Origin of the sequence: Parapedobacter deserti (genome assembly GCF_042646065.1) — a bacterium.
Lineage (GTDB): Bacteria > Bacteroidota > Bacteroidia > Sphingobacteriales > Sphingobacteriaceae > Parapedobacter > Parapedobacter deserti.
In genome coordinates, this window is sequence record NZ_JBHRTA010000038.1 from 807,400 (window position 1) to 865,070 (window position 57,671).

The following is a 57,671-nucleotide window of genomic DNA, read 5'->3' on the forward strand; positions in this document are numbered from 1 at the left end:
TGAACCTTCCTTCGCTTCCGGCAGAGCAGACACGTTCACATTGCTCAAGCAGTTGAGCAGGAGCGAAAACTGGAATACCATGAAGGATTTTATCGACCTGAAGCGCTGGAATACCGAGCCCGAATTTGCAGCGGACCTGCATCGGACCATCTTGGGCGAAACGTATACCTTAACGCCCCAGTCGCCGCTTTGGATCTGGCCGTTTCCACAGACAGCGACCAACTTTAATCCCGGCCTGACACAGAATTATTGATTTCTTGAGAACGTATTAATTAAGAAATATTTTAACGAAAAATGCATCATGAACAAATTTAGAAAGTTAATTATCTGCACATGCCTGGCGCTGTTGACGGCGGCGGGAGCCCTGGCCCAGAAAGCACGCGTGAAAGGCAACATCAAGGGACTGGAAGACACGCAGATCCTAGTCAGCTATATGGTGGATGGCGATGTCCCCAGGATGGACACGGTGTTTACGAAGAAAGGGAAGTTCAAATGGGAGGCGGATATGCCGGAGCCGCAGAAAGTGTATCTAAGGTTTCCAGCGCGGTTTGTTGAGTTTTTCGCCGAGCAAGGCACGATCAGGATCAGCGGCGATGCCGACGCGCTGGGCGAGCTGAAGATCAGCGGTTCCAAGACGCAGGATGAGGCGGTTGCTTACCGGAATTCGCTGAAGGACCTGGCCGATCAGGAACGGCCGCTTTACCAACGGTATGGCAAAGGCAGTGCAGCCGAACAGTTGGAAGTGGAAGAGGCACTGGAGGATATCCGCCGGCAGAAGCGCGACCGGGTCACGCAGTATGTTACGGCTCATCCGGGCAGCCCGTTCAGCGTGAGTTTGGTGGCAGCCCGGGCCACAATGGGGGCTTATGAAGATGTGAAGCCGCTCTATGACCTGCTGGATGCGTCTGCCCGGCAGACCTCGGCTGGCAGACAGCTCGGCGAGCGGCTTGAGGTGCTGAAGCGCAGTGCGATCGGCGAGACCATGCTGGCATTTACGCAAAATGACACTGAAGGCAAGCCGGTGCATTTTTCAGATTTCAAAGGCAAGCATGTGCTGGTCGACTTCTGGGCGAGCTGGTGCGGTCCATGCCGGGCCGAAAACCCGAACGTGCTGAAAGCCTACAATACCTATAAAGACAACAACTTCACGGTTATCGGCGTGTCGCTGGACGATGAGGCAGACCGGTGGAAGAAAGCGATCGAAGAAGATGGCATGCCGTGGACGCAGGTGTCAGACCTGAAAGGCTTCAAGAACGAGGTGTCCGCTTACTACGGGATACAGGGAATTCCGAGCACACTGCTGGTCGACCCCCAGGGGAAAATCATCGCCAAGGACCTGCGGGGCGAAATGCTTCAGAAAAAACTGGCGGAGCTTTTTGATAACCAACTTTAGCTAACCACTGCAGATGAAAACAACAACATCATTACTCCTATGCCTCGGCATGGCGTCGTCCGCATTGGGGCAGCAGCCGGGCCTTACCATCACGGCATCGATTAAAGACCTGCCCGCCGACCAGTGGGTGTATTACCGTGAAATGGGCGGCAATGACCAGCGCGATTCGGTGAAAACCGAAGCCGGCGGGTTTTCCATGTCTGTACCCATCGCGGCAGGTGAAGGGAATACCTACCTGATCAGCATCGGCCGCAATTACCAAGACCCGAACTCGACACTCCTGCTTTACCTCGATCAGGGGACGCTGACCATCAACGGCGATGGTCCGCGGTTCAAGGACGCAGACCTGTCCGGCAGCCCGTGGGTGGAAGCGTATAACGATTTCAACGCGGCCATCCGCAGCGAGGAGATGATAGCCATCAACAAAAAGATGGGTGAACTTCGCAGCAAGCAGGATACCGCCGCGCTGAAGGCCCTCCAGCCGGAATATGCCGGAGCTGCCGCTGAACGGGAAGAAAAAATTGTTCAGTGGATCAAAGCCCATCCCGCCTCGCCGATCAGCGCTTGGGCCATCCGCATGAATCTTCAGCAGCGGGACGTCGGAGAGCAGGAGCAGCTGCTGAATGCGGTGCACGAGACAGCCAAGGACAACATTCCAGCCAGGGACCTGGCGCGGCGCATCGCGGGCACCAAGGCGACCGCCGTAGGCCAGCCCGCGCCGGAGTTTACACAGAACGACCCGGAAGGCAGGCCGGTATCCCTGCGTGATTTCCGGGGTCAGTACGTGCTGATCGACTTCTGGGCGAGCTGGTGCGTTCCGTGCCGCAAGGAAAACCCGCATGTGGTGGCCGCTTACGAAAAATTCAAGGATAAGAACTTTACCGTATTGGGTGTCTCGTTGGACAATCCCGGTAAGAAGGCCGACTGGTTGGCCGCTATTGAAAAGGACGGCCTTCCCTGGACACACGTGTCCGACCTGCAGGGGTGGAACAATGCCGCATCCAGACTGTATGCCGTCAGCGCCATCCCGGCCAACTTCCTGGTCGATCCCGACGGTAAGATCGTAGCCAAAAACCTGCGCGGCAAAGCCCTGGAACAAACACTTTCAGAAATTTTAGACAAATAATAATATTAGGGTTACCGGCGCAAAGCTTCTGGCCGCCGCATCTTGCGAACGACGGCTAACTTTCCCTTTTCGAAGTCAGAACTACCGGTGCCGGGACTACGCTTGGTAAGCTTCTCCAGGTTTTTCAGGCGCTTGCCGACCGTATAGCGGCCCAATGCCGAATTTCTAAAATTCGGGTGTTGTTTGAATCCACGGAGATCGATCCGTAGCGTATCGCTGTAAGACCACAGGTACCCGCCGGCACTGATGTATTTGCCTTTCAGCACGCGTTGGATGGAAGACCGCGTGATGGCTGTTTCGCGGCTTGCTTCGTTGATGCAGCCATAAGTACGGATAAGCACACCGTCAAAGTTATATTGGCTTACTTTCTTAGGGGCTGAGCTGGCGGTACGGTAGAAAAAAGTTCTTATTTACTGGCCAAGATTTAGGCGGCTGACCCGGCTGCAGCGATCATGATTGACCCATGAAAAACTACGGATCGGGGAGCAGTTCTATTTCCAGCAGCATTTGGTCCCAGGCAGCCCGGGCTTCTGTGGCATCGGCACTTTCGAAGCGGTCTTTTTTGACCAGCAGGTAGAGTGCGTCCCCTGCTGCCATATTTTCTACGGTCACATTGACCCTAGAAGAGCGGGCACTGCTGACACTGGGCAAGTGAAAAAACGTATTGATGAGATTGGCAGTGTTCTCTTCGCGGCTGATGATAATCCGACCCTTTAAGTTAGCGGAATAGAGCGGTGCTATTTTGAAGAAATCGCCACTGACCCTGATCAAGTATCTTCCGGCTTGGTTGAATATTAGTCTGTTTCCCGATAGGCTCAAGATACCGTCTCCTGATTCTTTGACAATTGAAGCCGGACTTACCGTCAACGGTTGGAACTTAAGATTGGTCTCCACATTATTGACTCCTCCATCGGTCCGGCTTTCCGTGCGGGGATAAGCCACAATGGCATAGGCCCTGTCAGGAAAAGTAAAGTCTACTTCCGGAAGCACCCATTGTGTTCCGTTGAAAAAAGTATACGCCTTCAAGTCCGTATCATATACCACTAATCCTTCCGCAGGGTTAACTACGGCCTCTTTCTGGATCGTGGAAAGACGGGGGGCCAGAATTCCTTTATCCACGGACTGCAAGTCTATTGCCGCGGAAGGATGGGGGGTACGCGTATTGACCCCGGTCTGCTGCGCAGATGATAAATTTCCTAAAAGAACGAAAGTCAAGAAAAAGAGCCCGGCAAACACCCTGCTGAAAGAAAGCCGCTTACACCGGGAAAAAAACGTGTTCATCTTCGAAAGGATATGATGTGGCCATGCTCGATATAGCCGTAATAAGAATTCAAATTCAGTTGGAGAGCCAAGCATTAATCGACGTTTAAATGGCATGGCTATTCAATTACTTTAATGATGACTAATGGGTTATACACAGAATGGGAGATAGTCGTCGCTAAGCGGGTATAGCGAAATTCAAATTCCTCGCCGTTGCCGATGTCTATAATTCCCTTGGCTACTGTGTTGTTGTCTCCAGGGTGACTGGCGGGAATATCGATAAAACCCTCTACGAAATTGTCCGGATCCGATGCGGAGTACAACCCAACGGACTGCCAGCTTACACCCGCATCGGGTTTATAGATACGGGAGTGAAGCGTGATCTCGTATTTCCCGGGCCTGGTCACACGGAGCCTCCGGCTGTTGGTCCCGTCCGTTACGATATCGTGCGGGTTGTAAAGGACCGTTTTGCCTTCTGATATGGCTTCGCTTCCAGCATCGGGCAACGCATCGAAACGCACGATGGCCACCATCTGTGAAGCCAGCACTTCCTGGCGGGGAAAACAGTCCCAACGACCATCGGCATACAGCATGAGACAATTATAATCCAGGTCGTATACTTGGAGCCCCTCGGCCGGATCCGAAATCGCAAGTCTCTGGGCAGCCGTCATCCGCGGATACAGCAGGCCCTTATCCGTGGACACCACGTCAAGCACGGAAGATGCGTCCGGCTCTGCTGTTCCGATCCCAGTCTGTGCGGTTGCGGCAAAAACACTTCCCCATAACGCCCATAAAAAAACGTACATCAAGTTTCTCGTCATTTTACTTTATCTTTTGATGGTAAGCATATTGTTCTGGAATCCCACGTTGTGGGCATCCCCGGCATCTGTTTTTCTATACCAAAGGGTAAGCAAGTCCCCCGCCACTAGGTCCGCCACCACCGTAACCCCCATGCCTGTGCTGTTCCTCGCGCCTCCCGGGGAAGCCCCGATCGATGCATCGGAAAGCTTCAGATTCGCCCCGTTCCTCCTTAGCATGGTCCTGCCCGAGAACTGAGGGTCCTCGGCAATCCTTTTCATGACTCCGGTAACCTCCAGGATGTAGGTTCCCGATTCCAGAATCCTGATGGTCTGTGCGTTCATCACCTCCGCATAATCCGCATCCGACGCCCTGAATACCAGGCTCAGCCCGGCCATCTGTTTGCCAACCTGAGAATCTGCGCCCGTGCCGGTCTCCACATCTTCAAAGGCATAGACCTGATAAGAGGAGCTGAATTTGGTTTTATAGGACCGCACCCAACTCACACCGTCAAAGTAGTATTTGGCCTGCTGACCTGTCACATAAACCTCCAGGCCTGTCGCAGGGTTGCGAATCGCATCCCTTTGGGCTGCCGTCATGCGGGGGATCAATATTCCTTTACTATCGGAGACAATATCAAGCGCGGCAGACGGGTCTGGATCATGGGTGCCGACACCGACTTGGGCAGCCGCCATGCTATCCCAATACAGCAGAACGCCCAGTATTAACATTTTTTTCATACGCAGTAAATTTGTATCCTGACGGACTCGCCTGCTTGCCTTAATTCCCTTTTTCACAAGGGCCGAAACCGGCACCTGACCTTGCTTAATAAAAAAGCCGTTATCGTTCAGTTCGCTCAATTACAAGTAGATACGTTGACGCTGGACAAAACCCAATGTCAATTATTTTCCCAAATATATAAAATTATTGAACTTGGCGGCTTAACGGTTCATTGGGGTAGTTGATCCAGAACGCAATAGTCGCTTATGTCCCGCATCAGCCCTGTACACAGCACGCCAGACGGCGGGAAATGGGCAGGGGGAAGGGTGGACTTGCTGGTTACGAAGCGTCTGCGCTATTCGCGTCGGCTTTCGACGGTGTAAACAAAGCTGTCGGCCTTGTAGTAGCCCAGGTTGTATTCGATAGGACGCTCAGCAACGTCGTATACAAAGCGCTTGCGGCATAGTATCGGACTGCCGATGTCAGTTTCCAGCTTTTGGGCAATAAACTCATCCGCAAGCAAGGCGCTGATTTCTTCCTTTGATATATAGGCAATGACTTGGTGCTCTTTTTCCAGTATTTCATAAAGTGGGCGCGTGAAATCCTCGTCGCCCGTTAAGCCTACCCGGGGATGGAAATAGGATCTAAAGTATACGAACGGCCCTTCGGGGCGCCCCCGCAGCCGAACCAATTGCAATACCTTTTGATTGCCTTTTATTTCGAAAAAGTTGGCGACTTTCTGATCCGGGATTACCCAGCTGATATGCAACTCGAAGTTTTTGATTGGTATCCCCCGTGTTTCCATCTCCTGCGAGAAGCTAAGCCAGTTTTTCGATTTGGAGCTGATCGACTGGATGGAGGCTACCTTGGTGCCAACACCTTTCTTGCGGATCAACAAGCCTTCAAAGACGAGCTTGTTGATTGCCTGCCTTAACGTTGCCCGGGAGATGGCGAGCCGCTTGGCGAGATCAACTTCATTCGGTAGTAATTTGCCTTCCTGATATTCAGGGCTTTCTATAAGTCTTCTTAGCAGGAGCTCTGCTTGCACATGCAAGGGCACCGGGCTCTTGTGGTTTATTTTGAAATCCAACTCTGATCCGAAAAGTAAAACAGCGACTAATTTATAAAAAAATTTGATTTATTGAAAAAAAGCTTATATTTGCATGTACATACATACGTACATTATTAATAGGCTCTGCGCCTATTTTGTTGAGTGTGGTAGCCGATTTTAAACATTTATATAATCAATTTTTATTTATGTATGGACATTATTCCCTTAATTTCACCATCCAATTATAGCTTATTATGATTCTACATGATTTGTTTCACTTGAAAAAAAAGACGGAGAGGTTCGCGGTAACGCTCGTCTTTGCACTGGTTTGCTTATTGCCATCAACAGGCTTTTCGCAGACCGCATTCACCATCACAGGCGTGGTTAGGTCTGCTGATGAATCCCGTAACAATCCGGTTCTTGAAGGGGTTAGCATAACGGTAAAGGGAGGTAGTGCCGGCACTACAACCGATCAAGGTGGCCGATTCCGAATTGAGGTTCCCGGAACGGGGTCGGTCTTGGTCTTCAATTACCTGGGGTATGAGAGCCGAGAGATGAAAGTCGAAAACGGCGAGCCGATGGAGGTGCAGTTATCTCCCCTTGACCAGCAACTGGATGAAGTTGTCGTAGTCGGTTACGGTACACAGCGTAAGTCGGACCTGACGGGCTCGGTCGGGCTGGTGTCCGGAAAGGAGCTGCTTCAGGCGCCCGTGAACAACGCGCTGCAGGGGTTGAAGGGAAGGGTTGCCGGGGTCAACGTGTTTTTGAACTCGGGATCCCCGTCGAGCAGCCCAAGGATCCTGATCCGGGGGTTGGGTACCATCAACTCATCATCCAATCCGCTGTTTGTGGTAGACGGGGTGGTGATGGAAAATATCCAGTTTCTCAATCCCAACGACATTGAGCGTGTGGAGGTTCTTAAAGATGCTTCATCCACTGCGATTTACGGTGCCAGGGGTGCCAACGGCGTCGTCTTGGTCACTACCCGGCGGGGTGCTACTGCATCAGGCACTATCGTCGGCTATGATGGTTTTGTGAATACGGGGGTACTGCCCCGTAAGTTGGACGTACTCAATGCCCAGGAATTTATGGAAGTGCTGGAGCGTGGATTTGCCAACCACTCAAAGTATAGTACGACAAGCATCCCCGCATTTACCCGCGATGATCCCCGGTTATTCGACGCGCAGGGGAATCCATTGTATGATACCGATTGGCAGGAGGAGGCTACCCGGACTGCAGTATCTCATAACCATCAGTTTTCCGTGCAGAGTAAGGGCGACGACGCCTCCTTCGGTGCGTTCCTTAATTATGCCGGCATGCAGGGCATTATGCTCAGAAATGATCTGGAGCGGATAAACGCCAAAATTGCCTATGATACCAAACCAAAGGACTGGCTGTCATTAGGCATCAATATGTTGGCCAACTACACCCGTGAAAACGAAACGGATGAAGGCGGGGGCTACCAGATGCCGCGCAGATCCATGCTGGAGATGCCACCTATTTTTCCGGTCAAATTCCCCGACGGTACGTGGTCAAACAGCAGCATGATTACCGACCCGTATGGATTTGAAGCAATACCAAACCCTGTCCATGTCTTAGAGACACAGGATAGAATCCGTAAGCGCGCCCAGCTTTTTGGTAACGCTTACCTGACGTTCCATATTCTACCTGGACTGGACCTGCGCACCCAATTCGGTTTTGATAAACATGATATTAATATACAGGATTACAGCCCTACGGACCTTATCAACATCTCATCGCCTTTGGGCTCAGCACGTTTGGAAAATCAGCGCTCGTTTTACTGGCAGGAGGAGACTTACCTGAACTACAACAAGGAAATCGGCGACCACCGCATCAACGGTGTATTGGGTTTGAGTTGGCAACAGCGGATCTACGAAAACAATTGGATTACCGCTCAGGGATTTGCGGACGACTTTTTCCGCTTCAATGCGATCCAGTCGGCCAGCCAACCCGGCGAGCCGGGATCATCGCACGACAAATGGTCAATGAATTCTTATTTCCTGCGGGGCAGCTACAGCTACAAGAACAGGTACCTGCTTACGGTCACTGGCCGTGTCGATGGCTCGTCGCGGTTTGGAGAGAACAACAAGTACGGCATCTTCCCCTCCGCAGGGCTTGGATGGGTGCTGTCAGAAGAATCGTTTCTGCGCGATGCACAAGGGTTGGACGAACTCAAAATCCGTTCGAGCTACGGGGTTACCGGAAATACCGAAATTCCCACCTACCAATCATTGGGCACAATATCGACTAACACCACGTTGATCAACGGTACGCGTGTATCGCAAAGCTTCATTAACCGGCTTCCCAACCCCAACCTGGAATGGGAGAAAACCAACCAGTTTGATGTAGGTTTTGATCTGGCACTGTTCAACCGCCGCCTCAGCATGACGTTCGATTACTATTATAAACTCACTACTGATCTCTTACTCGACAAACCCGTGCCAACATCCACAGGCTTTACCGGCGTGCGCGACAACATTGGCTCCGTCTCTAATCGGGGGGTGGAAGTTATGTTGAGCGGTGTGCCCGTTGCCAATGACGTGTTCCGCTGGCAATCTACCCTCAACTTCAACTTCAACAAGAATCGCATTGAAGCCTTGGGCGAAAACGGAGAAGACATTTTCCCTGGTCCTAATTGGGTGTCGGGCAGCCAAACGATATTACGGGTGGGCGAGCCCCTCAGTTCATTCTGGGGTTACCGGCGCTTGGGTACGTGGGGTACACACGAGGCCGATGAGGCGGCAGCCGCGGGTGCCATCCCTGGGGTGGCTAAACGTAGCAGCGACCGTCAGATCATCGGCAACGGACTCCCCGACTGGATGGGAAGTTTCGTGAACAACCTGCAGTACAAGAACTTTGATCTTACTGTCGATTTGCAGTTTGTAGTCGGAGTGGACATCCTCCAGCAATTCATGCACTCCATGGAAGACCGTACCGGCTATTCCAATGGACTGGCTGCTACGTTATATGAAAGCTGGACTGTAGATAATCAGAACACGATGATCCAGCAGATCCGGAACGGCCCCTATACCGGGCAGAACAGTGAGGTGGATGACCACTGGGTAGCGGATGGATCTTATATCCGGGGCAACTTGATTTCGCTGGGATATAATTTCGGCGGCGTTTCGCTGAACAGGCTCCATCTAAAAGGGCTGCGCGTCTACGCGAGCGTACAGAACGCATTCCTTATCAAATCAGACGATTTCAAAGGCTACGACCCTGAAGCCACGTCTTGGGGGGGAAATCAATGGGGACAGAATATCTTCTTTCACCAATACCCCAATCCACGGACGTTTACCTTGGGTACCAGCTTCCAGTTTTAAGCCAAAATATATCAGATTATGAAAAAGTTAGTCACCATCATAGTTACAGCGGGAGTACTATTCACTTCCTGCTCGGATTTTCTGACCGAAATTCCAAAGGATGAGATCGCTCCCAGCCAGTTTTTTAAGAACCCAGACCACGCTTACAATGCGGTCAATGCCCTCTATCGCTCCGGCCTGCCTTCGTTATTTGGCGGCGGGGTGTATTCCGGTTCGCGGATCATGTTGGGGCCGTACACCTCAGGGCTCGTGGACAATGAATACAAAGGGCAGGAGGTCCATGTACAGCATGTGCAGCAACTGACGCTCAATCCGGTCAATATGTCTAGTTACCTCGGCGGGATATGGCGGGATATCTACTTGGGTATCTCCAGGGCAAACAACGCGATCAAATACATCCCAACAACACCGGGTTTGCCCGAGTCTGAAGCCAATAAGCTTATGGCTGAGGCACGGTTTTTCAGGGCACTGAACTACTATTACCTTGCGCGCTTCTTCGGCGGCGTACCGCTGGTCACCGAACCGTACGAAAGCCTTGAAAACTTGTATGTGGAGCGGGCACCGGTTAATGAGGTATATGCGCTGATTGTCGACGATTTACGGTACGCTGTCCAAGACGGTCGGCTACCGAACACCGTCATGGGCGGCAACGGCAATCGCATCACCCATGGAGCTGCCAAAGCCTTGCTAGCAGAGGTGTACCTCACCATGAGTGGATATCCGCTGCAAGCCGACCATTATGCCGATGCTGCGCAGCAGGCACGGTCGTTGATCAATGACGGCGTGTTTAGCCTGACGCCGCACGATCGGAACGGAGCTGGGGAAGTTATTCCCTCGGCAAGTGCATATAATAAAGCCCGGTTGGCCGACAACCTGCAGAACGAGCACATTTATTACTTCGAGTACACCGTGGGCATAGCGAATTCCGGATATGCGCAATGGGCATTCCCGACGAATATCTCGCCGGAACTGGAGTATGCCATCGCTAATAACGCCTATGCGCCCACGGCAGAGCTGTTGGAAGCCTATCATCCTACCGAGGATCTCCGGGGCCAGGAAAAGCAATATTTCCATTCTTCGTTCACCAGGGAAAATGGGACCGTAGTCAACTTTCAGAAAGCACCGCACCTGTGGTATGATCAAGAAGCAGCGTTCGAAACTGCAACCTCCGGCAAGGACCTCCCGATCTATACCTATGCCAATGTGTTGCTCATCGCTGCAGAGGCTATCGCCTTGTCGGAAGGGGTTACCGCCGAAGCTATAGACTACCTGTCTCAAGTACGTGCACGTGCCTATTGGAATCAGTCGACAGAAGCGGTGAAAGCTTCTCTTGCTGGACTAACCCCACAGCAATTCGTTGAAGAGGTTTGGAAGGAGCGCTTGCGGGAGCTTATTTTCGAGTTTCATGTCTGGTTTGATATCCAGCGTACGCGGCAGTTTCCCGTGATGGCAAATGGAGCAATCAACTTCGTTGATGTGGTGGGCCACCGAAACGAGTTTGGCTCTACGTATGCAGAAAAGCACTTGCTGTACCCCATACCGGATGACGAAATGCAACGTAATCCAGCGCTTGAACAAAATTTAGGGTATACTAACTAAAAGATGGTGCAATGACTAAACCAAAATTGTTAGCCCTGTACTTGCTGTGGCATGTATGTGGGCTTTGCACCGCGCATGCCCAGCATCAGATCACTGGTGTTGTGGTTCATGCCAACGACGGAACACCATTGACCGGTGTGAGTGTAAACGTCAAAAACACCCAGAACACCGTTGCCACGGATGAAGATGGCCGATATTCCATCAATGTTTCGGAGAGCCGTGGTATCTTAGTGTTTACCTATGTGGGCTTCAAACCCAAAGAGGAGTCAATCGGGGGGCGCCCTATAGTCAATATTGAACTGGAGCCAGACGAAGATATGCTCGATGAGGTGGTGATTGTGGCCTTCGGCGAACAAAAGAAGGAAAGCATGGTCAGTTCCATCACCACGGTGAATCCCAGGGAACTGAAGGGACCTACAAGCAACCTTACTTCGATGTTAGCGGGAAGGGTGTCAGGTATGATTGCTTATCAGCGCAGTGGAGAACCCGGTGCGGATAATGCACAGTTCTTCATCCGTGGCATCACCAGTTTCGGGTCTGGCAAGATCGATCCACTGATCTTGATCGACGGCATGGAATCCACGGCGGATGCATTGGCACGTCTCCAGCCGGATGACATTGCCGGGTTTTCGGTGTTGAAAGACGCGGCCGCAGCCTCGCTTTATGGTGCGAGGGGAGCCAATGGCGTCGTCTTGGTCACCACCAAATCAGGTGTAAACGACCGGACACGTTTTAACTTCCGTTTCGAAAACTCCATTTCCAACAATACCACGAACTTCCGGCTCGCCGACAACATTACCTATATGAAACTGGCTAACGAGGCCGTGCTCACCCGCGATCCAATTGGGCCGCTGCCATACAGCCAAAACAAAATCGACCAAACGGCAGCCGGCGAAAATCCATTGCTTTACCCCAGTAACGACTGGATAGGGATGCTGATCAGGGACTACACGGCGAACCAACGGTTCAATATGAACGTGAATGGCGGCGGTCGGGTTGCTCAATTTTATATTTCAGGCACCTACAATAAGGATAATGGAATGTTGAAGACAAACGATAAAAATAACTTCGATAACAACATTGACCTCAAAAATTACGAGGTGCGTTCCAATGTCAACGTACTACTGACGCCTTCCACGGAGGGAATCGTGCGGACATCAGGGAACTTCACTGACTATACCGGGCCCATTGGCGGTGGGTCTGCCGTCTTTCGGAGCGCGACCACGGCCAATCCAGTGCTGTTCCCTGCCGTCTTTCCGGCTTCCGATATATCGTATGCCAACCATCCGCTGTTCGGCAATGCCCCACGGGGCAATAATAATAATTCGGTCTATGCCAACCCATATGCTTCCATGGTGTCCGGTTTTCAGCAATACAACCGCACCCAGTTGAACGTACAATTGGAAATCAAGCAGGATTTTAACTTCCTAGTCGAAGGGTTGAGAGCCCGTTTAATGGCGTTTACGCAACGGCATTCTTATTTTAGTTTGGAACGGCAATACAACCCGTTTTACTATTTTGCTTCGCCGAATAATTTTTCGCCTTCCGGTTACTCGCTCCAGTTGTTGAATGAAGAGAGTGCCACGGAATATCTTAATTATAACGAGGGAGACAAAATCGTAAACACTACGGCTTATCTGGAGACCGCCATAAATTATCATAGAACATTCAGCGAAAAGCACGATATCAGCGGCATGCTGATCGGGATTTTCCGAAATCACTTGAACGGCAATGCGGGCAGTTTGCAGCTCTCGCTGCCATTCCGTAACCAGGGGCTCTCGGGTAGGTTTACATATGGCTATGACAATCGATACCTGTTTGAGGCAAATTTCGGTTTCAATGGATCGGAACGGTTCGCAGAAAACCATCGTTTTGGCTTTTTTCCGTCGGCAGGTGCGGCATGGAATATCAACAACGAGCGGTTCTTCGAGCCGCTGCTACCCATCATATCCAAGCTCAAGGTGAGGGCTACCTACGGATTGGTGGGCAACGATCAAATAGGCGACCCCGACGACCGGTTTTTTTACATGTCTAACGTGACATTAAATGACCATAGCCGGCGGGCGGTATTCGGCGAGAACTACAGTTACATACGTCCGGGTGTCTCCGTATCGCGGTATACCAACGATCAAATCTCCTGGGAAAGAGCTTATAAGACGAACATCGGCATTGATGTGGGGCTCTTCAATCGCTTGAATATGGTTGTTGATGTGTTTCATGAACGCCGAACCAATATTCTCATGGTACGCAGTTACATCCCGACTACCATGGGATTGACAGCTCCTATCGCTGCCAACGTGGGTGAGGCGGAGGGAAAGGGGGTGGACGTCGAGCTTGATTACGGAGCGAATTTCCGCCGCAATTGGCTTAGGGTACGGGGTACATTTACGTTTGCTACCAATCGGTTGCTGGTCAATGAAGAACCGGAGTACGCCGAAAACATGTATTACCTTTCGCGTGTGGGGCATTCCCTGTCCCAGTATTACGGATTGATTGCAGAACGGCTTTTCATCGATGATGAAGACGTAAAAAATTCACCGCCACAAGCCTTTGGTGAAGTGCGTGGCGGGGACATCAAGTACCGGGACTTAAACGGAGATGGACAGATCACTAACCTTGATCGAGTCAATGGCCTCGGTTTTCCAATGATGCCTGAAATCATTTACGGAATGGGATTCTCCTTCGGCTCGGAAAATTTTGATGTCAGTGCCTTCTTTCAGGGATCGGCCCGGTCATCACTGTTCATTGATCCAACAGCAATCAGTCCTTTTGTGATGGATGGTGCTAACCAAAATGGATTGTTGCAGGTCATTGCCGATGACCATTGGTCCGAAACCAACCGCAACAGTTACGCGTTTTGGCCTCGGCTTAGTGCCACGGGTAACAACAACAACAACCAACCCTCTACGTGGTGGATGCGCAACGGCGCGTTCGTGCGGTTGAAATCTGTCGAACTAGGTTATAACTTTACCGGTAAGGCCTTGCAGCGGATGAAAGTGAATGGGTTACGCCTGTACCTCAACGGTGTCAACCTGTTCTTGATTAGCAGCTTTAAGATGTGGGATCCCGAGCAGGGTAGCAACGGGCGCGACAGCGACCGGTTGGGCAGTAATGGGTTGGGATATCCGCCCCAGCGAATTTTTAATATCGGTGTCAATGTACAACTATAATCATCCGAAAGCAAGGTATTATGAACAAGAGCAAACTGATTGAGCTACTACTGATCATCCCATTGATTTCGGTACTGGCAGCCTGCCAAAACTATCTCGACGTCGTGCCTGACAATGTGCCGACCATGGAACATGCTTTTTCCAACCGCAATGAAGCCGAAAAAGCCCTGTTTACGTGCTATTCTTTCCTTCCCAATGAAGGCAATCCCGATTACAACCCCGCATTCAACGCAGGCGATGAAGTATGGACCTACTGGCCGATGACGGAGGATTATTTCTCGTTGGATTCCTACAACATTGCCCGAGGGTTGCAGAATAAGGCTTCTCCCTTGATGAATTATTGGGATGGGTATAATGGTCGTTCCATGTGGCAAGGTATACGAATGTGTAATATTTTCATGGATAACATCGATAATGTGCCCGATATTGCTGATTTCGAAAAGCAACGTTGGATATGCGAAGCCAAATTTTTGAAGGCATATTTCCACTGGTATCTTTTCCGCATGTATGGTCCCATTCCGATCGCTGATGAAAATCTGGCAATTACGGCGAGTCCGGAGGATGTAAAGGTAGTTCGGCAACCGGTCGACTCGGTGGTCAATTACATCGCATCGTTGCTTGACGAATCTGCTGCGGGCGACGATTTTACTGGATTGCCGTTGACCATTACCAGTCGTGCAACGGAATTGGGTCGGGTAACCAAAGTCGCTGCGTTGGCTATGAAAGCGCGATTGTTGGTTACAGCGGCCAGCCCGTTGTTCAATGGAAACACTGAGTATCAGACTTTGGCGAATCACGATGGGACGCCCCTCTTCAACGACACGTATGACCCCGACAAATGGGTGCGTGCAGCTGATGCCTGCCGATTGGCCATTGAAGCCGCTGAAGCGGCTGGTGTACAGCTGTACACCTTCAGCTCTTCACAGATAACACTCAACGATGCACAGAAGCAAGAGATGAGCATACGTAATGCCGTTACAGAAAAATGGAACAACGAGCTGATTTGGGGGGCGACCAACGATGATATCGGTAATGCGCGTCCGAGTTATTGGATTCAGTTGTTTGCCTGCCCACAGCTTGATCCCGGTGTGACTAACCTCAGCCTGAAGGGTAAATTTGCACCCACACTGAGGATGGCTGAACTGTTCTATACGGCGAATGGTGTACCCATTGAAGAAGATAAAACATGGGATTATAACAGCCGGTATGAGTTGCGCGCCACAACCAGCGATGATGTGGGCATGCAACCAAACTACCAGACTGTGGGGCTGCACTTCGGGCGTGAACCGCGCTTCTACGCCTCCATTGCCTTCGACGGCTCCACTTGGCTGATGCGGAACGGGACATTCAATATTCGAAGCAAACTAGGGCAGCACAGCGCCAAACGGCAGAGCCGAATATATTCCGTAACCGGCTATTATACCAAGAAAGTCGTCAACTGGAACCTAGTAGCTACCTCAAACCAGGTTACGGTAGAGCCCTATCCTTGGCCAATCATGCGGTTGGCCGACCTTTATCTGTTATATGCGGAAGCGCTCAATGAAAGCGAGCGTTCCGAGGAAGCACTGCCTTACATCAACAAGGTACGTGAGCGCGCCGGCTTGAGTTCCGTTGAGCAGGCTTGGTCGGAATATTCCACCAATCCCACCAAATACACTTCGGTGGCTGGACTGCGGACTATTATCCAACAGGAGCGGGGCATTGAACTCGCATTTGAGGGGAGTCGATTCTGGGATCTGCGGCGGTGGAAGTTGGCAACACGCGTTTTGAATGCTTCGGTATACGGCTGGAACATTGAGCAGTCGACCTACGAAGACTACAACCGTCGATTGGTACTTTTCAGGCAATCATTTGATAATTTACGCGACTACCTATGGCCGATCCACGAAAATGCGCTGCTGATCAATCCGAATTTGGTACAAAACCCCGGCTGGTAATCCAGTGGGGACTAAGAATGGCGACTAAAAATAAACCGACGATGAAATCACAACAGACCATCTTTATTGCATGTTGCATGTTTGCTATCGCAAGCGTGCTTGCTGCCTGCGAAGATACCATACCCGGCCCAATAGACAACGACGGCGTTCCGCCGGGTCCGCTAAGCGAAGTCAGCGTCACAAACTTACACGGTGCAGCGAAGATCAGTTATCAAGTGCCATCAGACCCCGATCTCCTTTATGTCAGGGCGGTGTATACCACTAAACAGGGTGAAGTCCGTGAAACCAAAGTTAGCCGGCATCATCACAGCTTGATTGTGGAGGGTTTTGGTGATACCGATGCCTATGAAGTGACGCTACACGCCGTGGACCGTGGAGAAAATGCCTCGACGCCTGTCCAGGTAACGGTCAATCCAAAGCGGCCGCCTATGCAGCTGGCGCGCGATAGCTTGGAGGTAATTCCGACATTTGGTGGTATCAGCGTTAATTTTAAAAACGCCACAGCAGACAACCTTGCATTTGTGGTATTGGCCAACGATTCGCTGGGCGAGTTTGTGCCGCTTCATACGTATTATACCCGGTTGATGAATGGCGAGTTTGCGGTCCGTGGTCTTCCTTCAGAGGAAACCCGTTTTGGGTTGTTTGTCCGGGATCGATGGAGCAACCTTTCTGATACACTTTATTCCTTCCAAACACCATTATTTGAAGTTCAGTTGGACCGCACTCGCATGCGGCCATACACGTTGCCCACCGATGCTCCTTTGGGATACAGCGGTAGGGTTGAGGCTTTGTTTGATGGGGTCATCGGCAACAGCGGGGGCTACTACCACACGGGCGATGCTGCGCTCATGCCTCAATGGGTCACCTATGATATGGGCGTCCAGGCAAAGTTGAGCCGGATGAGTTACTTCATGCGGGAAGGGTTTTATTTTTCGTTGCATAACCCGCGCGTAGTCGAAATCTGGGGATCGAATAATCCCGATCCGGACGGAAGTTTCGACAGTTGGGAGTTGCTTGCGACCCATGAACAGGTTAAACCTTCTGGGTTGCCATCCGGGCAATTGTCCCAAGACGATATAGCCGCTGCACAGGCAGGGGAGACAATCATCTTCCCGATCGATGCCCCGGAGGTGCGGTATATCCGGTTCAAGACCCTGCGCAACTGGTCAGACGGCACGTATGTGAATTTTAATGAAATCATGATGTGGGGTGCGCCCGTAAATTAATGACGATAAACTAGTAGCTATGAAACGAAAACTGTTATTTGGCTGTTTACCGGTTGTGTTGATGACAGCGCTGTTTGCGTCCTGCATCAAGCAAGATGCCTACAAAAAATTCTTGGAAGGGGGAGAAATCAGTTATGCCGGTCGAGCGGATTCCGTTATTGCACGGTCAGGCAATGGACGCATCCAGCTGTCAATCATCCTTGGCAATGACCCAAATGTTAATAAGGTGAGGGCCTTTTGGAACGACCGCCGTGAATCTGCGGAGATGCAAATACCTGAAAGCGGTAACAGAGACACCGTCCGCATGGTCATCGAAAATCTAGCCGAAGGGACCCATAATTTTGTGGTTTACACATTCGACAATAAGAACAATTCCTCTGTTGCAGTCAATGTTACTGGTGACGTTTATGGAGAAAATTATGTAAGTACCCTTTCTAATAGAATGCTGGGCGAAATACGTTATTCCAGTGACGGAAAAAAACTACAACTGCAGTGGGAAAGTTCGCCTCCCAGCGAGGTATATACCGAAGTGCATTATCAGGACCGGAACAACCAGAGCCGTAGCTTAACGGTTTATCCCGAGGAGACTTTAACGGAAATTGAGAACTATAATGAGGGCGCCGGAATCCAATACCTTAGTTTTTTCAAACCGGATTCAACAGCATTTGAGCTTTTCTTTTCTGAGATGGCCTCGGTGGAAATTCCCAAGTTTGAGCGTCTGCTTGATAAGGCGAATTTTAAGGATTTCTCCCTTCCTACCGATGTCAAAGATGGTGGCTATGGCTGGCTTATCGAATACCTATGGGACGAAAACTACGACCCGCCTGGGTTCGCCACGCAGTCGGGCATACCGCAGTGGTTTACGTTAGATCTCGGGGTCTCTACCTCGCTTAGCAAGTTCAAAATCTGGCAGGCAAATGACCGCCTTTACGAAAAGGAGAGTGTAAAGAAATTCGAGGTATGGGGCAGTGAAAATCCAGACATGAACGGTAGCTGGGATAGCTGGACGAAGCTCATGACCTGTGAATCTGTTAAACCATCTGGCTTGCCGGTCGGAGAACGGACCAGCGCAGATATCGAATATGCGCGGGCCGGTGAAGAGTTTGTTTTCCCGGTAGGCACGCCAAAAATACGTTACCTTCGTTTCAAACTGTTAGAAAACTGGGGCGATTCACATTTTATGACCATTGCGGAACTCTCATTTTGGACAAGCGAACGATAATTCATGAAATCACGTAAAGGGATACTGTTACAGCTTTCGTTAACGGTGGCGATCGCCACTTCGGCACTGGCTCAAGAGAAGCGGCCGGTTGATTATGTAGATCCATTTATTGGCACCTCCAATTCACGGTGGATGCTATTCCCCGGTGTTACCATGCCCAATGGAATGGTAAAACTAAGCCCAGATAACCAAGGCGAAGGATGGCAAGGCGGCTATGAATATTCCATAGGCAGTATTCATGGCTTCAGTCACCTACACGGCTGGACTATGGGTGGACTAATCACGATGCCGGCCAACGGAGACTTGGCGCTTAGGCCCGGCCGTCCCGACGAACCTTTTCGCGGAGCGCATGCAGGCTACCACTCGCGTTTTGACCATAAGGATGAGCGAGCATTTCCGGGATTTTACGAGGTTTTTCTGTTAGACCCCAAGGTGAAAGTCGAGCTCACGTGTACCAATCGGGTAGGCTACCAGCGTTATTCTCTCCCGAAAGATAGCAGTAACCGCGTCATTATAGATTTAGCGGTTCCTGCCGAATATCCTATTCGATTGAATGATGCAAAGATTACAAAAATTAGTGACACCGAGATTTGTGGTTACTCCCGCACCACAACCAGTGGTTTCAACGACTACACGCTTCATTTCGTCATGCAATTTAATAAGCCCTTTGCCGAGTTCAACCGCTTTGGAGACCGGGAAACAGGCGCTTATGTAACTTTCCCGACGTCAAAAGAAGAAGTAGTTATGCTGCGCACGGGCATATCGTTTGTCAGCATCGACCAGGCCCGTTACAACTTGGAGGAAGAAAGCCGTCCCTTTGGATGGGATTTTGACGCGCTGGTTGATCACAACAGGGAAATATGGAACAACCTGCTGAGCCGGATCGAAGTAGAAGGGGACAACGAAAGTGATAAAGTGAAGTTCTACACGAATCTCTACCGCTCATTCACGGCCAAGATGACGATGAGCGATGCCAATGGCATGTATGTGGATGCGTGCGAAACACCGCAACAGCTCGGCAAAGCGGGTGATGTTATGATCGGGGGCGACGCCTATTGGAACTCCTATTGGAACCTCAATTTATTGTGGACGCTGGTGAGTCCCGAGATCGTGGAGCAGCTTATCGGTACCCAGCTGGAAATGTTCCGTAAAACGGGGTGGCTGTCAAAAGGGCCGGCCGGAATAGAATACTCCGGTATCATGGAAGGTTCGCACCAAATGGCTTTAATGACCAGTGCCTACCTTAAGGGTATCATAAAGGAGGATGCGGATGATAGTTATGCAGCCATGAAAAAGACAGTCACCGTTGAGCCTAGCCCTACCTGCGGCGGTTATCCGGGAAATCCGCTAATCTCAACCTACGCGGAACTGGGTTACGTTCCTGTGGAAAAAGGGGTGGTATCCAAAACATTGGATTATTCCTTTGATGATTGGTGCGTTGCCCAAATGGCACATTTTCTTGGAAAGGAATCAGACTATGCGTTTTTCTTGGAACGATCGAATAATTGGAAGCACGTGTTGGACCCGCGAACCCGGTACGTCCGACCCAAACATGCCGATGGCAGTTGGCTGGCCGACTTCGACGTTTTTTCCGGCAATCATTTCGTTGAAGGTAATTCCTGGCAATATTCGCTGTATGTTCCCCATGATATCCCGGGCTTAATAGAGTTGATCGGAAGAGATGAGTTTTTGAAGCGTATCACCCATGGTTTTAAGAGGTCCGAACCTCATAAGTTCACTGCCCATGCCTTTGACCGTACTGACGGTGGTTCAGCAGAATATTACATTAACCATGGCAACCAGGTGAATATGCAGGCCGCTTACCTTTTCAATTACGCTGGTGCCCCTCATCTAACGCAATATTATACCCGGAAGATTTTGGATACGTTTTACGATACCTCTCCTTATGTCGGCTGGAATGGCGACGAAGATGAAGGGCAGATGGGTGCTTGGTTTGTTATGAGCTCCCTTGGACTTTTCGAGATGAATGGTGGTACATCGCCCGATTTACGGGTGGATATTACAAGCCCTTTATTTAAAACGATCAAAATAAAATTGGATGACAACTACCACCAAGGCAAAGCGTTCGTTATAAAGACTTATAACAATTCAGCTGCCAATGTCTATATCCAGTCCATCAAACTCAACGGAAAATTGATGGATAAAAATTACATCAGTTTTACAGATATCAGTAAAGGGGGGATACTTGAATTACATATGGGGGCATTTCCGTGATGTCGGCAGCATCGAGCGCGTTTTGCCGTGCATGCGGCTCTGCTTCGAGCAGATCCAATGGGCGGGCGGCAGCAGAATCCGGTTTTAGAGTGAAAAATTAAGCTACTTTCAAATGGTTTTGTGTTTAAAAACACAAAACGATATATATGATGAACTATGACACAAAATCTAATTATCCTGAAGACACAAGAAGTAAGGCTCGTATGGTGCACTGCCCTCCTGTTGATCTGTTGGCTGCCCTGGGCCGGCTTAGCGTACGCCAAACGCACTGTTGCCGGCACAGTAAGTCCGACTGACGTATCGCTGAACAATCCGGATGCACAGGTAATTTGGCAAATCGGGACACCTGATGGAAGCGCCAAAGAATTCGCCCTTGCAGAAGGAGACTATGAAAAGTTCCTGGACCATGACTTTGGATGGGAAGATCGCTTTTTTATCGTGGGAAAATCAAACCCTAAGCAGGATTTTCCATATGTCTTGCCCGGACCTGATGACGCATGGGGCGGCACCAGCCATACAGCCGGTATACGAACGCATGTTCTAAATGTACTTTTCCGTATGAAATCCACCCCGCAGCAAGGCGAATGGAAGTTGATTGTTGATGTATTGGATACTCATGAAGAACATCCGCCTTATTTTAAGGTGACGGTTAATGGGCAATCATGGCGGTTCGAGCTGCCAACTGGGGCAAGCAGTGCGTCCTTACGTGGAGACTACCGGAAAAGTCTGAAGCACACGATAGAAATTCCGTTGGAAGCGGGCCTGATAAAAAACGGAGGAAATGAAATCAACCTAACTATCCTTGAAGGGTCCTGGCTCATTTTCGATGATATCAGGCTGGAAGGCCCGCAACACGCGGAGTTGGACGAAGAAATCGGGGGCGCATACCTGCGCCGCGTAGCGGTGGCGGATTACCATCTGCCGACGCCCGAAGTACAACCGCTCCTGGTAGACGTGGAGCATTTGGAAGGCGCGCCAAACATCCGCGTAGAAGTGGATGGAGCGACCATCCTGGAACAAATACTGGAGCAAGGCCGCTATGTTTTTGAAGCACCGATGCCAACTGTTGCAGCTGAACAAAAGAGCAGTTACAAAGTAGTCATAGGCGGCAAAACGGTTGATGAAGGCGTCATCATCCGCTCTCCACAGAACGTCGTCAACGCCGCTGATTACATCGATACCCGTATGGGAACGGCGCACTCGCGATGGATGATTGCTCCGGGCCCGTGGATGCCGTTCAGTATGGTGAAGCTAAGCCCCGACAATCAGAATCCGGGATGGCAGTCGGGTTACGATCCATCTTTCGAAAGTATCGGTACGTTCAGCCATATCCACGAGTGGACGATGGCGGGATTGGGAATTATGCCCACAAACGGAAGGCTAAAAACCAACATAGGCGATCAGTCGGTATCTAAAAAAGACAGCACCGCTTACCGGTCATCATTTGACAAATCCACTGAAGTGGCCGACGTTGGCTATTACAAGGTGGAACTTTCTGATTACGGCATACAAGCGGAACTTACGGCAACAACGCGGTGCGGCTTCCAGCGCTATACTTACCCCGGGGGTACGGATTCCCGCGTGATGATCGACCTTAAGATTCCAGCGGAATACCGGTACGATGTCCTCGACAGCAGGATTACGAAGGTAAGCAGCCGGAGGATAGAGGGGTACAGCAAGCAGCAAACAAAGCGCGTTTGGTCGAAAGACAGTGATCAGGACTATATCGTGTTTTTTGTCATTGAGTTCGACCAGGAAATGACCAATTTTGGGGGCTGGGTAAACGATAAAATCGTATTCGATGAGGAGGTCACTGCCCAGAACCCCGAAAGTTTGGGGTACTTTGCAGAGTTCGATACGCGAAGCAATCCCGTTGTACAAGTGCGCTCTGCTATTTCCTACGTAGATATGGCAGGTGCCCGAAAAAATCTGGAAGAAGAGGTGATACAGCCATTTGGCTGGGATTTCGATGCGGTGCGGGAACATAACCGTCAAGCTTGGAGCGACATCCTCTCGCGTATCGATATACAGACGAACGACCAACGGGAGAAGGTCAGGTTCTATACCAATGTGTACCGCTCCTATTGCCGCAACACGTTCAGTGACGTGGACGGACGTTGGGTAGACGCGACCGAAGTGATCCAGCAGTTTGACGATCCGGATGCGGTTGCCCTGGGTTGCGATGCGTTTTGGAATACGTTCTGGAACCTTAACCAAGTTTGGAATTTGGTTACGCCTGAATGGTCGTCTCGCTGGGTCAAATCCCAGTTGGGAATGTACGATGCCAATGGGTGGCTGGCCAAAGGGCCGGCGGGAATGGAATATGTACCGGTGATGGTCGCCGAACATGAAATTCCGCTGCTCGTCAGCGCATACCAGATGGGTATAAGGAACTTCGATACGGAAAAGATGTTTTCCGCAGTCAAAAAAATGCAGACTACATTGCCTGAGAAGGTTGGCGATGGGCTCGCGGGCAACCGTGACCTGGCGGCTTACCTGGAACACCAGTTTGTGCCAGCCGATAAAGGGCGGTTCTCCAATACGCTGGAGTATTCCTACGATGACTGGACAGTGGCGCAATTGGCGAAAGCCATGGGGAAACAAGCGGATTATAAGGTCTTTATGGAGCGGGGCAGCTGGTGGAGGAACGCCATTGATTCGGAAACGGGTTATGCACGTATGCGCTACAGCAACGGGGAATGGGAGCAAGATTTCGATCCCTTTACATCGGGACGCAATAAACATTACGTGGAAGCGAACGCTTGGCAAATGACGTTCTTTGTGCCCCAGGATGTGCCGGCTCTTGCGGAGGTGATCGGTAAAGACCGGTTCATCGAACGGCTTACCTGGGGTTTTGAAGCCAGCGAGCCGCTTCGCTATAATGCACCGGGCGATCAGTATTGGGATTATCCCGTAGTACAGGGAAACCAGCAATCCATGCATTTTGCCTTTCTTTTCAACTGGGTGGGGCAACCCTGGCAGACGCAGAAGTGGAGCCGCTCTATTATTGACCGCTACTACGGGTTTGATGTAGCCAATGCTTATTTAGGCGATGAGGATCAAGGCCAGATGAGCGCTTGGTTTGTTATGGCCGCCCTGGGGCTATTCCAGATCGATGGCGGCGCCCGAGACGAGCCCATTTATGAAATTGGCAGCCCGATTTTCGAGCGTGTTGATATCGACCTAGGAGAACAATACGGTCGGGGCAAACGATTCACTATAATAGCAACCAACACGTCAAGGAAGAACCGCTACGTGCAACAGGCCCGGCTCAACGGAAAGCCTTTAAATAATTTCTGGTTTTCGGCGTCCGAGCTATTGAAGGGTGGGCAGCTTGAACTGGTCATGGGCGCCGAGCCCAATCCGGATTGGGGCACGGCAACTCATCCTCCTGCGAGTAACTGAAAAGGAAACCAATAAGCGTTATCATGAAAAGCATAGCAATATTGATGATCGTTGCCGCAGCCCTGTCGGCCTGTGGTGGGACATCTGGGAGGCACCGTGCGCTGGCCGAACAGATAAAACGGGATACCCTCATGCAGACCATAAAATCCATGGCGCGGGAGACGGTAAAATCCGGATTCAATGCGGGTGACGGGTATGATGAGGTATGGATCCGAGATTACAATACCTTCATTACGCTGGCGACGGAATTGCATCCAGCGGAAATGATCAAAGAGAACCTGCGTGTATTTTTCCGTCTGCAGGGGGAAGATGGGAATATTGTTGACGGATTTATACCGAAAGCGAACGCCCACAGCTCCGAGGGCGGCTATGCCTATGTCCACACGCCGTTGGAACCTAACTATGCTGGGCACAAAAATACGGTAGAAACCGATCAGGAGAGTTCACTGGTGCAAGCCGTATATCGGTATGTGGTGAAGGCGGGCGACCATGCGTTCTTACGTGATACCGTTGGTGGACAGACCGTCGCCCACCGGCTGGAGCGCGCGATGGATTTCCTCATGGCACAGCGATATAATCAGGAATATGGATTGCTGTGGGGAGCCACCACGGCCGATTGGGGGGATGTGCAGCCGGAACATCCCTGGGGCGTTTACATTGATGAAAATACCCACTACGCCATCGATATTTATGACAATGCCATGTTCCTGATTGCGCTAGATAATCTGATGGAACTTTTGCCGGAAACGCGTGAAAAATGGAGGCCGATCCGTGGCGAGGTAGCGGGTAATAGCATGACACACCTTTGGGATACCGCGCGGAATAAATTCAAACCCCACATCTACTTGGACGGATCTCCCTTTCCGGAAGACTTCGATGAAGCGGAAGTGTATTACCACGGCGGTACGGCGGTAGCTATTGAAGCAGGATTGCTTTCCAAGGAACAGGTGAAGCACGCGTTTGACCGTATGGTGGCCAATATGCAGGCATCCGGCGCTGCGACCATCGGGCTGACCCTGTATCCACCCTACCCCGAGGGAAGTTTCAAAAACAAAGGAATGTATCCCTATGGTTATCAGAACGGAGGCGATTGGGATTGGTTTGGAGGCCGGATGATCCAACAGCTTATCCGCAATGGCTTCGTGGCCGAAGCCTATGATCAGATACAACCGATGTTGCGCCGGGCTGTTGATCACGGTGGATTCTATGAATGGTATACCGTAGATAACCAGCCCCGCGGTTCAGGTACCTTCCGCGGGGCTGCCGGCGTACTCTACGATGCCATCGTGATGTTTGAAGATTTTGCATCTACAGATCGGTGATATTCTAATTAATGCTTAAGTTTAAGGCGAATATGACCGTAAATAATGGTCATAAGCCGCCGTTGCGTAATACATATATTTAAATAAACAGTTTAATTTTTTTTAGTGAATGGAATTGAAAGGAATCAGTGATCTATCGGAAACAACGGGGTCGGAGCGCACCGCAGCGTTGCGCAAAACGAAGCAGGAAATTATGCCGGCTGAAATGCAGCGAACGTATAGCGATGGGTATGACATTTATCCTGTCCATCCGTTGGGCAATGGGAAAATCCAATTCGGCTACGACACGCTGGCGCAATGGGTGGTGGAACAGAAAACGGTGGTCATCGATGGTTATGTTGGTAATTTCTGGGATCGTATCGCCGCCGACCTAACTGCTGAACTGGAAATACTGGGGGCTAAAACGAATGTGCACCATATGCATGATTTCCTGAAGCCGGAAGCAGATATCGAGCAGCTCGTGAAACCCTTTTTAGGAAGCGAAGATTCGGTGTGGGGCACGAAAACCTCGCTTGACCTCGCTGATTTCTATCAATTGGACGCCTTAGCAAGCCATAACCCTCATCCAGGCGACACGGTCAATATCCTAATCGGCACGGGTGCCGCCTTATGCGGATGGGATGCGTCGGTGATATATATCGACCTGCCTAAAAATGAATTGCAGCACCGCATGAACGCCAGCGCGATCACGAACCTGGGAAAGTCGGTTGCTGACAAGCCGACAACGATGTATAAGCGGTTTTACTTTGTGGATTGGGTGGTTTGCAATAAGCATAAAGAATCGTTGTTGAGCCGCGTCGATGTGCTGGCAGATGGGCAGGGCATTGACTGGATCACGTGGGCGTATATGCCGGATATGCTAACCGGCTTGAAATCGCTCTCCCGATCGGCGTTCAGGCCGCGCCCGTGGTTCACACCGGGGTCGTGGGGCGGCCAGTGGATAAAGGAGCATATCCCTCAGGTTAATCAGGAAGAATCCAACTACGCGTGGTCGTTCGAGCTGATCGCGCCTGAGAACGGGTTGGTTTTCGAGAGTGGCGGCTTCTTGCTGGAAGTATCGTTTGATTGCTTGATGGTCGTTGCCGGATCTGAGGTTTTGGGTAGGCATCACGCTCACTTTGGTAACGAATTTCCGATACGATTTGATTTCCTTGACACGTTTGATGGGGGGAATCTGTCCATTCAATGCCACCCGTCATTGCCTTACATCCGTGAGCACTTCGGCGAGCAAATCACGCAGGATGAAACGTATTATATCCTGGACTGTGCACCGGACGCAAAAGTGTACCTCGGATTTCAGGAAGACATCGATCCCGTAGAATTTCGCGAAGTTTTGGAAAACAGCCTGGAAAATAATACAGCGGTGGCCATTGACAACTATGTGCAAACGTTCCCGGCGGCAAAGCACGACCTTTTTTTAATACCTAACGGTACGGTGCACAGCTCCGGGAAAAATAACCTGGTGCTCGAAATCAGCGCGACACCGTATATTTTTACGTTTAAAATGTACGATTGGCTGAGCAAGGACCTGAACGGTGATCCCCGGCCGATCAATATTGAACACGCCTTTAAAAACCTAAGGTTTGACCGGAAAGGAAAACGGGTAGCTGAGGAACACATCGCCAAGCCGTATGTCTTGGCACAAGGTGACGGTTGGAAAACCCTTCATCTGCCCACGCATGAAGACCACTTTTACGACGTGAACCGGCTCGAATTTGAGGATGAAGTAACCGTGCAAACCGAGCAGGTCTGCCATGTGCTGATGCTGGTGGAAGGTACGGAGCTTTCCGTACGGATAGGCGACCAGCAAACGGTATTCCGATACGCAGAAACCTTCGTAATCCCGGCTGCGGTACCGCAGTATACGCTGGTCAACATTGGCGGGGGAGTGGCCAAGGTAGTGAAAGCGTTTGTCAAGGACGGCTATGGATCAGCGTCATAAACTTCCAACGATCCTGTGGATTTCCTGTGGAGTAGCCGCACTGGGAGGTTTTCTCTTTGGATTTGATATGGCCGTGGTGTCCGGTATACTTCCATTGCTTACCGAGCAGTTCGCGCTTTCCGCTTTCCAGCAAGGCTGGTTTGTCTCCTCGGCGCTGGTGGGTTGCATCGTGGGGGTGGCCATGTCTGGCGAGCTTGGCGACCGGTATGGCCGCCGCCGCGTATTGGTGCTGTCTGCCATCTTATTCCTGGTGTCTGCGCTAGGGTGTGGGTCGTTGCCTGCCTTTTCGTCGATTGTCGCATCGCGAATCTTGGGTGGCGTAGGTGTGGGCATTGCATCGAGCATGGTACCCCTGTATATTTCCGAGATCGCTCCCGCCCGGGTCAGGGGCCGGTTGGTAACATATTACCAGCTGGCTGTAACGTTCGGCATCCTCGTAGCGTATCTCAGCAATGCATTCCTGCTACAAACAGCGGTAACCGACATCATAGGAAACACACCCGGATGGCTTGGTGTCTGGTTCAATGACCAAGTGTGGCGGGGCATGTTTATCGTTGAAGCATTGCCTGCCTTGGTGTTTTTGCTTGGGTTACTGGCTATTCCGGAAAGTCCGCGGTGGCTTATCCAAAAAGGACGGACGGCTACTGGCGCGGCCTTGCTCCACCGGTTTGTCGGTGCAACGGAAGCAACGGCGGATTTGGAAAACAGGCGACAGGATGGGGGGCAGCACCGTTCGTCGTACCGGGAGTTGTTTTCGCCACACTTGCGCAAAGCGCTCCTCTTGGGATTGCTCTTACCCTTGTTCTCGCAATTCTGCGGCATCAATGCGATTATTTACTACGGCCCGAGCATATTGAGCTCTGCTGGGGTGAGTTTGTCCAGCTCGTTGCAGAGTCAGATCATTTTTGGTGTCGCTAATATGGCCTTTACGCTGATCGCGGTATGGAAAGTGGATAAGCTGGGAAGAAGGCCGCTTTACCTCATCGGCACCTCCGCGTCGGCGTTGAGCCTGTTGGTAGCGGGCTACTGTTTTTATGCGGGGAATACACAGGGAATGCTGTTGCTTGTTGCGGTCATAATTTTCCTGGCAAGCTTTGCGTTTTCGCTGGGCCCACTGAAGTTTGTTGTCGCCGCTGAGATTTTTCCGGCCCATATCCGTGGGCGGGCAATGGCACTCAGTATCATGGTGATGTGGATAGCCGACACGATCATCGGGCAGTTGACGCCCCTGCTACTGGAGGGCATCGGCGCTGCCTTTACGTTCTGGCTTTTCGCATTATTTTGCGTGCTTGCCTTTGTGGCTGTATACCAGTTGCTGCCGGAAACCAAAGGTAAGTCGCTGGAAGAAATTGAGCGTCAATGGCTGGAGAAAAATGTAAACTCTTAATACGTATGAAATCGAAATTGCTATATCTTGGCTTGTGGAGCTTATGCACAATGTGCGCTTCGTGTAAGCGTACGGAAAAAACGCGGCTTTCAGACTACGTCAATCCGAATATTGGAACGGCGCATTCGCGCTGGTTTTTTTATACACCTGCCGCTGTGCCGTTTGGGATGGCAAAGGTAGGCCCTTCGACAAACGCCCATTACGGCAACGAGCATGGCTGGGAAGCTGTGGGCTATGATTTCCGGCACGAGTCTATCGAAGGGTTTGCGAACTTCCATGAATTCCAAGTTGGCGGCGTTGTGTTGGCGCCCATCGTCGGAACGCTGAAAACCAGACCGGGGACGCTCGAAGATCCGGACAGTGGCTACCGCTCGCGGTTTGAGAAAAATGACGAGTATGCTACAGCTGGCTTTTACTCCGTGCGGCTGAAAGACTACGATGTAAGCGTTGACCTAACCGCCACAAAACGCGTCGCTTATCACCGCTATGTCTTTCCGGAGACCAGCGAGGCGCACGTCCTGTTTGACATAGGAAACCAACAGGGTGAAAGCGGCGCGGTAAAATCGGCCCATGTCACGCTGACCGACGGAAGGGTGGAAGGTTATGTGATCACTATGCCGGAGTACGTTAAGAAATACCAGGCGGGAGCTAATGTAGCCATGTATTTCTCGGCGGTATTGGACAAAGAACCGGTCGCTTGGGGTGCGTTTAACGGCGATTCGATCCGTCCGCGGGAAAACCAGGCCGACGGCGTCGGAGCCGGCTTGTACTTGACATTCGATACTAAAAAGGATGAAGCCGTCACCTTTAAAGTTGGACTGTCATATACATCCATTGCCAACGCCCGGTTAAATTTGGAATCGGAAGCTGAAGGGTTGGATTTTAATGGTGCTAAAAAGCAGGCCATTGATTGTTGGAACGACTACCTGGGCCGCATTACGGTAGAAGGAAAGAACGAGGATGAAAAGCGAAAGTTTTATACCGGACTGTTCCATGCATTGCTGGGGCGTGGCTTGGCGAGTGATGTCAACGGTGCCTATCCGATGAACGACGGCGGCATAGGCCAGATAGCGCTAGGTGATGATCGAAAGCCGATACACAATCACTACAATACCGATGCGATTTGGGGAGCGTTTTGGAACCTCACACAACTATGGGCAATGGTATACCCGGAGTACTATGCCGACTGGATACAAAGTCAGCTGCTGGTGTACAAAGATGCGGGTTGGTTAGGTGATGGCATAGCCAATAGCAAATATGTGTCTGGCGTGGGCACCAACTTCACCGGTTTGGCCATTGCTGCGGCGTACAGTGCCGGAATCCGCAACTTTGACATCGATCTAGCGTATGAGGCAGCACGCAAGAATGAGCTTTCATGGGAGGGTCGCTTGGAGGGGGCGGGAAAAATGGATGTGCGCCAATTTGTGGAACGGGGGTACGCACCTTATGTGGAGGTGCTCAATTTCGAGACAACCGACCGTGGGTCCGGTTTCGGCGCTTCGCACACGTTGGAATACGCGTTCAGCGCATATGCTGTCGCGCAGTTCGCTGAGGCGCTCGGAAAAGACCGAGACCATCGGCAATTGATGGAGCTCTCCCGGGCGTGGAGCCGTCTTTATGACGCGGAGTCTAAATTTATACGCCCCCGTGATGAAGACGGAAATTTCATAACTGACTTTGACCCAGCACAACCTTGGCGTGGCTTTCAGGAAGGTAACGCCTGGCAGTACACGTTTTATGTGCCGCATGATCCGGCTGGGCTGATTGAAATGCTGGGGGAAGACGTCTTCAACGCCCGGCTAGACAGTATCTTCACGGTTTCCAGGGAGCATATCTTCGGAGGAGGAAAGACGATCGACGCTTTTGCAGGCTTGTCTGGTCTGTATAATCACGGTAATCAGCCGAACTTGCACATCAGCTGGTTGTTTAATTTCTCGGGCAAGCCTTGGCTGACCCAGAAATGGACGCGGGCGATCGGTAAGGAATTTTACGGCGTTGGACCCATACATGGGTATGGGTTTGGACAGGATGAGGATCAAGGCCAGCTGGGCGCATGGTACGTGATCTCTTCCCTAGGCCTGTTTGATGTAAAAGGGTTGACCGACCTGAAACCCACGATGCAGTTTGGCAGCCCGATATTCGATCGGGCGACAATAAAGTTGGGTAGTGGGAATACGCTGGTCATCGAAACGGTCGGTAATGGTGATGATGACGTATACATTCAGTCGCTCGAAGTAAATGGAAGCAGGTACGAGAAGAACTGGATGTATTGGCAAGACCTGATAGAAGGTGGCAAATTGGTGTTTGAGATGGGGGAGCAGCCCAACACTGACTGGGGAACGGGCAGTCGGCCACCTTCGGTGGAATAGACGGCTCAACAGGATAAGATCCCCGCTTTCGATATCGTCAAATCGGATATGCCGTATCACTCTTCGTTTCCGATAAGATGAAGTAGCTCTGTACCGTCACAATATTGGGGAGTACCGCCAGCTTGTGGCGCAGGAAAAGGTGGTACTCCTCCATATTGGTCGTGGCGATTTTAAGGATGAAATCAAAGGATCCTGTCATTTGGTAGCATTCCATCACCTCATCAAACTGGGCCACACTGCGCTCAAACTCGCCCAATGTTTTGGCCGTGTGCTCCTTGAGCAGCACATGTGAAATGGCGATCAGCGTTTTGTCTATCTTCTTTCGGTCTACAATGGCTACAATACGGGTAATGTATCCCTGCTCCTTCAAGCGGCGAACCCGCTCGTGAATCGTAGCAGGCGATTTATTTAGCTTATAAGCCAATTCTTTGTTGGTCAACGTTGCATCACGCTGCAATAACCTCAACAACGCGCGGTCCGTAGGATCAAGTGTAATCGCTGTCATAATGTAACATTTTCGATTAAACGGCCTAAAATCCGGATTTTTTTTGGTTTTTTGGTATATTTACTAATTAATTTTCAACAGCACCGATTAATAAAAATCAATTTTCGATCAGCGGCGGGCATATCCTCCGGTGAATGTTCGGTTTTGCGGGCGATAATCGGAAAATTTCTGATTTTAATGCAATACGGTTGTATTTAAAAACTATAGGTTAGAGATTTGTTAAATGAAATCACCTCTCTTTATTTTAGCTTTATTGGTATTTTCCCTGACTGCTTTTGCACAGGGTGACGTTCGTTTCATGACTTATCCCGCACTCTCGCCCGATGGCAGCACCGTTGTGTTCAGCCAGGGTGGCGACCTTTGGAAAGCAGATGCCGGCGGCGGCCTCGCCACCCGGCTCACGGCGATGGACGGAAGCGAAATCAAACCACGCATCTCGCCTGACGGGAAGTGGCTGGCGTTTTCGGCCAACCAATCGGGCAACTACAATGTGTACTTGATGCCCCTTCAGGGTGGTGAAGTGGTGCAGCTTACCCATCATGAGGGGCATGACGAAGTGGACGGATGGAGTTGGGACAGCAGTACCATCTATTTTACGTCAACCCGGTACAACAGGTATAGCGCGTATAAAGTGACGATAAAGGGAGGGACGGCAGAACGGCTGTTCGGCCACTACTTCAACTTCATCCACGATGTTGCGGAAGCTCCTTCGGGCGAACTTTATTTCAGCGATACTTGGGAGAGCAAAGACCAAGCCCATCGCAAAGGATACAAAGGTCCGTTCAACCCGGATATCCAGTCGTATCACCCGGTTTCGGGCCAATACACCCAATACACGGATTATCCCGGTAAGGATATGTGGCCGACTATCGATAGGCAGGGCAATGTCTACTTCGTGTCGGATGAAAGCAACGGGGAATACAACCTGTATACGCTGAAAGACGGTAAAAAGACCCGGCTCACCAATTTCAAAACCTCCATCAAGCGTCCGTTCGTGTCGGCCAGCGGCGAGCGGGTTGTGTTTGAGCATGACTACCAGCTATATCTATTTGACGCCGCGGCAAAGCGGACGACCCCGTTGAACATCAGCATCCCACGGCACCACCTTCTGGAGCAACTCCGGGAATTTGACGTGAAAGATGCGATCAGCAATTTCGATGTGTCGCCGGACGGCAAAAAGATGGCCTTCATCTCAAGGGGTGAGCTGTTTATTTCAGACCCGGAAGGCAAATTCATCCGTAAAGTCGAACGTGGCAACGTGGAACGGGCTATGGAGGTCAAGTGGTTGGCCGACAACCGGACGCTGTTGTTCACGCAGACATCCGAAGGATTCCTAAACCTGTTCACCATACCGGCAGATGGTAGCGGCCCCGCTAAACAGCTGACCAGTGAACAACGCAACAACCGTGCGCTGGCCTTCAATCCCAAGAGAACGGCGGCCGTATACCTCAGTGGCAGGGACGAGGTAAGGCTGCTGGATTTAAAGACCTTCAAAAGCAATGTGTTGGTGACTGATGAGATATGGGCAGTGCAGAATGCCGAGCCCTCGTTTTCGCCAAATGGGGAGTATGTGCTGTTTACGGCATTCCGCAATTTTGAACAGGACATTTTCGTGCACCATATCGCGCGCAAGCAGACCCTAAACTTGACCAATACGGGAGTAACCGAAACCAACCCGATCTGGTCACCCGACGGGAAATATATTTATTTCACCTCGTCACCCACCAGGCCGGCCTATCCTTACGGCCTGCAGCAACCAGGTGTTTACCGGATGGCGCTCGACTTTTATGAGGGACCCTTCCGGAGCGATAAAGTGGACTCGCTATTTGCCACAAAGCCGGATAGAGAAGAGGCAAAGAAGCGGGCCGATGCGGATAAGAAACCGAAACTGGATAGCAGCAAAACGGGCGCCGACTCGCTTCGGCCTATCGCCATCAATACCCTTAGGCTGATGGACCGGCTGGAACGGGTCGGGCCTCCATCTGGAAGCCAAATGATATCCAGCATATTTCAGCGCGGGCAAAAAACCTATGTGTTCCTGACATCGACCCACGAAAATCTGCGCGGCGCTACATACCGCGTGGTGTATGAACCATTTGAACGGGAAAAAACAGAAAAGGTGATGGACGGACGGCTGTCTTCCATCATTAACGTCGGGAGCAAATACTACGGATTGTCCGGCGGCAAGGTGCATAGCTATAATGTCGATGCCAATAAGGTAACGCCGATTTCAAAGACATACAAATATACCCGGAACCTGCAGGGTGAGTTTGTCCAGATGTTTGAAGAAACGTGGGCCGGGATGGACGAAAACTTTTATGACGAGCGTTTCCATGGTAAGGATTGGAAGGCTATCCGGACCAGGTATGCGGCCTACGTGCCATATATCAACAACAGAGGGGATCTCCGCATACTGCTGAATGATATGCTGGGCGAACTCAATTCGTCACATGTTGGCTTTTCGTCGTCAGGGCCGGAGGAGCGGAACCCGGTCAATATGATCACGAACGAGACAGGTATTATTTTTGACGATCAGGCGCCTTACCGTGTAGCCCGCTCGGTTTATAATACGCCAGCTGCGTTGGCTGAAAAGGATATCCGACCTGGAGATGAATTGGTCAGTGTAAATGGCGTGGCCGTCGACCGGACAGTCGACCGCGACGTCTTTTTCACCTTCCCGTCGCTGCTCGATGAACTGGTGCTGGTGTTTGATCGGCAAGGGCAGCAACGGACCGTGAAGCTTCATCCCATCCGAAGCGCAACGCTCAAGGATCGGCTTTATGACGAATGGATCGCTGAAAACCGTCGGAAAGTGGATGAAGGGAGCAGCGACCGTATCGCGTACTCCCATATGAAAAATATGTCGAGCGGCGAATTGCAGGTCTTTTTGAAAGACATGATCGCACAGGAACACAAGGAAGGCATCATCCTCGATCTCCGGTACAACACGGGCGGAAATGTGCACGATGAGGTGCTGAAGTTCCTTTCGCAACGCCCATACCTGCACTGGCAATACCGTGGGGGTAAGCGATCGCCGCAGGGGCATTTCGCACCAGCTGCCAAACCGATCGTATTGCTGGTGAACGAACAGTCCTTGAGCGATGCGGAGATGACAGCGGCAGGCTTTAAAGCGTTGGGACTGGGTACCGTAATCGGCAACGAAACATACCGGTGGATCATCTTTACCTCTGGCAAAGGTTTGGTCGATGGATCAAGCTATCGACTGCCGTCGTGGGGGTGTTATACACTCGGCGGTGACAACATCGAGCAGGAGGGCGTGAAGCCGGATATGTTGATTAAGAATACGTTTGTGGACCGGATAACCGGGAAGGACCCACAGCTGGAAAGCGCCATTCAACACATCAATGGGCAGATAGGAAAGTAAGCGGTTGAATAAAAGTTAATGTCGTACCGGTTACTGATGTTGTTTTTGATAAATATTCGGTATATTGATGTATTATGTAAATAATTTACGATATATGCGTAATATCATTGCTTAAATGTGGGAGAATGGTCAACTTTGCTGTATAATTTTTCAGTTAACATAAAGCGATGTCAATTCACGGTACAACACCTGCATTATCCAGTTCGGCAGCCAAACGCTTCCAAGACCTTTGGCACCTGGTAGGCAACACGCCGATGTTGCGGTTGGATTATCAGTACAAGGGTAAGCCGGGCACCATATATGTCAAGTGTGAGCATTATAACCTCACCGGGAGTATTAAAGACCGCATGGCACTATATATTCTCCATCAGGCCTACGCACAGAGGTTGATTGCAGCCGATGACACCATCGTTGAGGCAACGAGTGGCAATACGGGAATCGCGTTTGCTGCCATCGGAAGGGCATTGGGACATGCCGTGAAGATCATCATGCCCGACTGGCTAAGCAAGGAGCGGGTGGATATCATCAAGAGCCTGGGGGCTGACATTATATTAGTTTCCAAAGAAGAAGGCGGATTCCTTGGTAGTATCCGCATGAGCGAGGAAATGGCTGCACAGGGCGGGGTTTTCCTTCCCCGCCAGTTTGAAAACCGTTATAATGCCGAGGCGCATGAGCGGACGACCATGGACGAAATCTGGCGGCAGTTGGCAGCTATCAGCTTAAAGCCCGATGCCTTTGTAGCAGGGGTTGGTACGGGCGGCACGATCATGGGGGCGGCTAGCTATTTCAAAGGGCAGGATGCGGCAACCGGCGTGCACCCACTGGAACCGGCGGAAAGTCCGACGTTGAGTACCGGCTACAAAGTGGGCTCGCACCGTATTCAGGGAATATCCGATGAGTTTATTCCGGCTATCGTTAAACTGGATGATCTGGATGGCATCGTTCAGGCTAATGATGGCGACGCGATCATCATGGCGCAACGGTTGGCCAAAGAACTTGGATTGGCCGTCGGTATATCGTCGGGCGCCAATGTGGTAGGGGCTATCAAGATCAAGGAACAGCTGGGGCCGGATGCCACCGTAGTGACATTGTTGTGCGACTGCAATAAAAAATACTTGAGCACCGACCTGGTGAAAACGGAACCGGAACAGGAGGGATACGTAAGTTTGGAAACACGGTTTGAAAACTTCACGCCGATTTCCCGGCTTGGTAAACCGGTGCTCGACGCCATAGACGAAACACTATTAGGCTGAACAACAAAAACAAAATGAATATGAAACCATCATGATTTATTCAATCGCACAGTGGAATGAATAAACGGCGTAAGCCTTCTTGAACACCGTTGAAAACAAAAAGTGTGGGTGAAAAATCTGATAGCTTCATCACCGTTAAAAAACAAATTATATATAGATGAAAAAACTGATATTTAGCAGTGCGCTGCTGTTTTTCTGTGCGCTGGGTTACGGACAGATTCTCGATCCGGTGAAGTGGAGCTATGCAGCGAAGAAGGTGAGTAAGGATGAGGCGGTGCTGTTCTTAAAGGCTGACATCGATGCCGGATGGCACCTGTATTCCCAACATGTAGATGAAGGTGGACCGGTAAAGACAACGTTTGCCTTCGCACCTTCCGGGCAATACGAACTGGTGGGGAAAACCGCCGAGCCCCAACCGATCAAAAAATACGAGGAAGTGTTCGGGATGGAAGTGGCGTATTTCGAAAAACAGGCGGTATTCCAGCAACGGATTAAGCTGAAAGCAGGCCAGACCGTGGTAAAAGGTACGGTAGAATACATGGTTTGTGATGATCAGCAGTGTCTGCCGCCCGATGAAAGGACATTTGCCATTACGGTGAAGTAAAAGATAGCAGTACACATGAAGAGAGCCATTGTGACTTGGTCAGCTGTGTTATTCTCCCTTGCCATCCTATTGGGCCTGTCAGGAAGCCCGGCATGGGCACAGGACACGGTTTCGTATGACGAAGTGGAGTTTTTCTCGGAAGAGGAAATGGGGGAAGTGGAATGGAACAATGACATCGACACCGCGTTGGCCGGAAGCCAGGAAACGGATGCCGAAGCAAGTGACCCAGATAGTGAGGCAGAATCGCGGTCGCTCTGGGCCATTTTCATTGCCGGATTTATCGGCGGCTTTGCTGCGCTGTTGATGCCCTGTATCTTTCCCATGCTGCCGCTTACCGTGAGCTTCTTTACGAAGAGCAGCCACACCAAGAGAAAGGCGGTGATGCAGGCACTTCTCTACGGGTTGTTTATCATTGTAATCTATGTCGCTCTTGGTTTGATCATTACCATCATTTTCGGGGCCGACGCACTGAACAGCCTTTCGACTAATGGCATTTTTAACATGCTGTTCTTTATCCTGTTGGTGGTGTTTGCCGTGTCGTTCCTTGGGGCGTTCGAGCTGACCCTGCCGGCGTCATGGGTAAATAAAATGGATGCAAAGGCCGACAAGGGCGGCCTGGTCGGCTTGTTTTTCATGGCGGCCACGCTGGCGGTTGTATCCTTTTCATGTACCGGCCCCATCATCGGCACTTTGCTTGTACAGGCAGCTACGATGGGTGAACTGTTAGGCCCTGCCGTTGGTATGTTCGGCTTTTCACTGGCACTAGCCATTCCCTTTGCGCTGTTTGCAATGTTTCCGGGATGGATGAAGGGGCTGCCGTCTTCGGGCGGCTGGCTCAACAGCGTGAAAGTGACGCTCGGATTTCTCGAACTGGCACTGGCCCTGAAGTTCCTCAGCAACGTGGATCTGGCATACCATTGGAAATGGCTGGACCGGGAGGTGTTTCTCGTATTGTGGATTATCATTTTCGGGCTGCTGGGGCTGTACCTCTTGGGTAAGATCCGCTTCGCACACGACAGTCCCGTGCAATACCTGTCTATCCCCAGGCTGTTTCTTTCCATTCTGGTGCTGTCATTCACCATGTATATGGTACCAGGACTTTGGGGCGCTCCGCTGCGGGCAATATCGGCTTTCCTGCCGCCGCAGGCCACACAGGACTTTGACCTCTATACCGCCTCGTTCGGCGGGGGTAGTGGTGCGGCCAACCAAGGACATGGACAGCCGCGAAAACATGCCGACCTCTTCCATGCGCCATTGAACCTTGATGTGTTCTTTGACTACGATGAGGGTATCGCGCACGCCAAGGAGGTAGGCAAACCGGTGATGATTGACTTCACGGGCCATGCCTGTGTAAACTGCCGGAAGATGGAAGCTTCCGTCTGGCCAGAGGATGAAGTATATAGCGTGTTGCGGGATGAACTTGTGATCATCCAATTGTATGTGGATGATAAAACTAACCTGCCTGAAGCAGAACAGTATGTGTCTCCCTTTAGCGGAAAGCGTGTCCGCACCATTGGAAATAAATGGAGTGATGTACAGGCGGCTAAATTTAATTCGAATTCGCAGCCGTATTATGTATTGCTCGACCCGCATACTGAGAAGGTGCTGGTAGCACCCAGTGGGGCAGACTACAACGCATCGAGCTACCGGGCTTTCTTGCAATCTGGTATTGCGGCTTTCGGAAAATGATAGTTTTTATGTGTTTGTGCTGCCGGCTCAAGCGGACTCCCCGTCCGCTTGCCGGCGGCTTTTTTTATTCCTCCCATTTCACCTTTTCGGCTAATGGCCTGCGGACAGCTTTGCGGGGTGGTTCATTGTGATAACCCAGGTAGAAAAAGCCGATGCACTCCTCATTGCCTTCCAGCGCCAGGAAATCACCCATGTGGTTGATGGCGCCCGGACTGCTCCAGTAACCGCCGATACCGGCAGCCGATGCGGCGAGCCACAAATTTTGTACGGCGCACGCCGTAGCGGCCAGCTCTTCCCATTGCGGGAGAGCCCCGCTATAGGATGTGACGATAGCGATGACTGCACCCGATTGCAGTACCTTTTCCCGCGTATTTTCGTATTTTTTTTGCAGGAACTGTTGAGGTGGGGTATGCGCTTTGTAGAGGTTGGCCAGTTGGTCGGCGAGTTTCAGCAGTCCGCCCTCACGGAAGACCACGAAGCGCCAGGGCTGCGTGAGCTTGTGGGTGGGGGCTGCGGTGGCGCACTCAAGCAACTGCACCAACGTCTCTTTGTTGATTTGCTGTCCGGTGTAGCTTACCGGGAAAATGCTCCTCCTGTTTTGGATGATCTGGCGGAGGGTTTCGAAATCGTTTGACGGCGTGTTCATCTCCACTCCTCCCATAAGGCAGTGATGTGCAAAATCGTGCGTACCGCCTTTTCCATATCCTGCACCGATACCCATTCTTCCTTGCCATGGAAGGCATGTCCCCCGGCAAAGATATTGGGGCAGGGGAGTCCCATCAATGAGAGACGTGAGCCATCCGTGCCCCCGCGGATGCTCCGCCGGAGGGGCTGCATGCCCGCGCGACGGATCGCCTCTAGGCCGATTTCCATTACCTGCCGGTATTTATCAAGTACTTGCTTCATATTGCGGTATTGTTCTTTGACCTCGAAATGGTAAGTGCAACCGGGGTGGCGGGACATCACGGTTTTTACGATGTCTTCCAGTTCCAGCTCATGGGCATGAAGTCGGTCATCCTCAAAATCCCGGACAATGAACTCGAGCGTTGCCTGCTCCACACTTCCCTTGATCGCTACCGGATGCACAAAGCCCTCGCGGCCGCCGGTGCTTTCCGGTGAAAGCCTGTCTTTAGGCAGGCCGCTGACAATTTCCGATGCGATCTTGATAGCGCTTTGCAGCTTACCTTTGGCAAATCCCGGATGCACGCTGACGCCATCGACCGTGATAGTGACCCCATCCGCGGAAAACGTTTCGTCTTCAATGGAGCCTGCGGTTTCGCCATCCACCGTGTAGGCGAAATCAGCTCCGAGCTTGACAAGGTCTACCTTGTCTACGCCCCGACCGATTTCTTCATCGGGTGTAAACAGGATCTTGATTGTACCGTGTTTGATTTCGGGACGCGTCATCAATAATTGCGCCGCGGTCATGATCGTTGCGACGCCGGCTTTGTCATCCGCTCCCAGCAGGGTGGTCCCGTCTGCCGTAATGATGTCGTTGCCTAATTGATTTTTTAGGTCTGGATGTTCACTTTGTCTGATTGTAACCGAGGGATCTCCGGGTAGGGTCAGGTCCCCGCCGCGGTAACCACGGTGGATGACTGGGGTCACGCCTGTCCCCGAGCAATCTGGGGCGGTATCCATATGCGAACAGAAACAAATGACCGGAAGGTCCTTGTCGGTATTGGCGGGGATGGTGGCATATACATAGCCGTATTCATCGAGGTGGGCATCGGCGACGCCCATGCCGAGCAGCTCATCCGCCAGCATCCGGCCGAGGTCTTTCTGCTTTTCCGTAGAGGGCTGCGACGGAGAGCTTGGATCCGATTGGGTATCTACCTGCACATAGCGCAGAAACCGTTCCTCGACGGTTGTGGTATTGATCGTATTGATGACGGAATCTTTCATGGTGGTGGCAAAGATAAGCAATTGGCGGTATCACCAGGTCATCAGATCCGCTATAGTCTGGGCTTTCGCGCAAACGGGTATGCTTAAAAAATCTTTTATAATCGCTTAAATGCGTATTCCAAACAAGTTGCGGAGTTGGTCAACCATCATTTTGAAGTACTAGGGGCAGTTGATCTGTAAAAAAATGTACTTTTGGCGAAAGTATAGTTTTGCACAGGTTTTTCGCTTAATTCGAAAAGCGGAATGGCTGCATAGTATTCCGGATTTAATAGAATTGGCGTATGGATACGATAACGCTTGAAATAAAAGCAAAAAAGCTAGCCCATCTTCTTGCCTTCTTGAAGGACCTGGGCTTTGTTGAAGTCTTGCAAAGTACACCTGACGTAGACCAAGAAAAAAAAACAACCAATACAAATGACTCTCTTGTATTGACGGGAATATGGAAAGACCGTGACATCACTGCTTAAGAACTGAGGACAAAGGCATGGAAAAAAAACTAGTATTATGTGATACCAATATTTTAATTGAGCTGCCCAAAAACAACGACAACATCGAGGCGGAGCTCAATAACATTAGGTGCCAATCGCATCGCTAATAGCGCGGTAAATGCAAAAAGTTTTAATTTATAAAATTGAGTGGTCGTTTAGGTATAGTTCGCAATGAAAGAGAGTATCAAACACGTCATTGTTATCGGAGGGGGGTTCGCAGGGATTAATTTCATTAAGCAACTGGAGAAAGACAACCGGTTCTTGATTACGCTGGTAGACCGAAATAATTATCACTTTTTCCCCCCACTCATTTACCAGGTTGCCGCGGCGTTTATCGAATCCTCGAATATCTCTTATCCATTCCGGCGGCTGTTTCGGGAAAAGCCGCGTGTCCGCTTTCATATGGGTGAATTGAAACGTATCGATCCGACATCAAAACGGGTGGAGACGACGACAGGCACGCTTGCATACGACTACCTGGTGTTGGCGATGGGAACCGGGACTAATTATTTTGGTTTCAATAATATCGCCAAGTATGCTATGCCTATGAAGACGCTTGATGATGCAATGAACTTGCGGAATCACATCTTATTACGCATGGAGTGTGCGGTTCGCGCTACCGATCCGGCCGAACGGGATAAAGCGATGAACGTTGTCATTGCAGGAGGCGGTCCCACGGGTGTTGAGCTGGCAGGTATTCTTGCTGAAATGGGCAGGGAAATCTTGAATAAGGAATATCCCGAATTGACTGATATCAAATCCCACTTATATATCGTCAATTCTGCACCGGTACTGTTGCCGCCTATGAGCAGGAAAGCACAGCAAGAAGCGTACGATGTTCTCGAAAAACTGGGGGCCAAGATTATCCTTAATACCAAAGTTATTGATTATGTGGATAATAATGTTGTGTTGAGCAGCGGTGAGGCAATCCCCGCCGACACTCTGATTTGGACGTCTGGGGTGACCGCCGTCCGCGTCGAAGGGATCCCCCCCGAGGCTATTACCCACGGTGGGCGTATCCAGGTGGATGCCTTTAACCAGGTTGTGGAGACCGATTCAGTGTTCGCCCTGGGCGACCAATGCTTTTCGATGCATGATGCCAATTATCGCTTTGGCCATCCACAGGTGGCTCAGGCTGCAATCCAACAAGGGAAGTTGCTGGGTAAAAACCTGCCACGCTTAATTGATGACAAGCCAATGAAGCCGTTCGTGTACCGTGACAAGGGAACCATGGCCATCATTTCGAAGTACCGGGCTGTAGTCGATCTGCCCAGGGGATTTCTCAGGGGCGGGATCGCTTGGATCAGCTGGCTGTTCGTCCATATTATTCCATTGATTAGTTTTCGGAATAAATTTGCGCTGGCGATGAATTGGGCCTGGTCGTTTGTTACCAATGACCCGACATTGCGGCTTATTCTCCGACCGGAAAAAAAGGAGCGGCGTCAATAGGCGTATATCAAGCCACCGGCTTGTTTTTCAGCAACACCACAGGCACGTCAGCGAGGTTCAGTAGCTTTTTGCTCACGCTGCTATGGAAGATGCGTTGGAAAAAGCCATGGTTGCGGGATGCCATAAGAATAAGATCTATCTCGTGTTTCTTAACATAATCGAAGATGCCATCTGCGCTGTCCTTGACCTCGCTTACCACTTCAAATTCAGGATTCAGCGGCTCCAGCATACGAAGTACCTCCTGTTTTCCTAATATTTTCTCGGGGGTCTGTCCGTGTGTCGCAGGGTCTACGTGTACCACGTGGGTTTCCGCGCCCAGCTGGCCCGCTAACTTGATGATGCTTGCCGCTGGCGTTACATACATTACATCCTTTAGGTCGGTAGCATAAACCACTTTCTTGATCGGCTTGAAAACGTGGTCTCGTGGCACGATAAGCAAGGGCGCGACACCGGATTTTGCCACGTCCATGGCATTCCGGCCAATGAGCGTGTTTTCGATGTCAGACAGGCCGGCAATGCCCATGACAATCAGTGACACCGCATAGTTGGCCACAATGGCTCCCACTCCTTCGGTGACCGACTTCGCGTCAGCGAGGTATATAAACTGCTCCGAGGCTAGTGTAGCCGGTATATGAAGCTTGCTCGCCATTTTTTCCAGATGCCTGAGGGTTGCCTGCTCATAATCGTCATACCCATCAGACGGGCGATGGGCATATGAATGGTAGAAGATCACCGTGTTTGCTCGCAGGTGAGCGGCCATGTCAACAGCATACTGTGCTGCGGTGTACGAAACGTCAGAAAAGTCTACGGGTATCAAAAATGTCTTCATATCACAATTTATTTTTTTGGTTATCAGCGTATCCGAATACCTTTTGCAGCAACGGGGTAGAACGTGCCCCTCCCAGGTTGTTTCTAATTTTCAGCTCTTCCTGCGCCACCTGATAAAAAAGGCCATCAATGGCTTTTTGGGTGACGTAGCGATTCAAATCTGTTTCTATTTTCTCGTTGATCAGCGGAATCTGGTTATACCGCGTGACTATGGCACTCCAGTACTGGGCTACGTTATGTTTTCCGAGGGCGCCTTCAACAATGGGACTGAAGCGCTTCGTCAATTCGCTGGTGGTTGTCCGTTTGAAAAAGCCAGTGGCCGCATCCGGTTGCCCACTAAGCAGAATATTGGTGGCATCGCGGATAGTCAGCTGTGAAAGTGAGGAAACGAAAACCGGTGCCGCCTCACTCACTGCGGTTTCTGCAGCGCGGTTGAGGCTTTGAATAAGGTTGTCGCAGAGCGAACCTAACCCAATGCCGCGAAGCGCACTCTCTACTCTTTGCGCCTCGGGAGGCATCAGTATTTTTACGGCGGCGTTACCTAAAAAGCCGTCCTTGACGGCCAGTGACTGGATGCTCCGATCCAACCCCTGGCTGAGGGCCTGTTTAATGCCACTGGCCGCTTCTGTTGAACTGATCGTGGTTGTGGTGGGAGCTGTCGCACTGCCGCCGGTGCCAGCGGAGCTATTGACTACTTGGTTGAGACTGTCACATCCGGCAAACACAAGTAGTAAGCAAATAAAAGTATATGTTTTTAAATGGTTCATTAAACGAATATAGTCAGGCGTCAGCATAGACGCTATCTTAAAATTCAGCTAAGCTATCCAAAGTTTTATTAATAGACAAAGTTTTATTAATAGACAAACAAAACAAACAGATGTTTCCATCAATAATAAACCTCAGCCATTACGGGAAAATGGTCTGATGGTAGTTTTCCTTGATAGCTGTCAGTAAGAATGCCGTACCGGACAACTTTGAATGGCGTTGAAAGAAAGATATGATCGATGCGTCGATCCCCTGTCTTGGTGATATCGAAGCCGTTGAACGTGCCGGTCGGTGCATATTTTAGTGGCGACAATTCGTACGCATCGGTCACTGCACCGCTATTGTTGAGCACGTGGTAACTCTCATTCCGTTGGTCGACATTGAAGTCGCCCGTAATGATTATGGGGACGCCACTGCCCAGCTCACGCGCCTTTTTAACGATAAGCTTAGCGCTTTCCTTGCGCGCCGTTACACCCACGTGGTCAAAGTGCGCATTGAAGAGGAAAAACTCAAAACCGGTACGCTTATCTTTGAATAGCCCCCACGTGCATATGCGGGGTAATGCGGCGTCCCAACCTTTGTTAGGCATTTCCGTGTTTTCCGCAAGCCAGAAATCGCCTTGCTTGACCACGTCGAATTTGTCCGTATTGTAAAATATCGCGGAGTGCTCGCCCGCGTCTTTCCCGTCATCCCGACCTACGCCGATATAGGTAAATCCCGGCAGGTTTTTCCGGATATCTTCCAATTGATGCTTCAGGCCCTCCTGGGTGCCGAAGATGTCGAACCCATGGAAGCGGATAAGTTGCACAAGGTGTGGGTGCCTGTCTTTCCATAAATTGCCAACATCGCCGGACGCGTCATATCGGATGTTGTAAGAGGCTACGATGAATTGCTGCGCAAAACAAACGCCGATGCAGAAGAAGATAAGGAAGATGGTGCTGAAAATCGGTTTCATATGCTATTTCCCGCGTTTCTGGATGACGTCAAGTAACAATTCCGGCTCGTCGGTCGTGATGAAATCTGCACTTTGGTTGAGAAGGGAGATCATTTCTTCCTCGGTATTGACCGTCCATGCGTTGATGGCAAGGCCGAGGCTTTTAGCTTCCTTGATCCAGGTTGGGTTTTTCTTATAAATGCTGAAATGGTAGTCCAGCCCATATAGCCCATCCCGCCTAGCTTGCTCTGGATCGACGTCCCCATTCAGGTAGTACACCTTCGCATTGGGATCGCGCTCGATGATGCGTTTACAGGCGTCATAGTCGAAGGCAATGTATTCTACCCATTCTTCGGCGCCCAGCTCTTTTACCAGCTGCACAGCCAGGTCCGCGGAATAGAGGGTACGTTCCTTACCCAATTTAGACGTTTTAAGTTCGAAGATCAGCTTCGTGTTCCGCTGTTTCATCCCCTCGCTGAGGTAGGTTTCCGCCTTCGGGATCGCCTCGCCGTTCGATAATTTTTTAGCCTGTAAATCAGCATAGGTGGCTGTACCGATATCGACGCCGAAAAAGTCAGCGTCATGGTTGACAACTAAAACGCCGTCTTTGGTGAGGTGTACGTCAAATTCGGCGCCCGCGCATCCCAATTGGATGGCACGTTGTAACGATGCAATGGAGTTTTGAGGCAAGCCGTCGGCCTTCCATGCCCCGCGGTGGGCGATCACTTGGTTCTGAATAAACTGAGCAGCAGCGATGTGGGTCATGGTGCACACGGTTAATGTTAAAAAAAATCGGATCGTCGTTTTCATGCGCTTTTCTGATAAATATAGTCGTTATGTATGTGTAAGACGGGTTAAAGGTAGTTTATTTTATTAAAAGAATTGTAACTTTATCGCCAATCCGGCATCTTATCATGGAAGTGTACGGCAAAGTATGGTTGTCAAAATTGCCCATCGAGTGGATGTGCTGGATAACAGCAATGGTCTTGCTTTATTTTTCCAATCCCCATGCACATCACTTTACGTTGTGCCCTTTGGACAATGCAGGGTTTGACTGGTGCCCGGGATGCGGGCTGGGGCGCTCGATTACCTTGTTCATGCACGGGGAGCTCAGCGCATCGCTGGAAATGCATTGGCTTGGCATACCGGCTTTTTTTGTTATCCTTTACCGTATATACACGTTGTCGAAAGGAATTATTAACCGTTAGATAAATACCACTATCATGAGTAACCGTAATATATTGATGAGCATCCACGGGATTACCCCGGACGAATTGATGTATCTTCAGCATGCAACCGCCTCGTTGAACGAGGAGCAGCTCAAAAATTTCGTATTCCTGTATGGCGGAAAGCGGAAAAATGCTCAGGATATTCTGCTGTTTACCCTGATTGGGTTTCTTGGTTTTGCCGGAATCCAGCGCTTCGTGCTCGGCCAAGTAGCTATGGGCGTTATTTATTTTTTAACACTTGGCTTTTGTTGGATCGGTACCATTGTGGACCTGATCAACCACAAGAGTATGACTGATGAATACAACCAGCGGATGGCCCGCGAGGCGGCCATGATGGTAAAGGGCGGGTTCTAACGGCCTTCCCATTCCTTATAGAACTGCGCCAAGTATTGCTCCATGAAGGCATGCCGTTCCTTGGCAATGTGCTTAGCTATAGTGGTATTCATTTTTTCTTTTAAAAGCAGCAGTTTTTCATAAAAATGGTTGATGGTCGGTGCGGTGCTGTTCTTGTAGGTCTCCTTGTCTTGATCGATATTTGGCGCGATTTCAGGGTTGTATAATTCGCGGTTCTTAAAGCCGCCATAGTGGAAGGCGCGTGCAATGCCTATAGCGCCCATCGCATCCAAACGATCGGCGTCCTGTACAATTTCGAGCTCTTTGGAATGAAAAGCTACATGGCCTAAACTGGCTTTGTAGGACATATTGGCGATAATAGCCTGAACATGCTGGACGATGTCTTCGCTCACATGGAGGCTCCGCAAAAACTTACCGGCAATCCTTGGCCCCAGCGCTTCGTCCCCACCATGAAATTTACTGTCTGCAATATCATGCAGCAGCGCAGCCAATTCGCACGTAAGGCCGTCGGCCGGTTCTCGCTGCAGGATAAGCTTTACATTATTCCACACGCGCTGGATGTGCCACCAATCGTGGCCGGCTTCGGCCATGGCAAGCTGTTGACGAACATAATCGGCTGTTTGTTGAATCAGCCATTCGTTATCTTGGGGCATCGCTTATATCTCGCTTTGTTCCTGAATACAATTCAAACACCAGCAGGCGGCAGTCCAGCCTTCCGTTGTAAAATTCGATCCGACGCGACGCCCGGAGGCCGATTCGCTTGGCTAGGTCGGGATTGCCGGTAAATACATAGCCGCGCTTACCGGCACCCCGCTGTTTGAGAAAGTCGCCGATTCGACCATAAGTAGCTTCCAGCTTGCTGTGTACGCCCATGCGGTCACCATATTCGGGATTGAAAATCACTACGCCCGGGCCGTCCGGCAGCGGTGTATCCGCGAAATCACAGACATGGAACTCGATAAGCTGGTCCACACCGGCGGTCTTCGCGTTCATCCGGGCAATTTCCACGGCCTCTTTCGCAATATCACTTGCGATAATCTTAGCCGTTGGTTTTTTGTCTACCAGGTCCTTCAGCCGTCGCCGTTCAGCAAAGAATATTTGCTCGTCGTACCCTAAGATGTGCATAAATCCATAGTTCATGCGCAGTAAGCCCGGCTTGCGGTTGGTGGCAATGAGCGCCGCCTCGATGGCTATTGTGCCCGAGCCACACATGGGATTGACGAAGGCCGACTGCCCATCCCACGCCGTAGCGTATACCACTGATGCCGCCAATGATTCCAGCATGGGAGCTTTGCCCGGGTGTTTTCTATAGCCGTGTTTGGCCAATACTTCGCCCGACGTATCCAGGAAAATTTCCGCCTGATCGTCTTGCCAGTAGAGGTGAACGACGGTCCGGTACAAATCGGGCCCACTGTCTGGACGTTGTCCTTTTTTGCTTTTTATACGGTCGGTTATCGCGTCCTTTACCTTCAGGTTGGCAAACAGCGGTGTCGTGATCGTCGGGTTGTTTACATGGGAAGTAACCGACACGTATCCGTCGAAGGCGATGAGGTCTTCCCAGGGAATTTCCGACAATGCTTCATAAAGCTCATCTGGATTGGCCGCCTGGAAGGCGTTCAGCGAATAAAGCACTTGGCTGGCGCAGCGCAGATGGAGGTTGAGTCGGATACAATCATTGACGGTGGCTTCAAGTGCTACACCTGTTGCAAAAGACCGATCAATGTTGAACCCGAGCTCCTTGATCTCTTCTTGTAGATAGGGCGATAGTCGTCTGTAACAGGTGACGATTACTTTACTGGGGGTGTTGAAAACTTCCATAAAATTTTGGCAAAGTTAGTTATAAAAAATATGTAGTTTTACGGTTTATTTGGAATATGTAATTTGTTAACTAGTGCGTTGAATGACCTGTTCGGTGATAACCCGGCAGTCGATACGGTTATTGTTTGCAGGTATAATAAAAGAAGTAAGTAATGGAAATAAGAGGAAAAGTACACGAAATTGGTGATGTGCAGCAGGTTACCGATACATTCAAAAAAAGGGATTTGATTGTTCAATATGCGGAGAATCCCCAATTTGTGGAGTATATCCGTTTCGAAGCTACGCAAGACCGGACGTCGTTATTTGACAACTTGAATATAGGTGATGAAGTGGAGGTGTCGTTTAATCTGCGTGGGCGGCCTTGGACGAACAAAGACGGAGTAACGAGCTATTTCAATTCGTTGGTCGCTTGGAGAGTTGCTAAGGTGGCGGCAACATCCGGAACAAGCGGTGCGCAGCCAGGTACTGGGCCCCAGTCGTTTGATGCGCCCCCAACCGTAGACATCACGGCTGACAATGGAAAAGACGATGATTTGCCTTTTTAACTGAATGTAGTTTTAGTTGATAATAAATCAGAAAAGGTGTCCCAATAGGTGGATGCCTTTTTTTGTTGGCCGTAACTCCTCCGCTATTCCCAGCGTTTTTTGGGGATACAAGTGATATCGGCTTTCTTTCGTAACACGATGGAACGCTGATCATGACGGTTTTCCAACACAAGCGAATCAGCTGAATACCTCACGATTTTGAACCGGGGGAGGTATTGCCCAATGCGGTAACAACCCGATGTCTTCGGCCGCAGGTCTGCATTGGTGTACTGGCCGTCTACAAGCAAGCTATCGCCCCGTACAACATATACTCCCTTTGCGTGTTCGGTCCATCGCCCATCGTTATAGCACGAGTCGGCAATATTCTTGACTTTGGAGGTAGTATGTAACGTGGCATAGATGGAATCGCAGGTAAAACTCAATTCATGCGAGGTATATTGCAACAGGATATCCTGCATCGGTACGCTGTCTTGCACCCAGATGCCCTGTAGGTAGTCTGCGCCTTCATATTGAACGTCTGGATTGAAACGGCACCCTGCCGAAAGAAACAGCATACCGGCTAAAAATAGCCGGCACGCATTCCTATTTGATATGGATGGTTTAGACCGGAACACTTATTTCAGTCCGCCTATCATCTCTTCGGGACGCACCCATTCGTCAAACTGCTCATTGGTCAACAGTCCAAGCTCCAAAGCGGCCTCACGCAATGATTTGTTTTCCTTGTGCGCTTTTTTCGCAATTTTGGCAGCATTTTCGTAGCCGATATGTGGATTGAGGGCCGTGACCAGCATCAACGAGTTTTCCAGGTGTTTCTTAATGCCGTCATAGTTGGGTTCGATGCCAATCGCGCAGTGATCATTGAACGACACACAGGCGTCGCCGATCAGCTGGGCGGACTGCAGGTAATTTGCCGCCATCACCGGCTTGAATACATTTAGTTCGTAATGGCCGTTAGCACCTCCGAAAGAAATAGCTACGTCGTTTCCGAGGACCTGCGCGGCGACCATGGTGAGCGCTTCACATTGCGTGGGATTTACCTTGCCGGGCATGATGGACGAGCCGGGTTCGTTTTCAGGGATGAGGATTTCGCCGATGCCCGAACGGGGACCGGAAGCTAGCATCCGAATGTCGTTGGCGATTTTGTGCAAGGCTACAGCAAGCTGTTTCAATGCGCCGTGGCTCTCCACAATAGCATCATGTGCCGCCAGCGCCTCAAATTTATTCGGTGCCGTACGGAACTGCAGGTTCGTGAAATCGGCAATGTACTTCGCTACGTTTTCGGCATATCCTTTCGGCGTGTTGATGCCAGTGCCGACGGCTGTACCGCCCAGTGCCAGCTCGGATAGATGGTCCAGCGTATTTCTCAACGCCTTCAGTCCGTAGTCAAGCTGTGCTACATAGCCGGAAAACTCCTGCCCTAAGGTCAGCGGGGTGGCATCCATTAAGTGGGTGCGGCCGATTTTGACCACGTTGGCGAAAGCTTCCGATTTAGCTTTCAAGGTGTTCCTGAGCTTCTCAACACCCGGAATAGTGACTTCCGCCACCTTTTTGTATGCAGCGATGTGCATTGCAGTAGGATAGGTATCGTTTGACGACTGGGACTTGTTTACATCGTCGTTGGGGTGGATGAACGGTTTGCCTTCGCCTAGCTTGTTGCCTTTTAGTACGTGCGCACGGTTGGCGACGACCTCGTTGACGTTCATGTTGGACTGGGTGCCTGAGCCGGTCTGCCAGATGACCAGCGGAAACTGGTCGTCCAACTGGCCGGCCAAGATTTCATCACAGGCTTGTGCAATTAAGTCTCGCTTATCTGAGGGAAGCACGCCTGCGTCTGCATTGGTATATGCTGCCGCTTTCTTAAGGTAGGCAAACGCTTCAATGATTTCTTTGGGCATGGAAGCCGCAGGGCCGATTTTGAAATTGTTGCGTGAGCGTTCGGTTTGTGCGCCCCAGTATTTGTCGGCAGGCACCTGTACCTCGCCCATGGTATCGTGTTCTATCCGGTATGACATGGTAATTTGAGTTGTTTGAATATCCATACAAAGGTACAAAGATATGCGAGATGTGAAAACTACACGTCTATTTACGGCGACGGTCAATCGCGCGCATAATCGCCTTTTCTATTTCGACAACGAAAAACACAGCGATACCCAGGTAATAGGGATAGCGCCATTGTTCCACTTCCAGTTGGGCAGTGCCGAATACGTTGTTCATAAAGGGGACATAGGTGATGCTGAATTGAAGAACGAATAGCAATGCAGCGACCACAAAAATAACCTTGTTGGAGAAAAAATCGTCGCTGAAGGCGTTTCCGCGGATGCTCCGGCAATTGAGCAGGTGAAAAACCTGCGAAATGACGATGGTTTGTAAGGTTATTGTTCTTACTTCTTCTTCCGATACGCCTGCGCCTTCCAGATACACGCTAAGATACAGGGTTCCGCCGCCGATCAGGACAGAAACAAATAAAATGCGCCAGATGAAATAGCCGGTCAGCAGCGGTTCATCAGGGTCTCGCGGCGGTCGCTTCATTGCATTTTTTTCTATGGCTTCAAAGGCGAGCGCCAAAGACACGGTAACGGAAGTAACCATGTTTACCCAGAGAATCTGTATGGGGGTTAGCGGCATCATGGTGCCAAACAGGACGCTGGCAATGATCAAGAGGCTCTCTGCGCCGTTGGTAGGCAACGTAAACAAAATCGTTTTCTTTAGGTTGTCATAGATCCTCCGGCCCTCTTCCACGGCATCGGCAATGGTCCGGAAATTGTCGTCGGCCAAAACCATCTCAGACGCATCCTTGGTCACGTCGGTGCCTTTTATTCCCATGGCGATGCCAACATCCGCTTTTTTCAGCGCCGGTGCATCGTTTACGCCGTCGCCTGTCATTGCGCAGATTATGTTGTTTGCCTGCAATGCTTCGACAAGCCGGAGCTTATGCTCTGGACTCGTTCGGGCAAACACATCATATTCCGTGACCGCTTTTTTCAGTTCGTCATCTTCTATGACTTGCAGGTCTTTGCCTTGGATTACTTTAGAACCGTCGCCGATTCCCATCTCTTTACCGATGCTTTTTGCCGTATCGGCGTGATCGCCGGTAATCATCTTGACGGTGATGCCGGCTTCCTTGCAGGACCGGATAGCTTTTACCGCCTCGTCGCGGGGCGGGTCGATGATGCCTGCCAGGCCGAGGAAGACTACGCCCTGCTCGATATCACTGTGGTCAATATCGCTGACCGATTTGTCTACTTTTTTATATGCAGCTCCTATGACACGCTGTCCATTGCTGGCAAGCTCTGAAATCTTTTCTTCCCAGAACTTGCTGTCGAATTCCTTTTCCCCATCGTCGCGCTTCTCCTTCTCCGCCATGGCCAGCAGGCGGTCCGGCGCCCCTTTGATAAGGATAACATGGCTATCGTCCTGCTCAACCAGCGTGGCCATGTATTTGTACTCGGAATCGAAAGGGATGGTCGCCTTCCGTTCAATGTTGTCGTCCGGCAGGCTTGCTTTCTGGTATGCGGTAATCAACGCGCCTTCGGTAGGTGCTCCCTTGACGGACCACTCTCCGTTCTCGTTTTTACTTACGGACGCATCGTTACATAGGTAAAAGCACTGGAGCAATTGTTTCAATACGGGCTCCGACTGATTAACATCGACAGGCTTTTCATCACGGCAAATTTCCCCTTCGGGCGAATAGCCGATACCGCTTATCGTATACGTGGCGTCGCGTACGACAGCACGCTGGACCGTCATTTCATTTCTGGTGAGGGTGCCGGTTTTATCGGAACAGATCACCGACACCGACCCCAGGGTCTCTACCGAGGGGAGGTTCCGGATAATAGCGTTCCGTTTAGCCATATTCTGCACACCGATGGCAAGGATAATTGATAAGATTGCGGGCAGACCTTCAGGTATCGCAGCAACCGCAAGCCCGATCACAGACATCAAAAGCTCGTCGGGGTCGTAGTCCCTTAAAAAAAAGCCGAAAGCGAAGGTCGCCGCTGCGACGAGAATAGTAAATACGGCAATGGTTTTGCCGAATTTTGCGGTCTGCCGCAGGAGGGGAGTGGTCAGGTCCTCCACTTCGCTCATCATCCGGTTGATTTTGCCTAATTCTGTGTTGCCACCTATCCCTACGACAATCCCGCGGCCTCTGCCGCTACTCACCGTGGTGCCCGTGAAAGCCATGTTTGCCCGGTCGCCCAACGGGGTGTCTTCCGCGAGCGTATCAAGGCCCTTCTCGGCCGATTCCGATTCGCCGGTAAGTGGCGATTCCTCTATTTTGAGGTTGTTGGCTTTGACCAACCGTAGATCAGCCGGTACCTTGTCTCCGGGATCGAGTACTACAACATCACCCAACGTAACGTCACGCGCGTCCGTTTCCACCGTCGAACTGCTGCGGATTACTTTAGCTTTCAGGGATAGCATGCCTTTGATGCTTTCCAAAGCCTCCAACGCTTTGCTTTCTTGGAAATATCCGATACATGCATTGACAACAGCTACTATGGCGATGACAATGGTATCGGTATAATGACCGAGAAATGCGGTGATGGCGGCAGCAACGAGCAGTACATAAATAAGGATATCGTGAAAGTATTTCAGGAATCGGATGATCTTACTTTCCTTTTTCTTGCTGGGGAGCTCGTTCGGACCGTATTCTTTGAGACGTTGGGATGCTGCTTCTTCTGACAGGCCATCAGCGATGTCTGTTTCTAGTTTGCCGACCACGTCATTTAGCGCTAAGGTATGCCACGCTTCTACGGGCTGTTCTTGGTTTTTATCCATTAATGCCGCTTTGTTTAGTTTATGTTTTACGTGAACGTAAACTGATGGCATTGGCATTTTGTTTCGCTTGTCGCAATCAATTTACGATCAAAAGCGGTTTTATTAATAAGCACGAAGACCCCATGCGTTGGACTTTTTTCGGCCAACACATGGGGTCTTCTTACATTTACAAAGTTTTTACCAACCTGGATTTTGTCTCAACGCACGGTTTCGATCAATTTCAGATTGGGGGATCGGCCATAGGTAATGCCGCTCTTGGAACACACGGGTCTCGAATACCGTGCGGCGATAGAACTCCGGGTCATCGAAGGTTGATACAGGGGCCTCTACATTCATCCCTTCGAATGGTCCGCCGTCCGTTTCCATAGCGATTTTCCAACGCCTGGTGTCAAAATAGCGATGGTTTTCGAAAGCTAATTCCACCTGTCTTTCCTGCTGGATTCGCTTTCGCATCTCCTCTTTGAAGTATTCCCTCTCAAGTTTGGGAATACCAGCTCGCTCACGTATTAGATTGATATAATGAAGGATATCCGGATTCCCCGGATCATACTCGTTCAGTGCCTCTGCATAATTGAGATAAACCTCGCCCAGGCGAAACATGACATACGGTCTCCTGACAAAGCGATTCAATCGGGGATTGCTATTCGGGTGGATGTTTTTTCGGATTAAATAGCCGGTGCGTGAGAAATCCCAGGTACCTTCCATGCCAGTATTGCCATAGCGATGCATGCCCACCCTGATGTCACCTTCATCGCGATGAATCCAATAAGAACCGTTATAGACGATCGATGCATAGAACCGGGGTTCCCGGTTTACATACATGTTATAAGTTCCGGCCGGGGTGTATCGGGTGCCCTCAGTGGAGAATCCGGTTTCGACATAGCCGGAACCTTCTTCGTCAATGGCCTTGCCATTATCCATAAAGTAAGCATCAACTTGCTTTTGCGTAGCGCCAATACCCGACCATCCGCCGCCAAAGCGGGGGGTAGCGTGTCGCTCCCAATCTCCGTCATTCCAAGCCGGACGGACAAAAATCTGCTCCTTATTCCATGGTTCCAGCACGATGCCGGAATAGGATGCAATGGGATCGATGTTCCCGTCGCTGTCCATTACCTTATACAGGTCAAAATGGTTGAGATCGATAATCGCTTTTGCCGCATCAGCAGCCAGTCTCCACTTATTTTCATCATAATTTTGGCTGATCAGCGGTGTGCCGTCATCATTGGTAAACGATGCAAAGGCGGTGTTTCCGTTGTAAAGGGGGCTCGCTGCATACAGCAGCAGACGCGCTTTTACGGCCATGGCCATTGAGCGGGTGGCACGTCCTTCTTCCCTTGCGTTGGTTTGTACAAGTGGCAGGGCTTGTCCTACGGCATCCAATTCACTGACAATGTAGTTAACGCATTCGTCAAACGTATTCCTTGGTAGCAGTAAATTGTCAAACGGCGTATCCGGCGGAATTACCTCATCGCCCAATAGGATAACTGGTCCGTATTGTCGCAACAGGCAAAAGTAAAAATAGGCTCGCAAAAATCGGGCTTCCGTCCAATATTGATTAATCAGTCCTTGGCCGTTGGGCAACTTGAGTATTTCTTCGTTACCGCCGATATGCTGCATGAAATACGTAGCGGATCGGATTCCGCGATAATAGTGTTCCCAAAACTGAAAATATCCGGAATTGGGGTCCCAAGCACCTAAGTTGATGAAATAGGTGTTGTAGCCACTCCGCGCCCAGGTCATGTCCGCTTCGTCGGCTACACCCATCCACGGGTTATCAGTCCATTGATTATGTTCCTCTCGTATCCGGGCGTAAATGTTTGCGAGGTAGCGTTCTGATTCAAGTCGCCTATTGAATACTTCCTCAATGGTAATCCGATCATCCGGAACTTGATCAAAGAAATTTTTCTGGCATCCAAGGGTGGCTAGTAAACAGCACAACCCACTGATATATAATGCGATGTATGTCGTTCTTTTCATTGTACTATGCTTAGAATGTTAGTTGAACCCCCAGATTGTATGTCCTGTGCTGTGGATAATTTGTGCCACGACCGTTTCCCATCTCGACATCCCAAACTTTAAACTCCGACAGTGTGAGTAAGTTGAATCCTTGGAAGAAAATTGTGGCGGACTCCAGGCTGAATCGATTGGTAAAGGCTTTATTAAGGGTGTAATTTAAATCCAATGTCTTCAGCCTGAGAAACGAACCGTTTTTTACCCACCATGAACTTGTTCGATAATTCATGTTCTCATCCCCGAATGTCAGACGCGGATAAAACGCGTTGAAGTTCTGGTTCTCCTCCGTCCAGCGGTCTTCGATGATTGTCAGCAAATTTCCTCTTGTACCCCCTTGCTGAAACGGAACGAGGCCTTCGCCATTTAACAGAATGTCTACATTGCCTATGCCCTGAAAGAATGCGGCCATAGAGAATTGTCTCCATTTGAAGCCGGTGCGAAGGCCATACACCAACTGCGGGGTGTCTCCATAGCCGATGGGTGCTTCATCGTTGGAGTCAATCATTCCATCACCATTAAGGTCGCGATACCGGATATCCCCGACGCGTACATCGCCGATCTGCGTAGCACTGTTTTCGATCTCCTCTTCATTCCTGAATAGCCCGTCCGCTATCAAGCCAAAGCGCTGGTCAATGCGTTGGCCTTTCCGCTCGCGCCAGGGGTAATTCCAAGGCGGGAGGTCGTCATCAATCACGATATTTTGGTTGTAGGTCACTGTTCCCTGAACGTTGATGCTGAAATTATTGGATAGTGCCCCATTATACGTTAGCGAAGCGTCCAATCCCTTGTTTTCGGTGATCCCCAGATTGCCATAAGGATTATTTAAGAGACCCACAAAAGCCGGAACGGAGCTTCTACGAAGGAACGAGCCTTCTCGGCGTTCGTGAAACAGATCGAACTGAACGTTCAGCCGATTGCCTGCGGCGATACGCGTGTCTACATCAATGCCGATGTTTGTCTTCGTCGCCTTTTCCCAACTGACGTCGACCGCATATTCCGCGATATCCAATCCGCTGAACGAGTTGTTCCAATCCTTACCAAACGTGTATCCACCAGCTCCTTCACCAACCGTACCGATGTAAGCGAAACGTCGCCCGCCAATGTCGGCGTTACCGACCTGCCCATGTGAGAAGCGGATTTTGGCCATGGGAAAGACTTCGTTCAATGACCCGAAAAACGATTCATTGGATAAGACCCATCCCAAACCGATTGACGGGAAAAAGCCATATCGGCGTTTCGGTAAGAAGTTCTCGGATCCGTTATAGCCAAAGTTGGCCTCCAAAAGATACCTTTCTTTAAAACCATAAGTGGCGCGCCCAGCAAGGCCACGAAGCCGGTAGGGCAAGGACCCGATGAAATCTTCAGAGAAATTGTCGATGTAATCGCTCTGGTTGTAAAGCAACATACCCGTCACTTGATGACTGCCAAATGATCCCGAGTAATTCAGCGCGCTCTCGGTGTAGAAGTTTCGGTTGCTGGTCCGATTCGTTCTTTCAAACCCAAGATAAGGGCTTCCGACGAACGTTTGTTCAAAAATCAGTTCGCCGTTTTCATTTCTTTGCGTAGCCAAATAGGTGTCGGGCCGTTTTAACCTTCTTGCAGCGCTTTCATTATACGAATCG

The 57,671-nt window shown here is 50.6% G+C and carries 43 protein-coding genes (2 of these 43 only partly in view); 24 read left to right on the forward strand and 19 right to left on the reverse strand.

Annotated elements, in window-relative coordinates; translation table 11 throughout:
• The 3 genes in view from ACFOET_RS15990 to ACFOET_RS16000 are tightly spaced (at most 48 nt apart) and all read left to right on the forward strand, a layout consistent with a single transcriptional unit that may run on beyond the window.
• Window positions 1-253, forward strand: partial view of a RagB/SusD family nutrient uptake outer membrane protein gene (locus ACFOET_RS15990; protein ID WP_379024472.1) — the 3' end only. Its footprint begins 1,169 nt before the window's first position; 253 of the gene's 1,422 nt are visible here — the last part of the coding sequence; its start codon lies off the left edge, out of view; its stop codon occupies window positions 251-253.
• Window positions 254-301: 48 nt separating this feature from the next.
• A complete protein-coding gene (locus ACFOET_RS15995; protein WP_379024474.1) occupies window positions 302-1,393 on the forward strand; it encodes a redoxin domain-containing protein in 1,092 nt (363 codons plus the stop codon).
• Between the two features lie 13 nt (window positions 1,394-1,406).
• Entirely contained in the window at window positions 1,407-2,519 is a 1,113-nt protein-coding gene (locus ACFOET_RS16000) for a redoxin domain-containing protein (RefSeq protein ID WP_379024476.1), read from the forward strand.
• A gap of 11 nt (window positions 2,520-2,530) precedes the next feature.
• On the opposite strand, the gene ACFOET_RS16005 is transcribed toward ACFOET_RS16000, so the two are convergent.
• The 5 genes from ACFOET_RS16005 to ACFOET_RS16025 form a co-directional block, all read right to left on the reverse strand.
• A complete protein-coding gene (locus tag ACFOET_RS16005) occupies window positions 2,531-2,860 on the reverse strand; it encodes a hypothetical protein (protein WP_379024478.1) in 330 nt (109 codons plus the stop codon).
• 130 nt (window positions 2,861-2,990) lie between these two features.
• A complete protein-coding gene (locus ACFOET_RS16010; RefSeq protein WP_379024480.1) occupies window positions 2,991-3,800 on the reverse strand; it encodes a hypothetical protein in 810 nt (269 codons plus the stop codon).
• 98 nt (window positions 3,801-3,898) lie between these two features.
• Window positions 3,899-4,600, reverse strand: a complete 702-nt coding sequence (locus tag ACFOET_RS16015; protein WP_379024482.1) for a hypothetical protein — start codon at window positions 4,598-4,600, stop codon at window positions 3,899-3,901.
• Window positions 4,601-4,606: 6 nt separating this feature from the next.
• The gene (locus ACFOET_RS16020) at window positions 4,607-5,317 is read right to left on the reverse strand and encodes a hypothetical protein (RefSeq protein ID WP_379024484.1); all 711 of its coding nucleotides are present in this window, start codon (window positions 5,315-5,317) and stop codon (window positions 4,607-4,609) included.
• A 335-nt stretch (window positions 5,318-5,652) separates the two neighbouring features.
• Window positions 5,653-6,387: a GntR family transcriptional regulator gene (locus ACFOET_RS16025; protein WP_379024486.1), complete on the reverse strand. Its 735-nt coding sequence runs from the start codon at window positions 6,385-6,387 to the stop codon at window positions 5,653-5,655.
• A gap of 215 nt (window positions 6,388-6,602) precedes the next feature.
• On the opposite strand from ACFOET_RS16025, the gene ACFOET_RS16030 reads away from it, so the two are divergent.
• The 12 genes from ACFOET_RS16030 (at window position 6,603) to ACFOET_RS16085 (ending at window position 31,506) form a co-directional block, all read left to right on the forward strand.
• A complete protein-coding gene (locus ACFOET_RS16030; RefSeq protein WP_379024488.1) occupies window positions 6,603-9,692 on the forward strand; it encodes a SusC/RagA family TonB-linked outer membrane protein in 3,090 nt (1,029 codons plus the stop codon).
• An 18-nt stretch (window positions 9,693-9,710) separates the two neighbouring features.
• Entirely contained in the window at window positions 9,711-11,291 is a 1,581-nt protein-coding gene (locus tag ACFOET_RS16035) for a RagB/SusD family nutrient uptake outer membrane protein (protein ID WP_379024490.1), read from the forward strand.
• 11 nt (window positions 11,292-11,302) lie between these two features.
• On the forward strand, window positions 11,303-14,461 hold the full coding sequence (locus ACFOET_RS16040; protein ID WP_379024492.1) for a SusC/RagA family TonB-linked outer membrane protein: 3,159 nt from the start codon (window positions 11,303-11,305) through the stop codon (window positions 14,459-14,461).
• Between the two features lie 20 nt (window positions 14,462-14,481).
• Window positions 14,482-16,398 (forward strand): RagB/SusD family nutrient uptake outer membrane protein, encoded by a 1,917-nt coding sequence (locus ACFOET_RS16045; RefSeq protein ID WP_379024494.1) that lies wholly within the window; start codon window positions 14,482-14,484, stop codon window positions 16,396-16,398.
• Window positions 16,399-16,439: 41 nt separating this feature from the next.
• Complete coding sequence (locus tag ACFOET_RS16050) at window positions 16,440-17,624, forward strand: DUF5000 domain-containing lipoprotein (RefSeq protein ID WP_379024496.1); 1,185 nt, start codon at window positions 16,440-16,442, stop codon at window positions 17,622-17,624.
• 19 nt (window positions 17,625-17,643) lie between these two features.
• Window positions 17,644-18,846 (forward strand): DUF4998 domain-containing protein, encoded by a 1,203-nt coding sequence (locus tag ACFOET_RS16055; RefSeq protein WP_379024498.1) that lies wholly within the window; start codon window positions 17,644-17,646, stop codon window positions 18,844-18,846.
• A gap of 3 nt (window positions 18,847-18,849) precedes the next feature.
• Window positions 18,850-21,081, forward strand: coding sequence for a GH92 family glycosyl hydrolase (locus ACFOET_RS16060; protein ID WP_379024500.1), 2,232 nt, complete (start codon window positions 18,850-18,852; stop codon window positions 21,079-21,081).
• A 156-nt stretch (window positions 21,082-21,237) separates the two neighbouring features.
• Window positions 21,238-24,486: a GH92 family glycosyl hydrolase gene (locus tag ACFOET_RS16065; protein ID WP_379024502.1), complete on the forward strand. Its 3,249-nt coding sequence runs from the start codon at window positions 21,238-21,240 to the stop codon at window positions 24,484-24,486.
• 23 nt (window positions 24,487-24,509) lie between these two features.
• Window positions 24,510-25,808 (forward strand): GH36-type glycosyl hydrolase domain-containing protein, encoded by a 1,299-nt coding sequence (locus ACFOET_RS16070; protein WP_379024504.1) that lies wholly within the window; start codon window positions 24,510-24,512, stop codon window positions 25,806-25,808.
• A 109-nt stretch (window positions 25,809-25,917) separates the two neighbouring features.
• The gene (locus tag ACFOET_RS16075) at window positions 25,918-27,750 is read left to right on the forward strand and encodes a class I mannose-6-phosphate isomerase (protein WP_379024506.1); all 1,833 of its coding nucleotides are present in this window, start codon (window positions 25,918-25,920) and stop codon (window positions 27,748-27,750) included.
• Window positions 27,734-29,137, forward strand: a complete 1,404-nt coding sequence (locus ACFOET_RS16080) for a sugar porter family MFS transporter (protein ID WP_379024510.1) — start codon at window positions 27,734-27,736, stop codon at window positions 29,135-29,137. The genes ACFOET_RS16075 and ACFOET_RS16080 overlap by 17 nt, the downstream gene beginning before the upstream one ends.
• Before the next feature lie 5 nt (window positions 29,138-29,142).
• The gene (locus ACFOET_RS16085) at window positions 29,143-31,506 is read left to right on the forward strand and encodes a GH92 family glycosyl hydrolase (protein WP_379024512.1); all 2,364 of its coding nucleotides are present in this window, start codon (window positions 29,143-29,145) and stop codon (window positions 31,504-31,506) included.
• Window positions 31,507-31,543: 37 nt separating this feature from the next.
• Here ACFOET_RS16085 and ACFOET_RS16090 read toward each other — a convergent pair whose 3' ends face one another.
• Window positions 31,544-32,011: an Lrp/AsnC family transcriptional regulator gene (locus ACFOET_RS16090; RefSeq protein WP_379024514.1), complete on the reverse strand. Its 468-nt coding sequence runs from the start codon at window positions 32,009-32,011 to the stop codon at window positions 31,544-31,546.
• Window positions 32,012-32,234: 223 nt separating this feature from the next.
• Here ACFOET_RS16090 and ACFOET_RS16095 point away from each other — a divergent pair, with 223 nt between their 5' ends.
• The 4 genes from ACFOET_RS16095 to ACFOET_RS16110 all read left to right on the forward strand — a co-directional run bounded on the left by ACFOET_RS16095 (window position 32,235) and on the right by ACFOET_RS16110 (window position 38,942).
• Window positions 32,235-35,396 (forward strand): S41 family peptidase, encoded by a 3,162-nt coding sequence (locus ACFOET_RS16095; protein WP_379024516.1) that lies wholly within the window; start codon window positions 32,235-32,237, stop codon window positions 35,394-35,396.
• 167 nt (window positions 35,397-35,563) lie between these two features.
• Window positions 35,564-36,649, forward strand: coding sequence for a PLP-dependent cysteine synthase family protein (locus ACFOET_RS16100; protein ID WP_379024518.1), 1,086 nt, complete (start codon window positions 35,564-35,566; stop codon window positions 36,647-36,649).
• Window positions 36,650-36,806: 157 nt separating this feature from the next.
• Window positions 36,807-37,253 (forward strand): protein-disulfide reductase DsbD N-terminal domain-containing protein, encoded by a 447-nt coding sequence (locus ACFOET_RS16105; protein WP_379024520.1) that lies wholly within the window; start codon window positions 36,807-36,809, stop codon window positions 37,251-37,253.
• A 15-nt stretch (window positions 37,254-37,268) separates the two neighbouring features.
• On the forward strand, window positions 37,269-38,942 hold the full coding sequence (locus tag ACFOET_RS16110) for a protein-disulfide reductase DsbD family protein (RefSeq protein ID WP_379024522.1): 1,674 nt from the start codon (window positions 37,269-37,271) through the stop codon (window positions 38,940-38,942).
• Between the two features lie 64 nt (window positions 38,943-39,006).
• Here ACFOET_RS16110 and ACFOET_RS16115 read toward each other — a convergent pair whose 3' ends face one another.
• Together ACFOET_RS16115 and pepT are read right to left on the reverse strand one after the other, a co-directional pair.
• Window positions 39,007-39,588, reverse strand: coding sequence for a nitroreductase family protein (locus tag ACFOET_RS16115; protein WP_379024524.1), 582 nt, complete (start codon window positions 39,586-39,588; stop codon window positions 39,007-39,009).
• Complete coding sequence (gene pepT / locus ACFOET_RS16120) at window positions 39,585-40,847, reverse strand: peptidase T (RefSeq protein ID WP_379024526.1); 1,263 nt, start codon at window positions 40,845-40,847, stop codon at window positions 39,585-39,587. The genes ACFOET_RS16115 and pepT overlap by 4 nt, the downstream gene beginning before the upstream one ends.
• Before the next feature lie 281 nt (window positions 40,848-41,128).
• On the opposite strand from pepT, the gene ACFOET_RS16125 reads away from it, so the two are divergent.
• Both ACFOET_RS16125 and ACFOET_RS16130 read left to right on the forward strand, forming a co-directional pair.
• The gene (locus tag ACFOET_RS16125; protein WP_379024528.1) at window positions 41,129-41,314 is read left to right on the forward strand and encodes a hypothetical protein; all 186 of its coding nucleotides are present in this window, start codon (window positions 41,129-41,131) and stop codon (window positions 41,312-41,314) included.
• Between the two features lie 192 nt (window positions 41,315-41,506).
• Window positions 41,507-42,784: an NAD(P)/FAD-dependent oxidoreductase gene (locus ACFOET_RS16130; RefSeq protein WP_379024530.1), complete on the forward strand. Its 1,278-nt coding sequence runs from the start codon at window positions 41,507-41,509 to the stop codon at window positions 42,782-42,784.
• Window positions 42,785-42,791: 7 nt separating this feature from the next.
• Here the strand turns inward: ACFOET_RS16130 and ACFOET_RS16135 are convergent, their stop codons facing one another.
• The 4 genes from ACFOET_RS16135 to ACFOET_RS16150 all read right to left on the reverse strand — a co-directional run bounded on the left by ACFOET_RS16135 (window position 42,792) and on the right by ACFOET_RS16150 (window position 46,121).
• Window positions 42,792-43,613, reverse strand: a complete 822-nt coding sequence (locus tag ACFOET_RS16135; protein ID WP_379024532.1) for a universal stress protein — start codon at window positions 43,611-43,613, stop codon at window positions 42,792-42,794.
• Window position 43,614: 1 nt separating this feature from the next.
• On the reverse strand, window positions 43,615-44,379 hold the full coding sequence (locus tag ACFOET_RS16140; RefSeq protein ID WP_379024534.1) for a DUF4197 domain-containing protein: 765 nt from the start codon (window positions 44,377-44,379) through the stop codon (window positions 43,615-43,617).
• Window positions 44,380-44,498: 119 nt separating this feature from the next.
• Entirely contained in the window at window positions 44,499-45,332 is an 834-nt protein-coding gene (locus tag ACFOET_RS16145) for an endonuclease/exonuclease/phosphatase family protein (RefSeq protein WP_379024536.1), read from the reverse strand.
• Between the two features lie 3 nt (window positions 45,333-45,335).
• Window positions 45,336-46,121: a glycerophosphodiester phosphodiesterase gene (locus ACFOET_RS16150; protein ID WP_379024538.1), complete on the reverse strand. Its 786-nt coding sequence runs from the start codon at window positions 46,119-46,121 to the stop codon at window positions 45,336-45,338.
• A 104-nt stretch (window positions 46,122-46,225) separates the two neighbouring features.
• On the opposite strand from ACFOET_RS16150, the gene ACFOET_RS16155 reads away from it, so the two are divergent.
• Window positions 46,226-46,519 (forward strand): DUF2752 domain-containing protein, encoded by a 294-nt coding sequence (locus ACFOET_RS16155; protein WP_379024540.1) that lies wholly within the window; start codon window positions 46,226-46,228, stop codon window positions 46,517-46,519.
• 15 nt (window positions 46,520-46,534) lie between these two features.
• Window positions 46,535-46,894: a TM2 domain-containing protein gene (locus tag ACFOET_RS16160; RefSeq protein ID WP_379024542.1), complete on the forward strand. Its 360-nt coding sequence runs from the start codon at window positions 46,535-46,537 to the stop codon at window positions 46,892-46,894.
• On the opposite strand, the gene ACFOET_RS16165 is transcribed toward ACFOET_RS16160, so the two are convergent.
• Both ACFOET_RS16165 and ACFOET_RS16170 read right to left on the reverse strand, forming a co-directional pair.
• A complete protein-coding gene (locus ACFOET_RS16165) occupies window positions 46,891-47,547 on the reverse strand; it encodes an HD domain-containing protein (protein ID WP_379024544.1) in 657 nt (218 codons plus the stop codon). The two genes, ACFOET_RS16160 and ACFOET_RS16165, sit on opposite strands and share 4 nt — an antisense overlap.
• The gene (locus tag ACFOET_RS16170) at window positions 47,534-48,712 is read right to left on the reverse strand and encodes a THUMP domain-containing class I SAM-dependent RNA methyltransferase (RefSeq protein ID WP_379024546.1); all 1,179 of its coding nucleotides are present in this window, start codon (window positions 48,710-48,712) and stop codon (window positions 47,534-47,536) included. The genes ACFOET_RS16165 and ACFOET_RS16170 overlap by 14 nt, the downstream gene beginning before the upstream one ends.
• Window positions 48,713-48,864: 152 nt before the next feature.
• Between ACFOET_RS16170 and ACFOET_RS16175 the strand changes: the two genes are divergently transcribed.
• Window positions 48,865-49,257, forward strand: a complete 393-nt coding sequence (locus ACFOET_RS16175) for a DUF3127 domain-containing protein (RefSeq protein WP_379024547.1) — start codon at window positions 48,865-48,867, stop codon at window positions 49,255-49,257.
• Window positions 49,258-49,340: 83 nt separating this feature from the next.
• Here the strand turns inward: ACFOET_RS16175 and ACFOET_RS16180 are convergent, their stop codons facing one another.
• From ACFOET_RS16180 to ACFOET_RS16200, 5 genes are all read right to left on the reverse strand, one after another.
• On the reverse strand, window positions 49,341-49,811 hold the full coding sequence (locus tag ACFOET_RS16180) for a fumarate hydratase (protein ID WP_379024548.1): 471 nt from the start codon (window positions 49,809-49,811) through the stop codon (window positions 49,341-49,343).
• 60 nt (window positions 49,812-49,871) lie between these two features.
• Entirely contained in the window at window positions 49,872-51,269 is a 1,398-nt protein-coding gene (gene fumC / locus ACFOET_RS16185) for a class II fumarate hydratase (protein WP_379025128.1), read from the reverse strand.
• A gap of 67 nt (window positions 51,270-51,336) precedes the next feature.
• Window positions 51,337-54,036, reverse strand: a complete 2,700-nt coding sequence (locus tag ACFOET_RS16190; protein WP_379024549.1) for a cation-transporting P-type ATPase — start codon at window positions 54,034-54,036, stop codon at window positions 51,337-51,339.
• A gap of 177 nt (window positions 54,037-54,213) precedes the next feature.
• A complete protein-coding gene (locus ACFOET_RS16195; RefSeq protein ID WP_379024550.1) occupies window positions 54,214-56,013 on the reverse strand; it encodes a RagB/SusD family nutrient uptake outer membrane protein in 1,800 nt (599 codons plus the stop codon).
• A gap of 10 nt (window positions 56,014-56,023) precedes the next feature.
• On the reverse strand, window positions 56,024-57,671 hold the final stretch of the coding sequence (locus ACFOET_RS16200) for a TonB-dependent receptor (protein ID WP_379024552.1). Its footprint extends 1,670 nt past the window's final position; only the last 1,648 of its 3,318 coding nucleotides appear in the window; the start codon falls outside the window, past its right edge; its stop codon occupies window positions 56,024-56,026.

What these genes read in the sequence shown, in the direction of transcription:
- ACFOET_RS15995 (WP_379024474.1), top strand. Translation starts at nt 302, where the DNA reads ATGAACAAATTTAGAAAGTTAATTATCTGCACATGCCTGGCGCTGTTG.
- ACFOET_RS16000 (WP_379024476.1), top strand. Translation starts at nt 1,407, where the DNA reads ATGAAAACAACAACATCATTACTCCTATGCCTCGGCATGGCGTCGTCC.
- ACFOET_RS16010 (WP_379024480.1), bottom strand. Translation starts at nt 3,800, where the DNA reads ATGAACACGTTTTTTTCCCGGTGTAAGCGGCTTTCTTTCAGCAGGGTG.
- ACFOET_RS16015 (WP_379024482.1), bottom strand. Translation starts at nt 4,600, where the DNA reads ATGACGAGAAACTTGATGTACGTTTTTTTATGGGCGTTATGGGGAAGT.
- ACFOET_RS16020 (WP_379024484.1), bottom strand. Translation starts at nt 5,317, where the DNA reads ATGAAAAAAATGTTAATACTGGGCGTTCTGCTGTATTGGGATAGCATG.
- ACFOET_RS16030 (WP_379024488.1), top strand. Translation starts at nt 6,603, where the DNA reads ATGATTCTACATGATTTGTTTCACTTGAAAAAAAAGACGGAGAGGTTC.
- ACFOET_RS16035 (WP_379024490.1), top strand. Translation starts at nt 9,711, where the DNA reads ATGAAAAAGTTAGTCACCATCATAGTTACAGCGGGAGTACTATTCACT.
- ACFOET_RS16040 (WP_379024492.1), top strand. Translation starts at nt 11,303, where the DNA reads ATGACTAAACCAAAATTGTTAGCCCTGTACTTGCTGTGGCATGTATGT.
- ACFOET_RS16045 (WP_379024494.1), top strand. Translation starts at nt 14,482, where the DNA reads ATGAACAAGAGCAAACTGATTGAGCTACTACTGATCATCCCATTGATT.
- ACFOET_RS16050 (WP_379024496.1), top strand. Translation starts at nt 16,440, where the DNA reads ATGAAATCACAACAGACCATCTTTATTGCATGTTGCATGTTTGCTATC.
- ACFOET_RS16055 (WP_379024498.1), top strand. Translation starts at nt 17,644, where the DNA reads ATGAAACGAAAACTGTTATTTGGCTGTTTACCGGTTGTGTTGATGACA.
- ACFOET_RS16060 (WP_379024500.1), top strand. Translation starts at nt 18,850, where the DNA reads ATGAAATCACGTAAAGGGATACTGTTACAGCTTTCGTTAACGGTGGCG.
- ACFOET_RS16065 (WP_379024502.1), top strand. Translation starts at nt 21,238, where the DNA reads ATGACACAAAATCTAATTATCCTGAAGACACAAGAAGTAAGGCTCGTA.
- ACFOET_RS16070 (WP_379024504.1), top strand. Translation starts at nt 24,510, where the DNA reads ATGAAAAGCATAGCAATATTGATGATCGTTGCCGCAGCCCTGTCGGCC.
- ACFOET_RS16075 (WP_379024506.1), top strand. Translation starts at nt 25,918, where the DNA reads ATGGAATTGAAAGGAATCAGTGATCTATCGGAAACAACGGGGTCGGAG.
- ACFOET_RS16080 (WP_379024510.1), top strand. Translation starts at nt 27,734, where the DNA reads ATGGATCAGCGTCATAAACTTCCAACGATCCTGTGGATTTCCTGTGGA.
- ACFOET_RS16085 (WP_379024512.1), top strand. Translation starts at nt 29,143, where the DNA reads ATGAAATCGAAATTGCTATATCTTGGCTTGTGGAGCTTATGCACAATG.
- ACFOET_RS16090 (WP_379024514.1), bottom strand. Translation starts at nt 32,011, where the DNA reads ATGACAGCGATTACACTTGATCCTACGGACCGCGCGTTGTTGAGGTTA.
- ACFOET_RS16095 (WP_379024516.1), top strand. Translation starts at nt 32,235, where the DNA reads ATGAAATCACCTCTCTTTATTTTAGCTTTATTGGTATTTTCCCTGACT.
- ACFOET_RS16100 (WP_379024518.1), top strand. Translation starts at nt 35,564, where the DNA reads ATGTCAATTCACGGTACAACACCTGCATTATCCAGTTCGGCAGCCAAA.
- ACFOET_RS16105 (WP_379024520.1), top strand. Translation starts at nt 36,807, where the DNA reads ATGAAAAAACTGATATTTAGCAGTGCGCTGCTGTTTTTCTGTGCGCTG.
- ACFOET_RS16110 (WP_379024522.1), top strand. Translation starts at nt 37,269, where the DNA reads ATGAAGAGAGCCATTGTGACTTGGTCAGCTGTGTTATTCTCCCTTGCC.
- ACFOET_RS16115 (WP_379024524.1), bottom strand. Translation starts at nt 39,588, where the DNA reads ATGAACACGCCGTCAAACGATTTCGAAACCCTCCGCCAGATCATCCAA.
- pepT (WP_379024526.1), bottom strand. Translation starts at nt 40,847, where the DNA reads ATGAAAGATTCCGTCATCAATACGATCAATACCACAACCGTCGAGGAA.
- ACFOET_RS16125 (WP_379024528.1), top strand. Translation starts at nt 41,129, where the DNA reads ATGGATACGATAACGCTTGAAATAAAAGCAAAAAAGCTAGCCCATCTT.
- ACFOET_RS16130 (WP_379024530.1), top strand. Translation starts at nt 41,507, where the DNA reads ATGAAAGAGAGTATCAAACACGTCATTGTTATCGGAGGGGGGTTCGCA.
- ACFOET_RS16135 (WP_379024532.1), bottom strand. Translation starts at nt 43,613, where the DNA reads ATGAAGACATTTTTGATACCCGTAGACTTTTCTGACGTTTCGTACACC.
- ACFOET_RS16140 (WP_379024534.1), bottom strand. Translation starts at nt 44,379, where the DNA reads ATGAACCATTTAAAAACATATACTTTTATTTGCTTACTACTTGTGTTT.
- ACFOET_RS16145 (WP_379024536.1), bottom strand. Translation starts at nt 45,332, where the DNA reads ATGAAACCGATTTTCAGCACCATCTTCCTTATCTTCTTCTGCATCGGC.
- ACFOET_RS16150 (WP_379024538.1), bottom strand. Translation starts at nt 46,121, where the DNA reads ATGAAAACGACGATCCGATTTTTTTTAACATTAACCGTGTGCACCATG.
- ACFOET_RS16155 (WP_379024540.1), top strand. Translation starts at nt 46,226, where the DNA reads ATGGAAGTGTACGGCAAAGTATGGTTGTCAAAATTGCCCATCGAGTGG.
- ACFOET_RS16160 (WP_379024542.1), top strand. Translation starts at nt 46,535, where the DNA reads ATGAGTAACCGTAATATATTGATGAGCATCCACGGGATTACCCCGGAC.
- ACFOET_RS16165 (WP_379024544.1), bottom strand. Translation starts at nt 47,547, where the DNA reads ATGCCCCAAGATAACGAATGGCTGATTCAACAAACAGCCGATTATGTT.
- ACFOET_RS16170 (WP_379024546.1), bottom strand. Translation starts at nt 48,712, where the DNA reads ATGGAAGTTTTCAACACCCCCAGTAAAGTAATCGTCACCTGTTACAGA.
- ACFOET_RS16175 (WP_379024547.1), top strand. Translation starts at nt 48,865, where the DNA reads ATGGAAATAAGAGGAAAAGTACACGAAATTGGTGATGTGCAGCAGGTT.
- ACFOET_RS16180 (WP_379024548.1), bottom strand. Translation starts at nt 49,811, where the DNA reads ATGCTGTTTCTTTCGGCAGGGTGCCGTTTCAATCCAGACGTTCAATAT.
- fumC (WP_379025128.1), bottom strand. Translation starts at nt 51,269, where the DNA reads ATGTCATACCGGATAGAACACGATACCATGGGCGAGGTACAGGTGCCT.
- ACFOET_RS16190 (WP_379024549.1), bottom strand. Translation starts at nt 54,036, where the DNA reads ATGGATAAAAACCAAGAACAGCCCGTAGAAGCGTGGCATACCTTAGCG.
- ACFOET_RS16195 (WP_379024550.1), bottom strand. Translation starts at nt 56,013, where the DNA reads ATGAAAAGAACGACATACATCGCATTATATATCAGTGGGTTGTGCTGT.